The following is a 50,319-nucleotide window of genomic DNA, read 5'->3' as shown; positions in this document are numbered from 1 at the left end:
AACGTGCCAAGGTATTAGCTCCTTTTCTACCTTGCATAAGAACTATTCGTTTCCATAAAACCAGACCGGCGCCTAGACTGCAAGCGATCCTTGGCCCTTGTCCGGAGCAGCCCGATGTCCCTGAACGACGACGCAACCTTCTGGCACAACGCCAGGCAGCACCTGATCCGCTACGGCGGCACGTTCGAGCCGATGATCATCGAGCGCGCGCAAGGCAGCTTCGTCTACGACGCGGACGGCCGCGCGATCCTCGATTTCACGTCGGGCCAGATGAGCGCGGTGCTCGGGCACAGCCATCCGGAGATCGTCTCCGTCATCAACGAATACGCGGGCAAGCTCGATCACCTGTTCAGCGGGATGCTGTCGCGCCCCGTCGTCGACCTCGCGACACGCCTCGCCGACCTCACGCCGCCTGGGCTCGATCGCGCGCTGCTGCTGAGCACCGGCGCGGAATCGAACGAAGCGGCGATCCGGATGGCGAAGCTCGTCACCGGCAAGTACGAGATCGTCGGCTTCGCGCAGTCGTGGCACGGGATGACGGGCGCGGCGGCATCCGCCACGTACAGCGCCGGCCGCAAGGGCGTCGGCCCGGCCGCCGTCGGTTCGTTCGCGATTCCGGCGCCGTTCACGTACCGGCCGCGCTTCGAGCGCAACGGCACCTACGACTATCTCGCCGAACTCGACTACGCATTCGACCTGATCGATCGCCAGTCGAGCGGCAACCTCGCCGCGTTCATCGCGGAGCCGATCCTCAGCTCGGGCGGCATCATCGAACTGCCGGAAGGCTACATGGCGGCGCTCAAGCGCAAATGCGAGGAGCGCGGGATGCTGCTGATCCTCGACGAAGCGCAAACCGGCGTCGGGCGCACCGGCACGATGTTCGCGTGCCAGCGCGACGGCGTGACGCCCGACCTCCTCACGCTGTCGAAGACGCTCGGCGCGGGGCTGCCGCTCGCGGCGGTCGTCACGTCCGCGCGGATCGAGGAACGCGCGCACGAACTCGGCTACCTGTTCTACACGACGCACGTGTCGGACCCGCTGCCGGCCGCGGTCGGCCTGCGCGTGCTCGACGTGGTGCAGCGCGACGGCCTCGTTCAGCGGGCGAACGTGATGGGCGACCGGCTGCGGCGCGGGCTGCTCGACCTGATGGAGCGCTTCGACTGCATCGGCGACGTGCGCGGACGCGGCCTGCTGCTCGGCGTCGAGATCGTCAAGGACCGGCAGACGAAGGAACCGGCGGACGGGCTCGGCGCGAAGATCACGCGCGAGTGCATGAACCTCGGGCTCAGCATGAACATCGTGCAGTTGCCGGGCATGGGCGGCGTGTTCCGGATCGCGCCGCCGCTGACGGTGAGCGAAGCGGAAATCGATCTCGGGCTGTCGCTGCTGGAACAGGCGATCGCACGCGCGCTGTAACCCCGCCGCCCGTCGCTGCCGCACGAAGCGCGTACGATCTGCGTACACTATCCGGCAGGCAACGACGACGGGCAGCGAGGCGAGCGATGGCGAGCGCGGCAAACGACAACGGCACGAACGAACACTGGCTCGTCGCGCGCCGCGATCCGGAAACGGGGATCGAAAGCCTGCGCGCGCATTTCAGCGGGCATGCGTACGATCCGCACGATCACGACGACATGCTGATCGGCTTTACGGAACAAGGCGTGCAGCGTTTCCAGTGTCATCGGTCGCTGCATACGAGCGTGCCGGGCCGCGCGATCCTGATCGAGCCGGGCGCGCTGCACGACGGCCATGCGCCGGAAGCCGGCGGCTTCACCTACTCGATGCTGTACCTGCCGCAGGCGTGGGTCGAACGTGCGGCACGCCGAATCGATCTTCCCGGCCTGAGCGGCGTCGAAGCCGCGTTCGGCCATACGCTCGTCGACGATCGCAGCCTCGTCGACGCGATCCGCCACGCGTTTCTCGCGATCCACGGCAACGAAGGCAAGCTCGCGCGCGACCAGACGCTCGACCGTCTGCTCACGCGCCTCGGCAGCCAATTGCGCGATTCGGTCGCGGCAAGCGCCGACACGAGCACGGGCACCGTGCCGCCGGCGATCGTGCGCGTGCGCGACCTGCTGCACGCGCATCTGGACGGCAACCTCGGCCTCGACGAACTCGCCGACCTGGCCGGCACCGACCGCTTCCGGCTCACGCGGCAGTTCCAGCGCGCATACGGCACGTCGCCGCACGCGTACCTGGTTCGCCTGCGCCTGCGCGCGGCGCGCCGACTGCTCGCGGCAGGCCGCACGCCGGCGCAGGCCGCCGCGGACGTCGGCTTCGCAGACCAGAGTCACCTCGGCCGCTGGTTCCGCCGCGCATACCGGATGACGCCGGCCGCCTATCGGCGGATGTGCACAAACGTTCCAGACTGATCTCGCCGGCTATCCGATCATGAGCGCTTCAACGAGGAGCACTCATGTTCGATACGAAAGTGGCATTGATCGTGCGCGACGATCTCGCGGCGTGGCAGAAACTCAACGTGGTCGCATTTCTCGCGACGGGCGTCGCGGCCGGCGCGCCCGAAGCGCTCGGCGAGCCTTACGAGGATGCGGCCGGGAATCGCTACGGCCGCATGTTCGGCCAGCCGATGCTGGTGTTCGCGGCCGACCTCGACGGCCTGCAGGCCGCGCATCGGCACGCGCTGTCGCGCGAAGTCAGGATCGTGCCGTACGTGCGCGCGATGTTCTCGACCGGGCACGACGCGGCCAATCGCGAAGTGTTTCGCGCCGGGGACGCGACGAATCTCGATCTGGTCGGCCTTGCATTGCACGGGCCGAAGAAGGCCGTGGATAAAGCCGTGAAGGGTCTGGCGTTGCACGCGTGAACCCGGCGTCCGGCTCGCTGCCGCGGGCCGCTTCCATGCCTGCCCGCCGCGCCCGGCCGAACCGTTCGCCGTGCTTGCTGGCGAGCCACACGCCGAGCGCGACGACGACGATGCCGAGATAGGTCGTCACCGGAATCCGGTCGCCGAACATCCACGCGGCCCAGGTCAGCGTCACGGGCGGTTCGAGATAGACGAGCGTCGCCACGCGCGTCGCGGGCATGCGCTTGAGCAGCGCCCATAACGTCAGGTAAGCCATGAACGTCGAGAACAGCGTCAGCCACACGACGGACAACCAGACGTTCGGCTGCGTCGGCACATGCAGATCGCCGGTGACGAGCCCGCATGCCGCGAACAGCACGAGGCTCACGCACCCCTGCACGAACAGCGGCAGAAACAACCCGTCCTCGTTGCTGCGCGCCGTCGTGAGCGCGCGCCGCCGCTGATAGATCGTCGCGATCGACAGCCCCAGCGCGGACACCAGCGGCAGCATGTACATCACGATGCCGACCGATTCGGTCGGCAGCGCGTATTGCCCGCCGATCACGATGCCGACGCCGATGAAGCCGAGCACGAGCCCGGCCCACTGGCGCGCGCCGCTGCGCTCGCTGCCTTCGAACGTCGTCATCGCCGCCGTGATGAGCGGCTGCAACGCCGCGACGATCGCCGCGATGCCCGGCGGCAGCCCATGCTGGATCGCGACGTAGACGCAGGCCAGGTAGAGAAACTGCGACAGAAAGCCGATCACCGCGTGATAGCGGATCTTCTCCAGCGTCAGGCGCCCGAGCCGCCTGTTGAGGACGATCGCCAGACAGAGCGTGACAAGCAGAAAACGCCAGAACAGCAGGTTGAACGCACCGGCCGTCTCCGCGCCGAGCTTGGCGCCGATGAAGCCGGAACTCCACGACAACACGAACACGAGCTGGATCAGGAAAAGCTGCATCGGAACGGCGCCCCTCAGAACGAGACCGTGGATGTGCGCGCGTCGCCCAGGTCTTCGAACCGGATCGGTTCGAGACCGAGGCGAAGGTACTGCATCGCGGCTTCGTCGCGGAGGCTGCGTTGCAGTGCCAGCCAGTTGACGACCGTGCGCGGGATCCCGTCGTCCGACGCGAGATGCCAGAAGCCGTTGTCGTCCTCGCGCGTGTACGGGCAATGAAACGACAGCACCAGCGACATGCGCCGCCCTGCCTCGACCGGTTCGACGCCATGGAACAGCTTGCTGCCATAGATCAGCAGCGCGTCGCCCGCCTGGCTCAAATCCGCCGTCTTCACATGCGCGCGTTCGCGATCGTGCCGATCGAACGTCTCGGCAGTCGATTCGTAGAACAGAAAGTTTCCGCCCTCGTATTCGGATCGATCCGACAGCACGATGTTCAGCACGAAACTGGTGCCGTCGGTGTGCCACATGCCGACCTGTTCCTTGTCGTCGCGCTCGCGCGTCGGGTAGTAATAGTTGAACTGCGAGCGCGCATTGATCATCGGATACGGGATCAACGGCGCGCCGGCCAGACGCGACAGCCGCAGCAGGAACGCGCGGTCGTGCATCATGGCGTCGATGAAGCGCGAGCGGTTCGTCACCGCACGCACCCGCTTCGAGATGATCCAGTTGCTGTGCGACGCGCTGCGTTCCAGCGTGCGGCCGATCTCGCGCAACGCGTGAACCGCTTCGTCGGTGAACAACCCGCGCAGGCTGCACACCGCGTTGAGCGCGTTCGACTGCGTGCCGCGCATCGGCACGTCGCGATAGCCGAGATCGTCGAGGTTGCGGCGATACCGCACCTGATAGCCGTCGCGCAGGAAGCCGCTCGTCCAGCGCATCCGTTCCGCAACGGTAACCGTGTCGTCCGCGACATTCGCGTCGCCGGCCAGCGAGGTCTGCAGCGCAAGCCTCACCCGATCGAACCCGCGCGCAAACACCGGCAGTGCATTTCCCTTGTTCATCGCGTGCCTCGCTCTCGTCGTTGCGGCCCCGGGGCGCTAGCCCTTGAACTGCGCAATCTGGTACACGACGCTGCCGTCCCCGCTGCGCAGCTCGTCGATCACCCGGCAGTTGCCGTGACTGCTGCGCACGTGGCGGAATTGCTCGGGCGTGTATTTCAGGCAGACGTTGGTGATCAGATGCCCGTGGACGCCCGCCTTCGACACAGGCTGCAGCGTAACCGCGACGTGGAACTGATCGCCCAGCAGGTTCAGCCGGACGATCGACACGTCATGCTCGCCGTGCGGCTCGAAGCCCTGCTGCCGGCTGACGACTTCGGAGAACCGCACCATGTTCTCGTTGCGGTAGAAATCGTAGATGTGCGCTTCGCGGCCTTCGACGAACAGTTGCATCTCCGACACCACGTAGGTCGACTTGCCGCCGAGATTGCGGATCAGCCGGCCGATCGTCACCGGCAATTCGTTGCCTTCCTGGAACCCGAGCATCGTGATGAAGGTCATGTCCTGGCCCAGATCGATGTGGTTCCACTGCACGTTCCGGTAATCGTCGGCGATGTAGTTGAAACAGCCGGGCGTCTTCAGGAACGGCATGATCGCGTCGCGCATCGCGTGTTCCGACGACTGGTTGATGTCGACCGCCGTGTAGCGCAGATGGTCCGGCCCGCCGCCGCTGACGCCCTTCATCAGTTCGGTCGTCTTGACCGGCTCGGGCCCGAGTTCGATGTAGTGAACATGGCGGCCGCGCGACAACGTGGCGAGACGCTCGCTCAACGCACCGATCGCTTCGCGCAACGATCCTTTTCCGTTGCGATCCGCACATAATGCAGGACTCCGAACCCCCAATTCGTTCAGGTTCCGCATCAAGGAGAAGACTTCACGCCCCGCCTCGCGCTGCCGCGCGGCATCGTCCGTGCGCTGCAACGTCGAATACTTCTCGTGATTCTCGACCGTCCATACCGACTCCGCCTTCAGCTTCCTGTCCCGCACCAATGCATCCACTACAAAATCATTGATAGACATGAATCGTTCCCCGGGATACGTGTCACGCTCGATCGAATGCCTGCCGTCGTCCGCCTGTTGACCCGAGGATAGGGAGGCGCAATAATTCCGTCAATCGACATTACCTGAATCACTGATTCGGAAAATCAAAATCATGCCGCGCACCCTGGACGTCGACCTGCTGCGTACCTTCCACGCCGTCGCGAAGCTCGGCCGCTTCAAGGATGCGGCCGCGTATGTGAATCGCAGCCCGTCGTCGGTCACCGCACAGATCCAGAAGCTCGAGGAGATGGTCGCGCAGCGGCTGTTTACGCGAAACAACCAGGCCGTCGAGCTCACGCAGTTCGGCCACAAGCTGCTCGGCGACACCACCGAGTTCCTGTCGAGCCACGACCGCCTGGTCGAATCGCTGTCGCCGCAGATCCTGACCGGCAAGTTGCGGCTCGGCATCCCCGATTCGTATGCCGCGCATTTCATGGCGGAATTCCTGCCGCGCTTCGCCGCCGACCGGCCGTTGCTCGAACTGACCGTCGAAGCGCGCTCCAGCGAGGAACTGCAGCAGCTGTTTTCCCGCGGCCAGCTCGACATCACGATTGCCGTCGTGCCGAAAGCGCTGCCGCACGCGGAACTGCTCAGCAAGACCCATCCGGTGTGGGTCGCCGCGCGCACCTTCAAGTTCAATCCCGACGCGCCGCTGCCGATCGCCGTGCAGCTGCAGGGATGTCCGTACCGCGACACCGCGCTGAACGCGCTGAAGAAGGCGAAGATCACGCACCGGATGCTGCTCGAGAGCGCGAGCTCGCCGGCGGTCGAAGCGTGCATCGCGAATGGCCTCGCGGTCGGCATCATCGAGCACGACCGCGTGTCCGGCAACCTGACGAGCAACGTCGCGGGGATCGCGCTGCCGGATCTGCCACCGCACCTGATCACGATCCTCACGGACGACAGCAATCGCGCCGCGCTGCATTTGCGCGACGTGCTGAAAAGCACGTTCAGGATCAGCTAGGGTAGAAGAGTCATCAGCAGGTCGAGGCCGAACCGCTGCTGATAGAGGTGTTTCGCGTCGCCGTAGTGAATTCGCGTCGATCCGAGTGCTTCGCCAGGTGTAGTCGAAATTGCTACGATCGAAGCCGAATCGGCTACACCATTCCCGTAGACCGCCGGCCCATTGCAGGCCGGCGGCCTTCTCTCGTCAACCGCCGAGATACGCCTGCTTGATGCGGTCGTTCGCGAGCAGGTTCGCGCCCGTGTCGGCGAGCACCACGCGCCCCGTTTCGAGCACGTAGCCGCGATCGGCCACACCCAGCGCCTTGTTCGCGTTCTGCTCGACCAGGAACACCGTGACACCCTCGTCGCGAATCGTCCGGATGATGTCGAAGATCTGCGCGATCACGAGCGGTGCGAGGCCGAGCGTAGGCTCGTCGAGCAGCAGCAGGCGCGGCTTGCTCATCAGCGCCCGGCCGATCGCCAGCATCTGCTGCTCGCCGCCCGACATCGTGCCGGCCCGCTGCGCCGCGCGTTCCTTCAGGCGCGGAAACAGCTTGAACACGTGCTCGATGCCGTCGTCGATTTCATGACGGCTCGCGAAGAACCCGCCCATCTTCAGGTTCTCGAGCACCGTCAGGCTCGGGAACACGCGCCGTCCTTCCGGCGAGATTGCCATCCCCTGCCGCATGATCTGGTGCGTCGACATCGCGGTGATGTCGTTGCCCTCGAACAGCACGCGGCCCGACGACGCGCGCGGCGTGCCGCATACGGTCATCATCAGCGTCGTCTTGCCGGCGCCGTTGCTGCCGATCAGCGTGACGATCTCGCCCTTCTTCACCTCGATCGACACGCCCGCGAGCGCCTCGACCGCGCCATAGTGCGTATGGACCTGTTCCAGCTTCAGCATCACTCTTCCCCCAGATACGCCTTGATCACGCGCGGGTCGTTGCGGACCGCTTCCGGCGTGCCGATCACGATCGGCCGGCCGTGCTCCATCACGAGGATGCGGTCCGACACGCCCATCACGAGGCTCATGTCGTGTTCGATCAGCAGCACCGACACGCCGAACTCGTGGCGCAGCTTGTCGATCAGGTGCTGCAGCTCGATCTTTTCCTGCGGGTTGAGACCGGCCGCCGGTTCGTCCAGCATCAACAGGCGCGGCTCGGTGATCATGCAGCGCGCGATCTCCAGACGCCGCTGGTGCCCGTACGACAGCGTGCCCGCCTGCCGGTTGGCGACCGACTTCAGCCCCATCCGGTCGAGCCACACGGCCGCGCGTTCGAGCGCTTCCTTCTCGGCGCGACGATACGCGGGCGTCGAGAACAGGCCCGGCAACAGCCCGGACTTCACCTTGCGGTGCTGCGCGACGAGCAGGTTCTCGACGACCGTCAGCGACTTGAACAGGCGGATGTTCTGGAACGTGCGCACGAGGCCCTTCAACGCGATCTGGTGGCTCGGCAGCCCGGCGATCGCGTGGCCGTCGAGCACGACGTCGCCGCCGGTCGGCTTGTAGAAGCCGCCGACGCAGTTGAACACCGTGGTCTTGCCCGCGCCGTTCGGCCCGATGATCGCGAACACCTCGTTGCGGCGCACGTCGAAATCGATGCCGTCCACCGCGAGCAACCCGCCGAAGCGCATCTGCAGCCCGGCGACCTTCAACAGTTCCGTATTCGCGCTCATTGCGGCAGCTCCACGTGGGGACGGCTCGCGGGCAGCAGGCCCTGCGGACGCCACATCATCATCAACACCATCACGAGACCGAAGATCAGCATCCGGTACTCGGCGAAGCCGCGCGCGACTTCCGGCAGCACGGTCAGCAGGATCGCCGCGAGAATCACGCCGAGCTGCGAGCCCATCCCGCCGAGCACGACGATCGCGAGGATCAGCGCCGATTCGATGAAGGTGAACGATTCAGGATTCACGAGGCCCTGGCGCGCCGCGAAGAACGCGCCGCCGATACCGGCGAACGCCGCGCCGAGCGTGAACGCCGACAGCTTGATGCGCGTCGGGTTGAGACCCAGCGAACGGCAGGCGATCTCGTCGTCGCGCAGCGCTTCCCACGCGCGGCCCATCGGCATGCGGATCAGGCGGCTCGTCACGAACAGCGTGAAGCCGACCAGCACCAGCGCGATCAGGTACAGGAAGATCACCATGTGCTCGCCGCTGTATTCCAGCCCGATCAGTTCATGGAACGTCTTCGCGCCTTCGACGCTCGCCGAGCGTGCCATCTCGAAACCGAACACCGTTGGCTTCGGAATGCTCGAGATGCCGTCCGGGCCGCCCGTGAGGCTCGTCAGGTTGTTCGCGAGCAGGCGGATGATTTCGCCGAAGCCGAGCGTGACGATCGCGAGATAGTCGCCGCGCAGGCGCAGCACCGGGAAGCCGAGCAGGAAGCCGAACGTCGCTGCGGCGATCGCCGCGATCGGCAGGCACTCCCAGAACGACAGCCCGAAATACTGGTTCAGCATCGCGTACGTATAGCCGCCGACCGCGTAGAACCCGACATAGCCGAGATCCAGCAGCCCCGCGAAACCGACCACGATGTTCAGCCCGAGGCCGAGGATCACGTAGATCAGCGCGAGCGTCGCGACGTCCACCGCGCCGCGCGAACCGAAGAACGGCCATACGAGCCCGACCGCGAGCAGCACCCAGATGATCGCGCGCTGCTGCTGCGCGCCCATCGCGGGCATCGCCGGCAGCTTCACCGCCGATTTCGCGCGCACGAGCCACGGCTTGAACAGCTGGAACAGGAACACGGCCGCGACCGCGATCCACACCGGACGCCAGTGCGGCGTGAGCACCACCTGATAGCCGTCGAGCTTCAGCTGCAGGCCGAGCACCGGGATCGTGAGGATCGCCGTCAGGAGCGCGGCGGCCGCGGCATTCTTCAGCGCCTGGCCGACCGACGCGTCGGCGGCCGGGCGGCGAACGGAAATGACTTGACTCATCTGCGTCTCCCTCAGACCTTTTCGATGTCCGACTTGCCGAGCAGGCCGGTCGGGCGGAAGAGCAGGATCAGCACGAGCAGGCCGAACGCGACCACGTCCTTGTACTCGGCCGGCATGTAGCCTGCGGCGAAGGTTTCGGCGAGGCCCAGCAGCACGCCGCCGAGCATCGCGCCCGGGATGCTGCCGATCCCGCCCAGCACCGCGGCGGTGAACGCCTTGATGCCCGCGACGAAGCCGATGTACGGATTCAGCTTGCCGATCGTCAGCCCGATCAGCACGCCGCCGACGGCCGCGAGCATCGCGCCGAGCACGAACGTGAACGAGATCACGCGGTTCGTGTCGATGCCGAGCAGGTTCGCCATCTTCATGTCTTCGGCGCACGCGCGGCACGCGCGGCCCATCCGCGAATGCGAGATGAATAGCGTGAGCGCGATCATCAGCACGACCGTCACGCAGACGATCAGCAGACGCGCATACGGAATCGTCACGTCGTAATCGCCGCCGAGATGGATGTCGAATGCGCCGGAGATCAGCACCGGCACGGACACGTCGCGCGCGCCCTGGCCGATCTGCACGTAGTTCTGCAGGAAGATCGACATGCCGATCGCGGAGATCAGCGGCACGAGGCGCGGGCCGCCGCGCAGCGGGCGATATGCGACACGTTCGACCGCGAAGCCGTACAGGCCGGTGACGAGCACCGATACGATCAGCGCGGCGCCGAGCACGAGCGGCAGCGGATAGCCGGCGGAGATGCCGATGGCGGTGAGGGTCACGAGGCCCACGTAGGCGCCGATCATGTAGATCTCGCCGTGGGCGAAGTTGATCATGCCGATGATGCCGTAGACCATCGAGTAGCCGATGGCGATCAACGCATAGATCGCACCCAGCGTCAGGCCGTTGACCAGCTGCTGGGCGAATTGAGGAAAGAAGTCAGTCATGTGCGGGAAGCTCCCGTTGGCGCTGGGTCGCGTGCCGTCGCCGGATCACGGCGGTCGGCCGCGCGCAACGCACGGTGTCGTCTCGGGCCGCCCGTCGGCCGCGCAATGCGGTCATGCGCGGCGCGAATGCACGCCCGCCCCGTCCGGGTCTCGGACAGGGCGGGCGCGCGGGCGGGTACGCCGGATTACTTGGCGGCGGTCTTCGTCGCGTCCTTGTGCCATGTGTAGACGACGAACTTGAACGCCTTCAGGTCGCCCTGGGCGTCATACGCGACCTTGCCGATCGGCGTGTCGAACGTCGTCTTGTGCATGTACGCGGCGACCTTCGTCGGGTCGGTCGTCTTCGCGCCGGCGATCGCGTCGGCGATGATCTTCACCGCTGCGTACGACGGCATCTGGAACGGGCCGTTCGGGTCGCGCTTCTTGTCCGCGAACGCCTTCACGAGCGCCGCGTTGGCCGGGTCGGCCGAGAAGTCGGCCGGCAGCGTGACGAGCATGCCTTCCGAAGCCGGGCCGGCGATCGCCGTCACGTCCTTGTTGCCCACGCCTTCGGGGCCCATGAACGTCGCCTTCACGCCCTGCTCGCGCGCCTGGCGCATCAGCAGGCCCATTTCCGGGTGATAGCCGCCGAAGTAGACGAAGTCGACGCCTTGCGACTTCAGCTTCGTGATGATCGCCGAGTAGTCCGAATCGCCGGCGTTGATGCCTTCGAACAGCACGACCGGGATCTTCGCGCCTTCGAGGTCCTTCTTCACCGACGACGCGATGCCCTGGCCGTACGACTGCTTGTCGTGCAGAATCGCGACCTTCTTCGGCTTCACGTTGTTGATGATGTAGTGCGCGGCGGCCGGGCCTTGCTGGTCGTCACGGCCGATCGTGCGGAAGATGAAGTGGCGCTTCTTGCCTTCCGTCAGCTGCGGCGCGGTGGCCGACGGCGTGACCATCACGATGCCTTCGTTCTCGTAGATGTCGGAGGCGGGGATCGTCGAACCCGAGCACACGTGGCCGATCACGTACTTGATCTTCTGGCTGACGATCTTGTTGGCGACGGCGACGGCCTGCTTCGGTTCGCATGCGTCGTCCATCTGCACGACTTCGAACTTGTTGCCGCCCGCGCCGCCTGCCGCGTTGATCTGTTCGATCGCGGTCAGCGCGCCGGCCTTCACCATGTCGCCGTATTGGGCGACCGAGCCGCTCATCGGACCAGCGATGGCGATCTTCACGGTTTCCGCTTGCGCGGCGGCGGCGCCGGCGGCGAACAGCACGGCGGCGACGGAAATGGACGTAAGACGGGACAGCGTCATCTGGGAGCTCCTCGATGTTGTTTAGTCATACGGGCAAAGGCGGCATGACTTGCGCAATCGAACAGCACCCGGGGCGAGGACATGGGACACGCCCGAGACACATGAAGACGGACCTGCGGATGGATGTTGCGTAGCGGGGCCCGGCTCTTGCAGTCCCCCAAGGGGGACGTCTGGTTCGGAAAGACATCGTGATGCGTCTTGCATTGCGCAAGCGTTTCGCCTGCCCCGCTTGCCAACTGCTTGTTCGGAGGGATGGTCCGACAGCCGTTGGCAAGGCAGTCGAAATTATATGGGGGTTTTTAAATCGTCTGTCAAAAATGCCGCTTCTATGAGGGAAAACACGGAGAAACTTGGCTGGGGAGAGGTGGCGATTTGGGAGCAACTCGGGTGGGGGGAGAACGTTTGCGGTGGGTGCAATTGGGTTGCGATTTTGGGTGGGGTTGTGGGGTGGTGGCTTGATGGGTGGGGCTTTGCGGCGATTGGTGGTTGTGGATCGTGCGATTTTTTGTTTTTGGGGGTCGGTGTGTTTTAAATCAATCGACTGAGGATTGCGTGGTCGCGCACCAACGCGGGGCGGCGGGTTGGATCGGTTAATCCTTCCATATGCTAACGTTTACGGCACTTACGAAAGCTCGTTGTTATTTTTATGAAATAATGCGAACTCGCCTCTGCAATCCAGCCAGCCTCCCTGCGAACCGCGCCCGCCGCGCTTCGCCGTCGCTTCAGGGCCGCTTCAACGCCCGTCCGTCGTTCAGTCTCGCCAGCCAGTGATCTGCCGTTTTTTCAATGCACATCACCTGCTTCGGATCGCATATGAATCATCCCTTCCGTCTTTCTTCCGCCGCCGCGCTTGCTTGTGCGCTTTCTGTTTCTACCGTCGACGCCTCGGGCCGCGATTCGCTGGTCGATCGCTCCGGCGGTGCCAACGTGTTTCGTTCGGAACGTCAGGCCGTGGCTCGCGATGATGTGCGCTCCGCACGCGTAAACCGACGCGTAAAGTACGCTGCGCCGACTGAACGCAGCCCGTTCGATACGCCTGATACGCGGCCGGTGCGTGTGTCAGGCGATACGCTCGAATCGCACACTCCGGCCGTATCCGAATCCGATTTCGTATTGCCCGCGAATCGCGTTGCGCTCGGCGCGGGTGGGAGCGACAGCCTCGGGCGCGCTTTGCCCGGATATGAACAGCGTGCGCAGAACTGGGACGAATACCTGCGGGCGAATGGTTCGCGACCTGTCGGCAGCGGCGGCTCGTATGCGCCAACGCGGACTTACGATGCCGCGCGCGGGCCGCACGGTACGCCGAATCCGTTTGATCCGTCAGTGCCGCAACCGGAGACCCGGACGTTCTACGACAACGGCGCCGGTACGCATTGCACGGCTACAGGTGGAGCTGGAACGTCGCGGTCGTCGTGCAATATTGCCTGGTGATGTGCTGGGGACGGCCGATGGCAACTAGCCTGCCCGGCGCGCTGCGCGACGTCGCGCAGCGCGGCCGCACCTCGCGGCGTTGCCTTTTACAGTTTCGTGATGATCAGCCTGCCAGGCTCAATATCGATCCGCGCCTTCTGGCCGGGTACAAAACACGCATCTTCGATCAGCCACATTCCACCAATCTTCATGTACGGGTAGAACTTCTCCGGCTTGATGTCGGTTTTCGGGGTACCCCACATTTCCTGGATCGTGACGAAACGTTCCGTCTTCGGTGGTCGTGCTTTATGATTCGGCTTAGCCATGGGCAACTCCTGCTTAGTTGGCTGTGGTTAGCGGGTCGTGAGTGTTCCTAGCACTTGCGGCCCGCGCTCGTTTACTACAGCGTTTTTTGTGGTCTGGACTCCTCCTTTGTTTTTTGCCCCGATGAAAGCAATGTTTCGATAGGGACCGGTTACGTTGCGTCCATTCGCGCGCGCGATGCACGCGCGATCATCACTGGACATTGCCTATTAGACCATCGCGGACGCCCAATATTTGCGGCTTGCGCGAACGTTAGCCATTAGGCATAGGCACGCAATTTCGCCCGTGTGCGCCGCGTCATTGCATGCACAGATGCGGAAGGAAAAGTAATCGACGCGGCCGTCGATCGGCCTCGGGACGCGATCATTCGAAACAGTTCGAATGAATTGGCTTCACGCGCGGCACGAGCACGGTTCGATACAGAAGCGACTGCTGCTCCGTCTCTTCCGATTTCCCGACATAAAGAAGTTGCTCGCTGGAAACGTTCGTTTTCTATAGCCTTGACAGGCTGCAATCAACGGCGGATTCAACCGGTCGATGCAACATTGATGGAATCGTTCAGCCGGTGTCTCGTCGATATGACTTATCCGCACGCAGGGCTGCAGTCGCCAGCATCAGAACGGGCAGTACAACTGGATTACGCGATCCGGTAGATCGGCGAACTCATAACCCGAAGGTTACAAGTTCAAATCCTAATCCCACAACCAAAACCCAGTAAGGCTTTGCGCGATTTCCACAGTCTTTTGGTAGTCCATTCTTTTGCGATTTTGGGCAATAGGTGGGAAAACACAGCGAAATTCCGGCGAGAATCCGTCGCACCATCAAATCCGCTTTCGAGCAGTTTTTTTCGAGGCCTGCAACAACGTTGGCCCCGCCATCCTTCCCACGTTCAAGTCCCAAATGACGAATGCGGACAATGGGCGACGAAGGGCCGCCCTGTGCCCCCGCTCAGACCGCGAGCGCGAGCGTCCAGCTACACACCGGGAACACGACAAGACTTCAAAGCCATTACCAGCATTGGCAAAGGGCTTGGTCGTTTACGGGCCGTCCATGTGCGATTTGAATACCAGACACTCGAAAGTGCCACCGCATTATCAAAATGGTGGCATCTAGAGCGAAAGTTCATTAAGAATTTTCGATAATTTCGGCAAAGCTTCGCGGACAAATTTATTGTCAACTTCAATAGACCGCCAATATGCCAGTTTACCCAGGATTTGCCTAAGATGAAGCGGAGATTTTCTATTTTTTCTTAGATAGGTCGCAGGACCATGCTTAAGAATAAAATAAACTGCCTGCCTTATCTCGCGCTTATACCCTCTCTTGAGTGAAATGCTATTTTCACCGACCACAAGACCAGTCACCACTCTTCGGCCGTGGCCGTTCATCAGCCGGGTCTTTTCTGAATTTATCACCAACCCTTCTGAAAGACATATTTTCTCTACACTAGAAATGAACCCGAGGCCTATCGACTCGCCAGAGAAGGTTAAATCGTCAGCATATCGCGTATAAATCAAGCGACAACGAGTCGCCAATCCCGCGAGGCGAAGGTCTAATTTTTTGAATAAAATATTACTCAAAGCTGGACTCGTTGCCCCGCCTTGCGGCAAGGCACCTCTAACGGTGCATAAGCGCGCCAAAAAGAATGCTACCTCCGTGGCATACCCTAACTCGGAAAAATATCGCCACACAAGCTCAAAGGAAATCGATGGAAAGAAATCCTTGACATCCATCTTTAATATTGGCCTGCCTGACGAATGCGCTACAGCATTGGTGCGAATATTTCGCTTTGTTCGATAAGAGTGAACGCAGTCGGATGGCAGGCTTTGAGCGAGGATATGGCGAGCAATCCAGCGTTGGCACTCCAATAGAGAACGATATGGTGCTTCAATGGGGCGAGTGCCACCGCGCCGTTTCTTGATTTCAAATTGGCGATAGTGGCTTTCCGTCCCAAAAATCAGCGACCCCAGATGCTCATTGGTTCGACCAAGAAGCTTGGCTAAATGCTCAAAACTGAAAATTACTGGAACGTTATTTTCGACGAGCTTGGCAGCATAATCGCCCAGAACAGCCAGGCGGTCTTCCTGAAGGCCAATATCTCTGTAATATTTTTTCCAATCTTTGGACCGAGAAAGAAGGGTCATGGATTCTCTCGTGAGTGCCTCCACTGGCTACCAATACATCATTTATTGCACCTAATCTCGAACGAGCATTATGCGCGAGAGCGCATAAGCGCAGGTCGAGTTAGGTACGACGGAGCCGATGCGAAAGCATCGGGTTCGTCGTAGGCTCACGCGCCACAACGTGGCGTGTGAGCCTTGCAGCGAGATGGGCCGTTACCCAACCGGAGCAATTCAAACTCCAACGTCTAGCCTGTGGAGGCGATAGCATCTTACCCCATTCGCGTTTGCCGGAGAAGGACTTTTTTTCGAAGCGATGGGGGAAGCTCTGTCCATTTTGGAACATATGCCGAATTTATCGGTAGCGGTGCTTGCATAAAATTTGCTGGAATACTGGGGTGTTGACGCTCGGCATCGGTTGGCCCCGCTTTTCCAGGAGTTGCCGCAGAAAGTTGTATCAGTATCTTAAATCCTTCCGGAGTCAAAGATATTACATCTTCAGAAATACTAACAAGCCCCAAATTTTGCAATTTCCTTATTGTCTTCGCGAGTTCCGCCGGCGAAAGCAACGTCCGCTGAAAAGCGGTGTAGAGGTGAAGCGAACCCGTTGAGCTCGAAACGAACCCCTTAATAACGGATAATTCGCTTCTGGACAAATTGGGGAAGTTATGAAAATTATTCATAGCGCCTAAACAATGTCTCTCTTAACGCTCCGGAGCGCAATTCCGGCCACCAAAAAACCGGGAAAACGGAGTTTGGAATATTGGTTTCAGAACCAAACAACGCTTCCGCCGCTCCATACCCACAAAATGGAAGATTTTTACCGTTGATCTTCTCTGCGAGACGTCCCTCAAGTCGACTCATCTCATATCGCGCATTGTCAAGCTCGTCTCCGGCGTAGTGGCCAGTTATTCCCTTCTCAAGTTCGTTGCATACGTAGACATCTCGCACCAAATGCGAGAATTTAAATTTTGCCGCTCGCATGCCAGCCATCATGGCTACGTATATCTCGGGCTTAGTTAGATGTTTTGGCCAATTCTTTCTTATGTAGTCGGCGCGGATCTTTATCGTTTGCCCGGTTCCAAAAAACTCATCAACCAGAACTATGTTGGGGCATCTATTTGCAAGGGAATTGACTTTGTTGGCCTTACTTACAAGCGGATAAGCACCGCCTCCCAATCTGGATAGCGATGGCTTCAGAGCGTGCAACACGAACTGACCGCTGTCAGATAAATCATCCCAACTGATTGCGGCGATTTGCGTTGACACCGGATCGAGCCCCCATACATTTACCACTTGATTTGCAATTGACTCGAATGATTTCTTATACTCGTCAGCACCAAGATACGTAAATCGCCCCAGCAGATCCAAGAGAAGATCAATTTCAGAATTTGACTCGCACTCGCCGAGTAATTTGTAAACTTGACTTTCTCGATCACAAAGCCATGGATTATTCATAAATAATTTTACGGCCTTGCTAATAAAGTATTTTGTGGTTTCGCTTATCTCTTTCACCTTAGTCTTCCCTGCGGAGACATCAATCTGGCGTGGCTTTAATCGCCGAATGTAGCAAATATCGGCATTTCGGGAAATTAACTTAACCCGGCAGTTTCCGCAACCACGAAACTGTGCAGCCGAGCGCGCTGGGTTCGCCGCTCACAGTTCCAGAACTTTACGACGTACATCGGCGCGGCCACAGCGCGCGAACGGAGCTCGCGCTCTTCGATAAGCCGTTCAGCCCCGCCTTCGGCTCACATCAACGCGGTGCTCGCATGGTCGGTCGGCGATCAGGTTCAGTCTTGCAAATTCCAGTCTTTTAGCGGCTGTCGAGTCGCGACCGTGCCAAGACTACTCGCTTAGGCGACACCGCATGGTGTCGAATGACTGGAACGCGTCGAAGTTCAGCCATATGACACCGTTGAGCGAGCGTCGCTTCGTGGCCGGAAGTCGCCAGTCGCCGCCCTGCGCGGCTCCACCGGCGACTTCCGCCCCGGAACCGACTTTCACCGATCCCCGCAACGGTCACTTGATGAGGGCCGCCACGTCAGATCGTATCGGATTTTGCCCCCCGGATTGCTATCCCGTCCAGTCGGTTAATCTTCGTTCTTGCCTGCGCGAGGGTGGTATACCCACGCTCGGACAGCGATACGACAGTAAGTAACATCCAGGCCACCAGTTGGCAAGACCTTGCTATTGTGCCGTCGCAAATGTGATCGTGTGACGCGCCGTGTACGGCTCGCGAGCGTAGTCCGTATAAGCGCTTGATCTCCGCTCGCAATTCACAATACTGAGAAACGCTTTGAAACTGAAATCCTCCAAAGACCGGCAAGCTCGCTAAACGACGCGGAACGCGTACGGATAGTTGACGATCACCAAAACCTTCCCGACAGGCGTTTTCGGGACAATATCTTGAAATTGAAAGGTTCAATATTGAAATCGTCTGGCGATATCGCAACCCTTGTCCTGTATGCAGAAAAACAGCGCAATAATATTGAAGACCGCCATTACGTCTGACGAGAAACGCCCCAAAAGCAACATGTTTCCGACCGAAAACGCCTACTCATATTGAACCCCGCACAAGAATGAGTAATATGCCTGAAAGGCTGTCAAAAAGAACGCATCGCGCGGGGTAGCCAAATGCAACGGAACGAGTTGATTCCATCAGCATTGCTCGACGACATCTACGCTGCAGCACTGGGCGATCAGAGATGGGAAGTCGTGCTCGACGGCTTGCGATCGTCGGTCGGCGTGCGCATGGCCACGCTGCTGTCGTTCGACGATGCGGCGGGAGTGCCGGTCATCGACCGGGCTGCGGGCGACGACGAGCCGTGGGTTGCCGATTGCCGCCGCGCATACAACACCGAGTTCTATCTGTATGACCCGGTCGTACCGATCGCCGGCAACTGGCCGACTGGTCGCTGGTTCGAGGACGTCAAGCAACTGTCCCGCCCGCAGCGCGAACACTGCGTGTTCTACCAGGAATTCCTGAGGCCATACGGAATCGGCAGCATCGCCGGCCTGTATATCCATCGCGGCGAGCACACCGGCGCATTCCTCAGCGTACAGAGCGGCCCCGAATCGCAGGGCCTGTCGGACGCACAGCGCGTCGCGATCGAAAGCATGGGCGCACACATCAGCCGCGCGTTGCGGATCGAGGCACGCATCGGCGAACTCGAAGCACGCGTGGCCGCCGCGGAATCGGCGCTCGATGCGCTTCCGGTGCCGGTGTTCTTACTCGGCGCGCAACGCGAACTCCGCTATACGAATCGCGCAGCCGATCAACTGATCGCGGCGGAACCTGCGCTGCGAATCGTAAACGGGCGCTTCGCGCCGGAAGGCTGCGTCGACGATGCGCAATGGCGGCACGCGTTCGCGCGCGGTGGGCTGTTGCTGCGCCGTGCGACGGGCGAACCGCTGCCGCTTGCGCTGATACCGGTGCCCGGACAGTCACGCCTCGTGCGCGAACGGCCCGGCGTCGCGGCATTGATGACGGCGGCCGACCTGCGTTCGCCGGCGGCACGCGCGCAGCGGCTGCGCGTGTTCTACGGACTGTCGTCGGCCGAAGCCGATCTCGCGGTGCTGCTGTGCTGCGACGGACGCTCGCCGCAGGAATGCGCCGAGCTGCGCGGCGTGTCGATCGGCACGATCCGCTCGCAGATCAAGTCGATCTATGCGAAGACGGAAGTGACGCGGGCGGCGCAATTGACGTCGCTGGTCATGCAGACGTGACGCCCCCTCACCTCGGCGACACCACAATCGCCGCCCTCCGGTTCTGCGCCCGCCCGGCGGGTGTCCGGTTATCCCCCACCGGATCGCTCTTCCCCTTCCCGACCACCACGATCTGCTTGCCGTCCAGCCCCACATCCACAAGCTCGATCGCCACCACCTCCGCCCGCCGCCGGGACAACTCGAGATCGTAAGCCGTCTCCCCTTCCTCGTCCGAGTACCCATAAACCCGCACGCCATTGATCCCGGCCGACCTCAACGTCCTCCCGATCCGCTCGACGATCCGCCTGACGACCGGCTTGAGGTTATACCGATCAAAGTCAAACAAAATCGGCCCCGTCGACCCGAACTCGAACCCCTGCTCGGTCTCCTGAAACCCGGCCGACTTCAGCGCCGTGACCTGCGTCTGCGTGAGCCCACGATGAAGCGGCGGCGTCTTGCACCCGCCGAGCAGCAGGCACAGCAGCACCGCGCTCGCGACGCACATCCTCCCCATGCTCACAGATAACGCGTTTTTCATCACAGTCCCCTTCCTTCGCATGCGCGCGCATCGCGTGCGCTTCTTATCCCGCCGCCGCGGCCTCGCCCGCAGCGCGAAACGATCGACGTCAAACCGGCCCGGCTACGCCTTCCGACAACTGCCACGACCCCGGCCGCGCACGCTTGGCGCGGTACATCGCGGCATCCGCCGCGCGCAGCAAGCCGCTCGCGTCGGACGCGTGGTCGGGATACAGCGCAACGCCGGCACTCATCATGGTGGCCACCATGCGTCCGTCGGGCAACTCGATCGACGACACCATGCCGGACAAAATCTGGTCGGCGATCAGGCACACGCTGTCCGTGTCGCGCACACCCGTCAGCATCACCGCGAATTCATCGCCGCCCAGGCGAGCGACGAGATCGGTTTCGCGCACCTGCGCGCGCAACCGTGCCGCGACGCCGACCAGCACCGCATCGCCGGCATCGTGGCCAAGGCAGTCGTTGATTTCCTTGAAGCGGTCGCAGTCGAGATACAGGATGGCGACCCGCTGCCCCGTCAACACGGCGTCGCAGAGTGCCAGCGACAGACGCGACTCGAACTGCACGCGGTTGGGCAAACCCGTGAGCGCATCGTGCGTCGCCTTGTATTCGAGCGACGCGTTCTCGTCACGCAGCGTGTTCTGCCACTCCTCGAGTTCATCGAGCAGCGCATTGAAGTCGTCGCCGAGCTGGTTCAGTTCGGCGATCGCCACGGGCTCGACGCGCCGCGCGAACGCACGCTCGCGCCGCACGGCGTGCGCGACGGCGGCAAGCGCGCGCAGCGGCGCGACGATGTTGCGCAGCAGACGCTTCGAGCTGATGTAAGCGCCGAACACGCTGACGACGAGACAGCCGAGAATGCCGCCGATGCCACCAAGCAGGAATCCGAAGAACTGATGCCCGCGGCCACGCACGATCACCTGACCGACGACGATGCCGTCGTGCATCACCGGAACGGTCACGGCCCCCGGCAACGCGAGATCGGCGACGACGCGCTCGAGCCCGGCGATCCGGCCGCCGGCAGGCAGCTTCCAGGTCGCGAACAACTGCCCCTTGTTGTCCGTGACGACCACCTGCGCGACGTCCTCGTCGCTGGCGATCGTCGCGATCGCTTCGCTCGCCGCGGCACGGTCGCCGAACACGAGCGCCGCCTCGACCGTGTAACCGAGCGAGCGGGCCAGCAGGTTCAGGTTGTTGCCGGCGTACGCACGCAACGCGATCACGGCGACGACGATCAGCGACACGGCGGCCATCGTCACCGCGACGAACGCCAGGCGCAGGTGCGCGCGGCGCAACACGCTTTGCAGCGTCGGGCGGGGCACGCGTGAGGATGCGATGGGGGGCGCGGAACGTGTCATGGCGTCAGCGTCCGCCGCGCGAGGTTGAGCACGTTCGGATGCACGCGCACGCCACTGCGCGCGACGGCGTCGAGATTGATGTCGAACGTCACGTGCTCGCCTTCGACCGTCAGACAGAACATGCTGCCCGCGGTGCACGACGGATCGTGTTCGGCGATGGTCAGCACCGGATGGCCGGCGAGCGCGGTTCTCACCCGCATTCGCTCGTCGTTGCCGAGCGCGCCGAGATACACGACGTCGCAGGCGATGCCGAGCGAGGGATCATCGAAGCGGACGCGCTGCACGTCGAGCACGGTCGAGCCGGCCTGCATCGTGTCGGTGAGGTCGCCCGCGTAGTCGGGCCTGCCCGTCACGCACAGATGCAGGCGCACGGGCGTCGTCGGCCAGCGCGTGAAACTGACGATGCCGAGCACGACCTGGCGTACGTTGGAGTCGTGTGACGAAAAGGCGGGACCCGTCGGGCCGGCGGGCGTCGCGGTGGCTGCGACGTGCATCGTGTCGACCAGCTCATCCCTGTCGGCAAGCGATCCGGCAAGGACGGAAGGGACAACGCTCAGAACGCAAACGATTGCGATGAATGCGTGACGCAACGACGCGACTCGGCCCGACCGGCCGGACGCCGTCCGCGCGGCGATTGCCGCCGCGCCCGCTGGCGTCGATGCGGCCGCATGCTTCGCGGCCGTCGCGCACACACTCGCATCCATGATGGAAACATCGGTTGCAGTCGTTCCCGGCCCTGCCTCCTGCCTGTCGTGTGCGCGCGCAGGTACCGTGTCACGCACATGATTGCTTCCATCTTAGGTAAAAATTCGCAACCCGAACCAGTGGGATACTCCCGCCAAATCGCAATCGGAAAATAGGGCGAATCGGTGCGATGCGCGACGATGCGAGTGAACGTGTTTGCCGACGACGCTCGAGCCTCGCCTTCGAAAATTGATCAGTGGATTGAGCGTGCGGGCGCGTCAACCTTCATACATTCGTCCCGGCTTCGACGGATCTTCATCCACCGCCCGACGCGCATCTTCTGCCAGAAGCGGTCACGTCATTTCTCCCGTCGCGATCGCCCCGCGAGCGGCACCGCCGGCCACGAATCGATATCGACGAAAATACCGGTGCGAGAATCCTGCCGCCACACGCCGGCATGCGGGAGCCGGCCTGCACATTGGAGCGCCATGAAAGTCGAAAACTCGGAACTCGAAGCCTTCGTCGCCGTTGCGGAACTCGGCACGTTCCATCGCGCGGCGGAAAAGCTGCACCTGACACAGCCGGGGCTGTCGCGCCGCATCCAGAAGCTCGAACAGACGCTCGGCGTCGAGTTGTTCCAGCGCACCACGCGCAGCGTGACGCTCACGGGCGTCGGCCGCCAGTTCCTGCCGATGGCGCGCGAGCAGATCGCGCAGCTCGGGATGATGCTGTCGTCGATCCAGGAGATCGCGCAAAAGCGCTACGGCAAGGTGCGGCTCGCGTCGATCCCGACGGTCGTCGCGCAGGCGCTGCCCGACGTGCTGCGCCACTATGCGGCCAGGTATCCGCAGGTCGCCGTGCAGATCCTCGACGGCAATCACGACTTCGTGCTGTCGCAGGTGCGCGCGGGCATCGCCGAGTTCGGCGTGAGCCTGCACCCCGGCGACGACGACGATCTGGTGTTCGAACCGCTCTTCACCGACCGCTACGTGCTCGCGACCCACGAGGACGATCCGCTGGCGCGCGCGGACGCCGTCACGCTCGGCGAACTGCGGCACGCGAAGCTGATCATCGGCGGCCGCGACAGCGGCAATCGTCTGCTGCTCGAAATGCTGATGGGCCAGGAGGCGGTGCGAACCCGCTGGTTCTACGAGGTCGAGCACATCTCGTGCGTCGCCGCGCTGGTGGCGGCCGGCGTCGGCAGCGCGATCCTGCCCGAAAGCGCGCTGCGTGCGTACGGCTCGCCGGCGGTGCGCGCGGTGCCGATCGCGAGCCCGACGATCGACCGCACGGTCGGCATCGTGCGGCATCGCACCATCTCGATGTCGAGCTTCGCGAGCGATCTCCTTGCGCTGGTGAAGGCAGCGTTCGCGTAACGCGGCGGGCGCGGCGCTCGCATTGATGCCGGTTTCGCATGAATCGCGAGCCGAACGGCATTGGACGCCTGAAAAATGGCTGGCGACGATGGTGGCGAACATGAACGACGGACACGGGCAGCCCGCCGGTCCGGGCAGATTCCGGAGGAGCCACCATGCATTTCGACTTGATCCTGCGCCGCGGCGAGCTGATCGACGGTACGGGAGCCGCGCGCTTCGAGGCCGATCTCGGCGTGACGGGCGAGCGCATCGCCGCGATCGGCGACCTGGGCGGCGCGACGGCGGCACACACGCTCGACGCGAGCGGCCTGGTCGTCGCGCCGGGCTTCATCGACAGCCACACGCACGACGACGCGTTCGTGCTGACCGATCCCGACGTCGAGCCGAAGGTCGCGCAAGGCGTCACGACGGTGATCGCCGGCAACTGCGGGATCAGTCTCGCCCCGCTGCTCGCCGAACGCGACGTGCCGCAGCCGCTCGACCTGCTGGGCGCGTGGCAGTCGTTTCGCTTTCCGTCGTTTCGCGCGTATCTCGACGCGCTCGACGCAACGCCCGCCGCCGTGAACACGGCGGCCCTGCTCGGCCATTCGACGCTGCGCGTGCGGCACATGGCCGATCTCGATCGCGCGGCCAGCGCGGCGGAGATCGCGGCGATGGCGGCCGACGTGCGCGAAGCGATGACGGCCGGCGCGTTCGGCGTCTCGTCGGGCACCTTCTACCCGCCCGCGGCGGCCGCGACGACCGACGAGCTGATCGACGTGTGCGCGCCGCTGCGCGAGACGGGCGGCGTGTTCGCAACGCACCTGCGCGACGAAACCGACGCGATCATCGCGTCGCTCGACGAAGCGTTCTCGATCGGACGCGCGCTCGACGTGCGCGTCGTGCTGTCGCATCACAAGGTGGCCGGCAAGGCCAACCACGGCCGCTCGGTCGAAACGCTCGCGCATATCGACGCGCAGCGCACACGGCAACCGCTGTGCATCGACTGCCATCCGTATCCCGCCACGTCGACGATGCTGCGCGCGGATCGCATCCGCCAGTCGTCACGCGTGATCCTGGCCTGGTCGAAGCCGCATCCCGAGCTCGCGGGCCGCGACTTCCACGAACTGCTGCCGCTGTTCGGCGATTCCGTCGACGCCGCGATCGACGCGCTGCGCCCCGCCGGCGCGATCTACTTCGTGATGGACGAGGCGGACGTGGAACGCATCATGCGCCACGAACTGACGATGATCGGCTCCGACGGCCTGCCCAACGACACGCGCCCGCACCCGCGGCTGTGGGGCACGTTCCCGCGCGTGCTCGGCGAATTCTCGCGCGAGCGCGGCCTGTTCCCGCTCGAAACCGCCGTGCGCAAGATGACGGGCCTCACGGCCGAGCAATTCGGCATCGCGGCGCGCGGGCAGCTCGCGGTCGGTCATTACGCGGATCTCGTCGTGTTCGATCCCGCCCGCGTGATCGACCGTGCGACGTTCGCGAGTCCGACGCTTCGCCCTGAAGGCATCGAGCACGTGTTCGTCAACGGGCGTGCCGTGCTCGAACACGGCCGGCACACCGGCGCGCGCCCCGGCCGGGCGCTGCGCCGTGGACACTGACGTCGGCCGATCGATGGCACGCCTGTCCGTCGTCGCGAAGGTCGCCGCCCGCGCGGCCGTCGCCCCGGAATCAACCTGCACGGAGTCACCATGACGAATTCCAACGGCATCCCCACGCCGCGCGGCATGCAAACCGGCGCGGCCCCGCACGCGGACACCGCCGCGCCCGGCCTCGACGCGCTGTACGCGCGCCTGAGCCGGCGCATCATTCCGCTGATCCTGGTCTGCTATTTCTTCGGCTATCTCGACCGCGTCAACGTCGGCTTCGCGAAGCTGCAGATGGTGACGGACCTGCACCTCACGGACGCCGCCTACGGCGTCGGCGCCGGGTTGTTCTTCGTCGGCTACCTGCTGCTGCAGGTGCCGGCCGGCTGGCTCGTGCGGCGGATCGGCGTGAAGCGCTGTCTCGCCGGCTCGATGCTGACGTGGGGCGTCGTGTCGGTCGCCACGCTGGCGACCCGCGACACCGCGAGCTTCTATGCGCTGCGCTTCCTGCTCGGCGTGACCGAGGCCAGCTTCTTTCCGGCCGTGATCGCGTACTTCAGCGTGTGGTTTCCGTCGCACCGGCTCGCGAAGGTCATGGCCTTCCTGTTTCTCGCGATGCCGCTGGGCGTGATCGTCGGCGGCCCGCTGTCGGGCTGGATCATGGACGCGACGCATGGCGGCCTCGGGCTGCGCGGCTGGCAGTGGATGTTCCTGATCGAAGGGCTGCCGGCGATCGTGCTCGGGCTGTACCTGCTCGCGCGCGTGACGGAGCGGATCGACGATGCGACCTGGCTGACCGACGCGGAGAAACGGATGATTCGCGCGGAGATGGCGCAGGAAGCGGCCGGCAAGCGCACGCAGCTCGGCGCCGCGCTGCGCGAACCGACGCTGTGGCTGCTGTTCGCGACGTCGTTCCTCTACAACGTCGGCAACTACGGGCTGGTGTTCTGGATGCCGACGATGATCAAGGCGCTCGGTTCGCTGAGCAATCTCGGGGTCGGCCTCGTCAGCGCGATCCCTTATCTCGTCGCATCGGTCGCGATGGTCGCGAACGCGCAGCATTCGGTGCGAACCGGCGAGCGCCGCTGGCATACGGCGCTGCCCGTCGCGATCGGCGGCGTCGCGCTGCTCGCGAGCCTCGGCATGCGCGCACATCCGGTGCTCGCCGTCATGTGCCTGACCATCGGCGTGGCCGGCATCATGAGCACGCTCGCGATGTTCTGGAGCCTGCCGTCGCGGATTCTCGCCGGCGAGGCGGCCGCGGGCGGCGCGGGGCTCGTCAACATCGGCGCGGCCGTCGCCGGGTTCGTCGGCCCGACGCTGATGGGCTACGCAACCGGATTGACGGGCAGCACCGAACTCGGCGTCGCGCTGCTCGCCTTCACGCTGTTCGCCGCCGCCGCGCTGATCCTGTCGATTCCGCGCCGGCTGATGGTGCGCACGTGAACCCGGTGCCTTCGATGCGCAGCGCGCTCGCGCTGGCGGCCGGAATTCGTGCGGGACGCGTGAGTGCTGTGTCGCTCGTGCAAACCGTGCTCGCCGATATCGCCGCGCGCGACGGCGTGATCCATGCCTGCGCCCGCACCTTCGACGAGCGGGCGCTGCGCGAAGCGCTGCGGATCGATCGCCTCGTGCGTGACGGGCGCGATCCCGGGCCGCTGGCAGGTGTGCCGTTTCTCGTGAAGTGGAATATCGACGTGTCGGGCTACACGACGGTCGCCGGCTCGCCGGCGCGCGCCGCGTTGCCGCCCGCCGTCGCCGATGCCGAGATGGTCGCGCGGCTCTGCGCGGCCGGCGCGGTGCCGATCGGCGCGACGCACATGGACGAACTCGCATGCGGTGCCACCGGCATGAATCCGCACTATGGCGCCGTGCGCCTGCCAGCGGATCCGGCGCGCATGACGGGCGGTTCGTCGAGCGGCTCGGCCGCTGCCGTCGCGGCCGGCTACGTGCCGCTCGCGCTCGGCAGCGACACCAACGGCTCGATCCGCGCGCCGGCGGCGCTATGCGGCGTATGGGGGTTTCGCCCGAGCGACGGGCGGTTGTCGGCGGTCGGTTGCCTCCCCTATGCCGAATCGCTCGACACCGTCGGCGGCTTCGCGAACGATATCGACGACCTGGCCGCGCTGTATGACACGCTGCGCGATGCGCATGCAGCGCCCTCGCAACCGGCTCGCGATCCGGCCGTGCCGCTTCGCGTCGCCGTGCTGACGGGTGATTTCGAACGACATGCCGATGCGGATGCGCAACGCGCGGTGCGGCGTGCGGCGGCGTGTCTGGATGCGGGGGAAGCGGTGCCGGTCGACAGCGGCGAAGTCGCACGCGTGCGGGAAGCCGCGGTCACGATCTCGAACGTGGAGCTGGCCCGCAACCATCGCGGGTTGCTCGACGCGCCGGCGGCGCACGTCTCCGAACGCCTGCGGTCGCGCATCGCAACCGGCCTCGCCACCTCCGGCGCCGCCCATCGGGAAGCGCTTGCCTGCCGGGCCGCGTGGCGCGCGCGCGTCGAAGCGCTGTTCGCGCGCTACGACGTGCTGCTCGCGGCCGCGACGCCCTATGCCGCGCCGCGCTTCAGCGACGCGACCGTCGATGTCAACGGCGTCGCGCTCGAACCTGCGAAGACGCTCGGCCTGCTCACGCAGCCGATTTCGTTCGCGGGGCTGCCGGTCGTCAGCGCACCGTGCTTCGTGCGGGGTGAATTCCCAGTGGGCGTGCAGTTGATCGGCGCGCCGCAACGCGACGCGGTTTGCTTCGACGCCGCGCGGAAATTCGCGGCTGAGTGGCGCGGGCTGCACGATTAGCGCCCCCTCTTGGTGACCCGCGCCGCCGCGAGTATGCTTGTCGTTCGAGCCTCTCCAATCCGGGCGCGCGCACCGCACTGCGAGCAGGCGCCCCACTAACCGCCAATCACCACCGATGGACTTCGACGTAATCGTTCTGGGCGCGGGCATCGTCGGCGTCTCCGCCGCGCTGCACCTGCAGGATCGCGGCCGCAAGGTCGCCCTCGTCGACCGCGGCGCGCCCGGCGAAGGCACGAGCTTCGGCAACGCGGGGCTGATCGAGCGCTCGTCGGTCGAGCCGTATCCGTTCCCGCGCAGCCCGTTCACGCTGATGCGCTACGCGCTGAACCGCTCCACCGATCTCTACTGGCACAGCACGTCGCTGCCCGCGTTCGCGCCGTGGCTCGCGCGGTTCTGGTGGGAATCGGCGCCGCTGCGTCACGCGGCGGCCTCGCGCGACATGCTGCCGCTGATCGAGCGCTGCATCGTCGAGCACGACGCGCTGATCGCACGCGCCGGCGCCACCGAGCTGATCCGCGCGAGCGGCTGGATGGAAGCGTTCCGCACGCCGGCCGCGTTCGAACGCGCCGTCACCGATGCGGGACTCACCGCGCGCCGCCACGGGCTCGGCATCACGCCGCTCGATGCCGCGACACTGCGCGCGCAGGAACCGAGCCTCGCGCCCGGCTTCTGCGGCGCGCTGCACTGGCTCGATCCGAAAAGCGTCGTCGATCCGTCCGCGCTCGTCAAAACCTACGCGCAACTCTTCGTGCAAGGCGGCGGCACGCTGCTCACCGGCGATGCGGCGAGCCTCGACGCGCTGTCGCCCGGGTGGCAGGTCACGACGGACGACGGCAAGATCGCCGCGCCGGCCGTGGTCGTCGCGCTCGGCCCGTGGTCCGACACGGTGTTCGGCAAGTTCGGCTACAAGATTCCGCTGCGCGAGAAACGCGGCTATCACATGCACTACGCGCCGTCCGAACGCGGCGCGCCGTCGGCGCCGATCGTCGATCGCGAATACGGCTACGTGATCGCACCGATGCGGCGCGGCTTGCGGCTGACCACCGGTGTCGAGATCGCCCGGCGCGGCCTGCCGCCGACGGGCGTGCAACTCGAGCGCGCGGAACGCGTCGCGCGCCCGGTGTTCGGCTTCGGCGAACGGCTCGACCCGCAGCCGTGGCTCGGCTTCCGGCCGTGCACGCCCGACATGCGGCCGGTGATCGGCCCCGCGCCCGCGCATCGCGGGCTGTGGTTCTCGTTCGGGCACAACCATCACGGGCTCACGCTCGGCCCCGTCTCCGGCCGCCTGCTGGCCGAGATGATGACGGGCGAAGCGCCGTTCACCGACCCGACGCCCTACCGCGCCGACCGCTTCTGATTCCGCTCGCCCGCGCTCAGTCGAGCGCGCGGCCGAAGATCCGGATCACCTCGTCGAGATGCTCGGCCATCGCACGGCGCGCGGCCTCCGGGTCGCGCGCGCGGATCGCGTCGAGGATCGCGCGGTGTTCGAGCTCCGAGCGGTGCGGCATGTCGTTGGGCATGTACAGCGACTGCAGCCGCTGGAACATCAGGTCGTACTTGTGCGCGAGCAGCTGCTTGATCATCAGCGCATACGCGGGGTTGTCGCTCGCTTCCGCGATACGGATATGGAACAGCCGGTCGCCCGGATGCGTGAGCGAGCCGCTGCGGTTGTCTTCCTGGTTGCGCAGGAACGCCGCGTGAATCCCTTCGATCTGCGCGTCCGAGCCGTGCTTCGCGGCGAGCGACGCGGCTTCCGGCTCGATCAGCCGGCGCGCCTGCAGCAGCGCGAACGGCGGGATCTCGGTATCGAGGTCGAGCGCGATGCCGAGCTCGGGATCGATCTCGACGACCGGGAACGGCGCAACCTTCGTATCGGGCCGCGGCTCCGGCGCGGCGGCCGCCTCGGGTTGGCGCACCTTCACGCCGTCGCCGACACGCACGCTGACGAGTCCGCTGACTTCGAGCGCGATCAGCGCCTCGCGCACCGACGTGCGCGACACGCCGAACTGCTCGGCCAGTTCGCGCTCGGGCGGCAGGTAGCTGCCCGGCGGGAAGTCGCCGGACTCGATCATCGCGCTGAGCTTGTCGGCGATCTGCTGGTAGAGGCGGCGGTTCTGAATCGGCTGGATGGACATACGTTGATACAGGTAAGCGATTGCATTGCGGACGGTCTGACGAATGGCGCACGCGCGTCGGGCCGTTCGCGCCTATTTTATATGCCGGGCTTCGAATCGCCCGGCAGCGCATAGCAACGCGCGGCCGTGCCGCCCCACAGCGCGTTGCGCTCGGCCGCCGACAACCGCGCTTCGGCCCAGCGCTCGACCAGCGACGCCACTTCGTCATACGACGCCGCAAGCAGGCACACGGGCCAGTCCGACCCGAACATCAGCCGCTGCGGGCCGAACGCGTCAAGCGCCGCGTCGAGGCATTGCTCGATGTGCCGGATGTCCTGCCCGCGCAGGCCGCGCCGCCAGTCCGTCTCGGTCACGAGCCCCGACAGCTTGCACACGACGTGCGGCAGCGCGCCCAGCTCGCGCAACCCGGCACGCCAGCGGGCGAGCGCAGCGCCATCGCGGTGGAATTCGGCGAGCGGCGGCTTGCCGGCATGATCGAGCACGAGCCAGTGCGCATCGTGCCGCGCGCAGAACGCGCGCACGTCGGGCAACTGGCGCTCGAACACGAGCACGTCGTACACATAGCCGTTCGCCTGCAGCCACGCGACACCGCGATTGAACGCGGGATCCGCGACGAACGCGCCGACGTCGGCTTCGTCCTGCACCTGGTGACGAAAGCCGCGCAGCTTAGGGCTGCGCCATGCGGCGATGCGCTCGGCGAGTTCCGGCGCACCGAGATCCTCCCAGCCGACCACCGCCGCGATGTGCGCGTCGTCGCGGGCGAGATCGAGCAGGAATGCCGTCTCGTCGCGCCCGGCGCGCGCCTGCACCGCGATCGACGCGCCGAGCGCCTGCGCGTGCATCTGCGGCCAAAGCGCGTCGGGCAGGTAATCGCGGGCGAGCACGCCCATGCCGGGGCCGATCCACGGATAGTCGGCCGCGCGGTAACGCCAGAAGTGCTGGTGGGAATCGATACGCACTGCGCCCATGGTGTCCTCGTGATTCACCGTTGCCCGCCGCGTCACGTCGCGCTCAGTCGTACAGCACCGCCGTGATTTTCGGGTCGTCGATATTGGTCTTGTCGTACCAGTAGAAACCGGTATCGATGACCTTCGGCAGCTTCTCGCCCTTGGTCGCCTTCACGGCCGCCTCGACCGTCTTGTAGCCGATCCCGACCGGGTTCTGCGTGATCGCGCCGGCCATCAGCCCGCTGCGGATCGCGTCCTTCTGCTGCTTGCCCGAATCGTAGCCGATGATCACGACCTTGCGCTTCATCTCGCGCACGCCGTTCACCACGCCGATCGCCGAGCCTTCGTTGGTGCCGAACAGGCCCTTGAGCTTCGGATACGCCTGCAGGATCGACTTCGTCACTTCGGTCGACTTCAGCTGATCGCCCTCGCCATACTGCACGGTCACGACCTGCACCTTCGGGTGCGCGGACTTCATCCGTTCGAGAAAGCCGTCGCGGCGGTCGATGCCGGTGCGGCTCGTCTGGTCGTGCGCGACCACGGCCACCTCGCCTTCGTCGCCGATCAGCGCGGCGAGCTTGTCGGCGGCGAGCGCGGCGGCGGCCTTGTTGTTGGTCGCGGCGGTCGTCACCGGGATGTCGCTGTCGACGCCCGAGTCGAACGCGATCACCGGAATCTTCTCGGCCTGCGCCTTCTTCAGGAGCGGCAGCGCGGCCTTGCTGTCGAGCGCCGCGAAGCCGAGCGCGGCCGGCTTCTTCGCGATCGCGGCGGACAGCATGTCGATCTGCTTGTCGACCATCGCCTCGGTTTCGGGGCCTTCGAACGTCACCTTCACCTTGTAGTCCTTCGCGGCCTGCATCGCGCCCGCCTTCACGGCCTGCCAGAACTGATGCTGGAAGCCCTTCGAGATCAGCGGGATGTAGGATTCCTGCGCCTGCGCACCGGCCGTCACGCCGACGGCGAACGTCAGCCCGACGATCGCGTTCAACACCTTGCTCCTGATCACTTCGCGTCTCCTTGGTTGGTATCGACTGAAATGCCGGCCCGGCCGGCGGTGAAGCGCATGTGAGTTCGTGTTCGGGTTCGGGTTCGTGCGTGCATGCGTCAGCGGCGGCGCCGGCGCAGGATGTCCACGTAGACGGCGAGGATGATGATCACGCCCGTCACGACCGTCTGCCATTCCTGCGCGACCGACATGATGCGCAGGCCGTTGGTCAGCACGCTCATGATGAACGCGCCGATGATGGTGCCGACGATGCTGCCCGCGCCGCCCGACAGCGACGTGCCGCCGATCACGACGGCCGCGATCGCGTCGAGCTCGTAGCCCTGCCCGAGCGCGGGCTGCGCGGAATTCAGCCGCGACGCGATCAGGAGTCCTGCGATCCCGCACACCGCGCCGCTGAACGTGTAGACGGCGATCTTCCACGCATCGACATTCACGCCGGACAGCCTAAGCGCTTCCTCGTTGCTGCCGAGCGCGAACGTGTAGCGGCCGAAGATCGTCCGGTTCAGCACGATCGACGCGCCGATCGCGACGAGGAACAGGATCAGCACCGCGTTCGGAATCGGCAGCGCGGGAATCAGGTTGCCGATCAGCGAATCCTGCGCGATCGACGTGAAGCCCGGCGTGTCGTTGAAGTAGATCGGCCGCGTGCCGGAGATCACGAGCGACAGCCCCTTGAGCAGCATCATCATGCCGAGCGTCGCGATGAACGGCGGCACCTTCATCTTCGCGATCACGAAGCCCGACACGCTGCCCGACAGCGCGCCGAACGATAGCGCGGCCAGGATCCCGAGCGGCAGCGGCATGCCCCACTTCGTCAGCACGACGCCGGCCATCACCGCGCAGAAGGTCATCAGCGTGCCGACCGACAGGTCGATGCCCGACGTGATGATCACGTAGGTGCACGCGACGGCCAGCACACCGTTCACGGCGGTGGCCTGCAGGATCGTCACGAGGTTGTCGACTTCGAGGAAGTTCGGCGACGCGAAGCTGAAGAACACGATCAGCAGCACGAGGCTCGCGAACGCGAGCAGCTTCTGCCGCGCGGCCGGGTTGAAGAAGCGGGCACGGAGGCCCGCTGCGCCGGCCGGCGTGTCGCCGGTGGCAAGAGGCGGAACGGGATGCGTATCGTTGGACATGATCGGGTAAGCGTCGGAATCAGGACAATACGGTCGACTCGCGCTGCGTCGCGAGCTGCATGATCTTTTCCTGCGTGGCGTCGGCCGCGCGCAATTCGCCGGTCACGCGCCCTTCGCACATCACGAGGATCCGGTGGCTCATGCGCAGCACCTCGGGCAACTCCGACGAGATCATCACGATCGCCTTGCCGTCGGCGGCGAGCGCGTCGAGCAGCTTGTAGATCTCGCTTTTCGCGCCGACGTCGATGCCGCGGGTCGGCTCGTCGAAGAACAGGATGTCGCAGTCGCGCAGCAGCCACTTCGCGATCACGATCTTCTGCTGGTTGCCGCCCGACAGGAGCCGCGCCGGCTGCGCGACGGACGGCGTGCGGATCGCGAGCTGGCGCACGTACGACTGCGCGGTGTCGCGCATCCCGCGCGCATCGAGGAACAGGCCGCGGCGCACGAAGCGCCGCATGCTCGACAGCGCGATGTTGTTCTGCACGTCCATCCCGACCGCGAGCCCGAAGTGCTTGCGGTCCTCCGAGAGATAACCGATCCCGTGCCTGACCGCGTCGGCCGGCGTGCGGATCGTCACGGTCTTGCCGTGCACGCGGATCTCGCCCGCGTCGACCGGGTCCGCGCCGAACACCGCGCGCGCGACCTCGGTGCGGCCCGCGCCCATCAGCCCGGCAAAGCCGAGGATCTCGCCGCGCCGCAGCGTGAAGCCGACGTCGCGGATCGCGCGGCCGCGCGACAGCCCGCGCACCTCGAGCGCGACCGCGTTGGCCGACGTATCGGGCGGCGTGCGGAACGTCGCATCGAGCTGGCGGCCGACCATCATCGCGATGATCGCTTCCATCGACGTATCCGCCATCGGCACGGTCGCGACGTACTTGCCGTCGCGCATCACCGTCACGCGATCGGCGATCTGGCGCAGCTCGTCCATCTTGTGCGAGATGTAGACGATGCCGACGCCGCGCGCGCGCAGGTCGCCGATGATGCGAAACAGCTCGGCGATTTCCGCGTTGTTCAGCGCGGCGGTCGGTTCATCCATGATCAGCACGCGCGAGTCGAACGACAGCGCCTTCGCGATCTCGACCATCTGCTGCTTCGCGACCGTCAGCCGGCCGACCGGCGTGCGCGGATCGAGATCGAGCCGCATCCGCGCGAAGATCGCGGCCGCGTCGCGGTTGAGCTTCTCTTCGTCGACGAACACGCCGAAGCGGCCGCGCGGCTCGCGGCCGATGAAGATGTTCTGCGCGACGCTCAGGTGGTTCATCAGGTTCAGTTCCTGATGGATGATGCCGATCCCGAGCGCCTGCGCGGCGCGCGGATCGTCGATGTCCACCGCGCGGCCGTCGATCCGGATCTCGCCTTCGTCCTTCTGATAAACGCCGGCGAGAATCTTCATTAGCGTCGACTTGCCCGCGCCGTTCTCGCCCATCAGCGCATGCACTTCGCCGGCGCGCAGGTCGAAGCGGCAATCGTCGAGCGCCAGCACGCCCGGAAAGCGCTTGCTGACGCCGGTCAGCTCGATCAGCGCCGCGGGCGCGAGGGTCGTCGGGTTCGGATCGGGTTGCATGGCTCGCCGCCCTCAGCCGATCGCGCGATCGAGATGCGTATAACCGCCATCGACGAACAGCCACTGGCCCGTCGTGTGCGATGCGCGCGCCGACAGCAGGAACACGGCCGTGTCGGCAATCTCGTCGGCGGTCGTGAAGCGCTTGCCGAGCGGCACCTTGCCGGCGATTTCCGCGAGCTTCGCTTCCGGGTCGTCGAAACCGGCGATCCAGTTCTGGTAAAGCGGCGTCATCACCTCGGCCGGGATCACCGCGTTCACGCGCACGCCGTCGTCGCGCAGCGCGACCGCCCATTCGCGCGTCAGCGCGAGCTGCGCGCCCTTCGATGCGCAATAGCCGCTCGTGTTGCCCTGGCCGGTGACCGCCGTCTTCGACGAGATGTTGACGATCGCGCCGCGCGTCGCCTTCAGGTGCGGCACGCAGTAATGCGCCATCACGTAGTAGTGGATCAGGTTGCGATCGAGCGATGCGACGAATGCGTCGCGCCCGGCATCGAGCCCGACGCCGTCGTTGATGCCCGCGTTGTTGACGAGGCCGTCGATGCGGCCGAAGCGCGCGAGGGTCTGCGCGACTGCGTCGCGGCACTTTGCGTCGTCCTGCAGCTCGACGGACACGCACGCGGCGCGCGGCTGCTTCTGCGCGAGCGCGCGCCAGAAACCGTCATCCGGCGCGTGGCGCGCGAACACCACCGGAATCGCGCCTTCGCCGGCAAGCCGCATCGAGATCGCGGCGCCGATGCCCGACGCGCCGCCGGTCACGATCACGACCTTGTCTTGCAGATTCAAATCCACTTCGCGTCTCCGTCGTTCATGTTGTCGCCGCGCGCAGGCCATGCGCGGGTCATCGTGCGCCGTCGTGCTGCGTGCTGCGTGCTTCAGCCGCGGAACCGGTACTGCTCGAGCGATGCCGGCTTCATCTCGATCGAGAATCCGGGTGCCGTCGGCGGCAGGTACGCCGCGCCGCGCACGACACAGGGCTCGACGAAATGCTCGTGCAGGTGATCGACGTATTCGGTCACGCGCCCTTCCTTCGTGCCGGCAATGCACACGTAGTCGATCATCGACAGATGCTGCACGTATTCGCACAGCCCGACGCCGCCCGCATGCGGACACACCGGCAACCCGTACTTCGCGGCCAGCAGCATCACCACGAGAATCTCGTTCACGCCGCCGAGCCGGCACGCGTCGATCTGCACGACGTCGATCGCGCCGCGCGCGATGAACTGCTTGAACATCACGCGGTTCTGGCACATCTCGCCGGTCGCGACCTGCACCGGAGCGATCGCCTCGCGGATCTTGCGGTGCCCTTCGACGTCGTCGGGGCTCGTCGGCTCCTCGATGAACCACGGTTTCGCGAACGCCAGCTCGCGCACCCAGTCGATCGCCTCGTCGACTTCCCACACTTGGTTCGCGTCGATCATCAGCTTGCGGTCCGGGCCGATCACCTCGCGTGCGATCGTCACGCGGCGGATGTCGTCCTCCAGGTTCGCGCCGACCTTCAGCTTCACGTAATCGAACCCGGCGTCTACCGCTTCGTGACACAACCGGCGCAGCTTGTCGTCGCTGTAGCCGAGCCAGCCGGCCGACGTCGTGTAGCACGGGTAGCCTTCGCGCTCGAGCGTCGCGATCCGTGCCGCCTTGCCCGGCGCCTGCCGTCGCAGCAGGTCGAGCGCTTCGTCCGGCGTCAGGCAGTCGGTCAGGTAGCGGAAGTCGATCGCGCGCACGATCTCCTCGGGGCTCATGTCGGCGACGAGCCGCCACAGCGGTTTGCCGACCGCCTTCGCCCACAGGTCCCACACCGCGTTCACGACGGCGCCCGTCGCCAGGTGGATCGCGCCCTTGTCGGGGCCGATCCAGCGCAACTGGCTGTCCGAGGTCACGTGCCGCCAGAAGCGGCCCATGTCCTCGCGGATCCAGTCGAGGTCGAGGCCGACGACGAGGTGACGCATCGCGTCGATCGCCGCGCAGCAGATTTCGTTGCCGCGCCCGATGGTGAACGTGAGCCCGTGGCCTTCGAGCCCGTCGCGGTCGGTTTCGAGCACGACGTACGCTGCCGAATAATCGGGGTCCGGATTCATCGCATCGGAACCGTCGAGCTGGCGCGAGGTCGGGAAGCGCACGTCGAGGACGCGCATCGATCGAATGATAGGCATGGCGAACCGTCCGGGAAAGGGTTTCAGGCCTGCACGGTGCGCTGGCGCTGCTCGCCGAGCCCGTCGATGCCGAGCGTGATCACCTGCCCGGCGCGCAGATAGACGGGCGGCTTCTGCCCGAGGCCCACGCCCGGCGGCGTGCCGGTCGAGATCACGTCGCCCGGCTGCAGGCTCATGAAGCGGCTCAGGTAGCTGATCAGGTGCGGCACACGGAACACCATCGTCGCGGTCGTGCCGTTCTGGTAGCGGTGGCCGTCCACTTCCAGCCACAGCCGCAGCGCGTGCGGATCGGGCACTTCGTCGGCCGTCACGAGCCACGGGCCGAGCGGGCCGAACGTGTCGTTGCCCTTGCCCTTGTCCCACGTGCCGCCGCGTTCGAGCTGGTACTCGCGCTCCGACACGTCGTTCACCACGCAGTAGCCGGCGACGTGCGACAGCGCGTCGGCTTCGTCGATATAGCGGCCGCCCCGGCCGATCACGACGCCCAGCTCGACTTCCCAGTCGGTCTTCTCCGAGCCGCGCGGGATCTCGACGTCGTCGTTCGGCCCCGAGATCGCACTCGTCCACTTGCCGAACACGACCGGCTCCTTCGGGACGTCCATCCCCGATTCGGCCGCGTGGTCGGAATAGTTGAGCCCGATGCAGATGAACTTGCCGACGCGGCCGACGCACGCGCCGAGCCGCGGCGCGCCTTCGACGAGCGGCAGCGACGCCGGGTCGAGCTCGCGCAGCCGCGCGAGCGACGCGGGTGCGAGCGCGTCGCCGGCGACGTCGTCGATCACGCCCGACAGGTCGCGGATCCTGCCCTGCGCATCGAGCAGGCCCGGCTTTTCATGGTGTTTGTCGCCAAATCTCAGCAGTTTCATGTGGTGTGGGCGGAAATGGAAAGTGAGTGGAAGGGCGCGGTCGGCTAGACGCGGTCAGTTCGACCAGCCGCCATCGATCAGGTGAATCGCGCCGGTCGTGAACGACGCTTCGTCGGACGCGAGATACAGCGCGAGCGCGGCCACTTCGTCCGCGGTGCCGATACGGCCCATCGGCTGACGCGCGACGAACGCCTGGCGCACGGTGTCGGTCGACACCTGGCGCGTGCGCGCCTGCTCGGCGATCCGCTGCTCCAGCGACGGCGACTCGATCGTGCCCGGGCAGATCGCGTTGCAGCGGATGCGCTGCTCGACGAAATCGGCCGCGACCGACTTGGTCAGGCCGATCACGGCCGCCTTGGTCGTGCCGTAGACGAAGCGGTTCGGCACGCCCTTCACGCTCGACGCGGCCGACGCCATGTTGACGATCGACGCGCCGCCCGCAGCCAGCATCGCCGGCAGCAGCGCGCGGATCAGCCGGTACATCGACGTGACGTTCAGGTTCAGCGAGAACGCCCACGCGGCGTCGTCGCAGTCGAGGATCGAGCCGTGGTGCACGAAGCCCGCGCAGTTGAACAGCACGTCGAACGCGCGCTCCTGCGCGGCGAGTGCGGCAATGTCGCCCGCGTCGGTCACGTCGAGCCGCCGCGTGGCCAGCCGGCCGCCCGCGCGTTCGGCGTCGGCCGCGAGTTGCGCGAGCGCGGCTTCGTTGATGTCGGTCGCCAGCACGTCGGCACCCTCGCTTGCGAACCGCAGCGCGGTCGCGCGGCCGATACCCTGCCCGGCCGCCGTTACCAGTGCGCGCTTGCCCTGCAATCTCATGAGCACCTCTCCCGAAGAAGCCGGCCGGGCCGGCTGATTGGCACAAAGGACTAAAGGTCCAACCAATCATAGGAACAGATTCCGGATTTGTCACGTTCGCGTGATTCAGTATTTTCCCGAGCGGGAGAATCGGGCGGAAGGCGCTGCGGCGGGCTTCGATTACCGTATTTTTCAGGTTCCGCCGATCGGCCGCGTATCGCGCAAGGCCAATACCGGTGGGCGTTTGGGCGACACCGGGGCACCGGAGTCGCGCCGTCGGCACGGCGAAACTGACAAAAAAGTCATGTTCCCGTCAGGGTGTCAACGGCGGGCGCGCGCGATCATGGTGTTGCCGGACCGCGCTTCCCCGGACACCGCCCCCCGCCCGTCGCCGATCCCTGACGGGCGTCTCCGTCCCCCGCGGTGTCCACGTGACTGAGCGAGCAGACACGGGGGCGCGGGCCGATTTTCCGCCCCGGGCGTGCGCGTCCGGGGCGCTTTTGTCGTTGGCTTTTTCACGAAAATGCGCGTCGATTGTTTCTGATTCGGCAAAAGGTAATTTGAGCCAGACAGGATGTTTTTTCCGGTCACAGACGCTTACATTTAGCGCACCACTCATGGAAACCGCTACGGATTCGCCCTCGGGTAGTGACATCCACTGCCACGGCCGAAACCGCACGAGCTTTAGGAAACGGCAAATGAAGGCCTCCAAATCCCTGCCTGTGCTCGATCCCGCCGACGTCCACGTCGAAATTCTGGAACGCTCCGATACGCTGCTCGTCGTCCGCTGGGTCGAACCCGGCCGCTGTCACTACGGCGAACAGCGCTGGCGCCGCCGCTTCGCGCAGCGCACCGGCACCTGCGCGCTGTCGCGCCAGGTCATCCAGCGCGGCGACGAAGTGTTCCGCCCGGCCGAGCGCCCGGCACCCGCGAACGCGGCGGCGATGATCTCCGCCGCCGAAGTGCTCGCGCTGGCCGGCAGCCGGTAACGCCCGCCGGCCAGCGCGTGCCGGGGCCCGCGGCGTGCTGCGCTTGCGCGCCCTAGAAGCGCCGGTCTAATTCCCCCGCTTGTCTGTCCCACCCGCGCGGACTATCGTTACACCACTCAATGTAACGATTGCGGGTCGTGGCGCACCGCCACGCCGATGGAGGCAGACATGCATGCATGGAGCGCGCGCCACGTCCCGGCGCAAGGCGGCAAGGTCGCGATCGTGACCGGCGCCAACAGCGGCCTCGGCTGGCACATCGCGGAAACGCTGGCCGCCAAGGGCGCGACGGTCGTGATGGGCTGCCGCGATGCCGCGCGCGCCGCGCAGGCCGCCGCTGCGATTCGCCGGCTCCATCCCGCCGCACGGGTCGAAGTCGATGCGCTCGACCTCGCCGATCTCGCGTCGATCCAGCGCTTCGCCGCCGGTGTCGCCGACCGCCACGGCCGCGTCGACATCCTCTGCAACAACGCCGGCGTGATGTTCCTGCCGCTGCGACACACGCACGACGGCTTCGAGATGCAGTTCGGCACCAACCACCTCGGCCATTTCGCGCTGACTGGCCATCTGCTGCCCGCGCTGCGCGCCGCCCGGCGCGCGCGCGTCGTGACGATGTCGAGCGGCTTCAACCGCGGCGGCCGGATCCGGGTCGACGACCTGCGCGCCGAGCACCGTTACAACCGTTATCTCGCCTACTGCGACAGCAAACTCGCGAACCTGGTGTTCGCGCTCGAGTTGCAGCGCCGCTTCCAGCGCGCGGGGTTCGCGGGAATCAGCGTCGCCGCGCATCCCGGCTACGCGGCAACCAACCTGCAGTTCGCGGGCCCCGCGATGGACAGTTCGCCCACGCGCGCCGCGCTGATGCGCGCGGCGAACCGTTATCTCGCGCAACCGGCCGAGCAGGGTGCGTTGCCCGCGATTCATGCGGCGACGTCGCCCGACCTCGCCGGCGGCTCGTACCTCGGGCCGTCCGGCTGGCTCGAGTCGCGCGGCCTGCCGGCACCGGCGAGCGTGCCGCGCGCGGCACGCGACGTGGCCCTCGCGGCACTGCTGTGGGAGGCGTCCGAAGCCGCGACGGGCGTGCGTTTCCTGAGTTCGGGCGCGCCCGCCGGCCGTCCGCCCGCCAAGCCGTTCGATGCGGCTGCCGAGGTGCGCTGAATCCCGCGCGCGTCGCCTCAACATTCTTCATACTTATTACACTTACAGAAACGAAAGCCGGATGAAAGCATGATCCGGCGTTCCACTGTTACCGCCCTGGAAACAATCTATCGTCAAAACCAGCGTTTACCCTGAACGACCCGGTGACTAAGATTTAGTCAATCGCTGCAGACATGGTGTCGCAAGCGAACCGAATAAAACACCGGAGGTCATCATGAAATCGCTCGTTTCCGCAGTTGTTGCCGCTGTCGCCCTGTCCGCTTCGTTCGGCGCTTTCGCACAAAGCACCGTGACCCGCGCGCAAGTCCGCAACGAACTGGTTCAGCTCGAACAAGCCGGCTACAAGCCGGGCGTGTCGAGCCCGTACTACCCGAACGACATCCAGTCGGCGGAAGCGCGCGTTCATGGTGCCGACGCCAGCGGCTACGGCGCGCAACCGGCTCCGGTCGTCCACTCGGGCGCCCCGGCTGCCGCAACGTCGTCGAACGCACGCGACTCGGTCTTCTTCGGCCAGTAAGCCGACGCGCCCCCGGCGGGCGCACCGCGCATCGCGCGATGAAGAAGCTGGATCCGGACGAGCCCCTCATGCGGGCTCGTCTTTTTTTGTGAAACGCATACCTCCGCCGCCCGGCAGCGGGTGGCTTCGCCCGGGCGCCTTGCGTCCGGGCGCTTTTTCCCCGGCGAGGTATGCGTAACGAAGTCGAATGCGGCAGCCGACTGCGGAAGTCGAATGCGCCGATCAGCGCCCGGCGGCAGCCGCGGGCAGCGCACGCGACAGCACACGCCAGCGCGACAGCAGTTCGTCGCGATCGACGTAGCAGCCCTGCAGATGCCGGCGGCCCGTCGACGGATCGAACTCGGTGCGCGCATGCAGCACGCGCCGGTTGTCGAACGCCCACATGTCGCCCGCCCGCAGCCGGCGCTGCACGCGGAAACGCGGCTCGCGCGCGAGCGCGAGAAACCGCCGGTACGCGCGGTAGACGGCCGCGACCGCGCCGGCCGGCGCATCGAGCGGCCCGCGCAGGAAGTTCGCGACGCGCACCTCGGTCACGTTGCCGCGCGCATCGAGCCCGATCACCGGCGCCGAACAGCGGTAGTCGCTGTTCGCACTCTTGTTCCAGAACTCGAACGGTGTCGACGCAAGTTGCGTGAAATCGTCCGGATATTCGTGCCGCAGCGCATCCGCGAGCGCGAAGCCGTCGAGAAACACGCTGTCTCCGCCCGTTGCGTCGTTCGCGAGGCAGTGCAGGAACTGCACGCCCGGCTGCAATTCACGCGTCGGCAGGTCGGTGTGCGGCGGCAGGTTCAGCGACGTATAGGCATTGCTGTCCGGCCGCGGCTTCGATTCGACATCGAACAGCACGCCGAAATTGCTTTCGCGGATCAGGCCGACGCGCCGCGCGATCTGGTCGACCCGGCCGCGTTCGGCCGGCACGCCCTCGACGAGCGTCAGCCCCGTGCGCTGCAACGCGGCGAGCCAGGCGAGCAACGCGCCGTCGTCCTCCATCACGTCACGCCACGCGAACACGCCGATCGCCGTCGCATCGTCGCCGGTCCACACGTGCCGCCCGTGCGCGGCCTGACGTTCCGCGCGGGACGCATCGTCGTAAGCATGCGCGCGCAACCATCCCGGCGACCAGGCGCTGCGATGCCCGTCGTTCCACTCGACGTGCAGCGCGCCGTCGGTTTCGACATGCACGACGAGCGCCGACAGATCCTCGCGCGCATCGGCGATCTCGAACACCTGTTCGCGCGTGAGCGCATGCACGCACGCGGAGCACGCGCAGTTGTCGCGCAACCAGTCGAAGTGAAACGGCGATCGTCGCGTGTCGCTCCACTCGACGTTCACCGCACCCTCGCCGATCGTCGCCGCCGCAATGGCCGCGTCGGCGGAAAAGGTCCGCCAGTCCTCGATACGGTGTTGCGCTGCCTGCATCGTTGCCTCCCGGAAAACGCCCGCTACGCGTGTGGTGCGAGCAGAAACCCGCCGATCATCCGGTGCATCCGCGCCGCCTGCGGGCTCGTTCCGAGCGCGCGCCAGCAGCCGTGCACCAGCCCCTCTCCCATCCAGTAACGCGCGGCGCCGCCGGCCGCAACAATGTGTTCGACATAGACGCGCGCATCGTCGCGCAGCGGATCGTGTTCCGCGCCGATCGCGAGCACGGGCGGCAGGCCGTCGAAACGCGCCGCCGCGAGCGGCACCGAGGCGCGCAGCAGCGGATCGTCATCGCCCGGCGCATCGTCGCGTTCACTGCCCCAGTACAACGCGCGATAGCGATGGACGTCGTCGAGCGTCAGCATCGGCGCGTGTGCCTCGGTTTCGCGCGCCGGCGATTGCGGTTCGAGGCCGAGCATCGGATAGACGAGCGCGATCCCGTCGATGCCGCCTTCGCCCGCATCGCGCAGCGCGGTCGCGACGGCGGCCGCGAGGTTGCCGCCGGCACTGTCGCCGGCGAGCGTCAGCGGTCGCGCGCACGCGTCGAACGGCCAGTGCGCAGCGTCGCGCGCGGCGCGCGTGACGGCCACGCAATCGTCGAGCGCGGCCGGCGCGCGATGCTCGGGCGCGAGCCGGTAGTCGACCGCGATCACGGCAAGCCCCGTGTCGGCCGCCAGTTGCGCGGTGATCAACGCATGACTGTCGAGCGAGCCGACGACGAAGCCGCCGCCATGAAAGAACAGCACGGTGCCGCGCGGCTCACCGTGCGCGGGCGCATAGCGCCGCAGCGCGATCGCGCGTCCGTCCGGCGCATGCCACACCGCATCGTGCCGGACGATGCCGGCCGGCAGTTCGGCGGGCGTCCACGCGGCCGCAAAGCGATCGTAGACGCGGCGTTGCTCGTCGGCCGAGCGCGCCGCTGCGTCGGCCGGATACCACGCGTCGACGGCCGCGACGAACGCCGCGATTTCCGGTTCGAGCATCGTGTGCGCTCCGCGGTGCAGGGTTGAACGTCGACGCTAGCGGCGCGGCGGCAGTCCGATCACGCGGCCCGCATACGCAGGGGCCGCGCAATCGCGCTGCACCGCATGCAGATCGGCCACGCGCGCGGCGACGTCGTCGTCGAACGGCGCCGATTTCGCGCCGTCGCGCGTGTCGACGTGCAGCAGCATCTGCTCGCTCGCCGACACCGCGCCGTCATGCCCGTCGGCGAACAGTTCGAGATACAGGTGCAGCCGCTTCGCGTCGTGCGCGAGCACCCGCGCATCGACGCGCACGCGCGTGCCCTCCTTGATCTCCTGCAGATAGTTCACGTGCGCTTCGAGCGTGTAGACCGAGCGGCCCCGCTCGCGACGCGCGGCGTCGTCGAGACCGATGCGGTCCAGCAGCGCATCGGTCGCGAAGCTGAAGATCAGCAGATAGAACGCGTCGCGCAGATGGCCGTTGTAGTCGACCCATTCGGGCCGCACGACGTCGCGGTAGATCGTCAGCGGGGTATCGCCTGTCATGTTCGTTCAGTCCTCGAATCGCATTCCGTGCCGCGCCTTCACCGCGGCGATCGCCTTCAGCACCTCGGTGATGCACTCGTCGCGATAGCGCTCGAGTTCCTTGATGCTGCGCGTGCCCTGCTGCTCGCTCGTGCCTTCGACGACGCTGTCGATCAGTGCATCGGTCAGCTTCGGCGCGACCAGCTTCGTCCATGGCAGTTCGAGCGCGGGGCCGAACTGCTGCATGAAGTGTCGCATGCCCGCGTCGCCGCCGGCCAGCGTGTACGTCAGGAACGTGCCCATGAACGACCAGCGAATGCCCGCGCCGAAGCGGATCGCATCGTCGATCTCGCCGGTCGTCGCGACGCCCTCGTTGACGAGATGCAGCGCCTCGCGCCACAGCGCTTCGAGCAGCCGGTCCGCGATGAAGCCCGGCACTTCCTTGCGCACGTGCAGCGGCCGCATGCCGAGCTTGCGATAGATCTCCATCGCCGCCTCGACCGCTTCCGGCGAGGTGCGCGCGCCGCCGAGCACCTCGACGAGCGGCAGCAGGTAGACCGGATTGAACGGATGACCGACCACGCAGCGCTCCGGATGCGTCGCCCGCGCATAGAAGTCGGTCGGCAGCAGCCCCGACGTCGACGATGCGATGATCGCGTCCGGCTTCGCCGCGCGGCTGATCTGTTCGTGCAGCTCGAGCTTCAGCGCCTCGCGCTCGGGCGCGCTTTCCTGGATGAAGTCCGCGTCGGCGACGCAGGCCTCGATCGTCGACTCGAAGCGCAGCCGCGCGGGATCGGCGCCCGGCGCGAGGCCGACGCGCTCGAGCGCGGGCCATGCATTCGCGACGCTCGCGCGCAAGCGCGCTTCCGCGTCCGGCGCGGGGTCCCACACGACCACGTCCAGACCGTGCGCGAGCGCACGGCAAATCCATCCGCTGCCGATCACGCCGGTGCCGATCGCGGCGAACGTCTTGATGTCGGTCTTCACTGCCATGTCAACACATCCTTCAAATCGAGGAGAATCGGACGGCGGCGCACCCGTGCGCGCCGCCGCATTGAAGCGGAATCAGCGTTGAAACTCACGCGAACTCGGCCACCGCGCGGCGTTCGAGCAGGCGCTCGCCACGCGCCGGCAGGCCGAGCTTGCGACGCCCTTCGGCCGGCGTCAGCACGCGGCCGCCGAGCCGTTCGACGATTTCCCGCGCACGCTCGACGAGCGTGCCGTTGGTCGCGTGCACGCCGCGATCGAGCCAGATGTTGTCTTCGAGGCCCACGCGCACGTGGCCGCCGAGCAGCATCGCCTGCGCGACCATCGGCATCTGCATGCGGCCGATCCCGAAGCCGGCCCAGTGCGCGCCCGGCGGCAGGTTGTCGACCATCGCCTTCATCGTGCCGGTGTCGGCCGGCGCGCCCCACGGAATGCCGAGGCACAGCTGGAACAGCGGCGGATCGTCAAGGAGTCCTTCCTTCAGCAATTGATTCGCGAACCACAGATGGCCCGTATCGAAGATTTCCAGTTCCGGCTTCACGCCGAGTTCCTGGATGCGCTTGGCGCCGGCGCGCAGTTGCGCGGGCGTCGACACGTAGATGTAGTCGCCGTCGCCGAAATTCAGCGTGCCGCAATCGAGCGTGCAGATTTCCGGCAGCAGTTCCTCGACGTGCGCGAGACGCGTGAGGCCGCCGACGAGATCGGTGCCCTTGCCGAAGCGCATCGGGTCTTCGCCCGGGCCGATCTCCAGATCGCCGCCCATGCCGGCCGTCAGGTTGATGATCACGTCGACGTCCGCCGAGCGAATCCGGTCGACCACTTCGCGGTACAGGTTCGGGTCGCGGCTGCCGCGGCCCGTCTGCGGATCGCGCACGTGGCAGTGCGCCACCGTCGCGCCGGCCTTCGCGGCCTCGATCGCGGCGGCCGCGATTTCCTTCGGCGTGACCGGAATCGCCGGATGTTTGCCGACCGTATCGCCCGCGCCGGTGACCGCGCAGGTGATGATGACTTCGTGGTTCATGCTGAGTGCCCTCGTTTGCTTCGGTTCGTGTCGCTCGATTTCCGTCGTACTGCAGATGATTTTTCGCTGCGCGCCGCAAGCTCGCGGCGCGTGCGGGCCGTTACAGGCCGAGATAGGCCTTCACGGCAGGCAGGCCGTCCTTGCCGTCGAACGTCTTGACGCCGGCGAGCCAGGCATCGAGCACCTGCGGATTCTTCTTCAGGTACGCCTTCGCGGCGTCGGCCGGCTTCGTCTTGTTCATCACCGACTGCATCAGCTGGTTCTCCAGCTGCGTCGTGAAGCGCAGGTTCTCGACGAGCTTGCCCGCGTTCGGGCAGCGCGAGATGAAATCGGGCGCCGTCAGCGTGTACACGCGCGCTTCGCCGTAGTTCGGGCCGAATGCCGCATCGCCGCCGGACAGGTAGTTCATGCTGATCTGGATGTTCATCGGATGCGGTTCCCAGCCGAGAAACACGACCCACTTCTTGTCGCGGATCGCGCGCTCGACCGTGACGAGCATCCCCGCCTCGCTCGATTCGACCAGCTTGAAGCCGCCGAGGCCGTACTGGTTCGTGTCGATCATCTTCTGGATCGTCGCGTTCGCGCTGCTGCCCGGCTCGATCCCGTAGATCTTGCCGTCGAGCTCCGCGCGGTGCTTCGCGATGTCCTCGAAGGTCTTCAGGCCGGCCTGGTATTCGTAGCTCGGCACCGCGAGCGTCGCCTTCGCGCCCGACAGGTTCGGCGGTTCGACCACGTTGATCGACTTGCTGTCGAGGAACGGCTGGAGCTGCTTCTGCTGCACCGGCCACCAGTAGCCGAGCGAGATGTCCAGCTGCTTGCTCTTCAGGCCGGCGAACGAGATCGGCACCGATGCGATCGTCGTCGTCGGCTTGTAGCCGAGCCCTTCGAACACCGTCGACGCGAGCGCCGTGGTGGACGTGATGTCGGTCCAGCCGATATCCGCGAAGCGTACGTTGCGGCAAGTCGCGGCATCCGTTTCGGCCTGCGCCGCGGTCGCGAACGCGCCGGTCGCCAGCACGGCCGCGACGAACGCGGCGATCTTTGTCGACTTCATGGTTTCTCCCCTTCGGTTGGACCGATGTCCGACGGTGCGCGGAGTGCGTCCCGGCCTGCATCGTGGGAGTAAAAGTAACGAGCCATATTCACCGCAAGACGACCGCCGGCGACCTGTTCTTGACTATTTGCGACTATGGGTGGAAACCACTATGCGCGGGCAGCGGCTTGTATGGCGGGGGTTTGGGGCGAATTTCGATGAGGAGGGGTTTGTCCGGATGCGGCGTGATGAGATGCCGTACGCGACAACCAGACAGGGTCGGTCAGGTCCGTGCGGCTGCAGGCGCGTTGCCGAAATGCTCGACGGCGCCGTCGAAGCGCGCCGCGCCGACGTCGAACACCCAGCGGCGCAGCGCGGGGGGCGCGGCAAGACCCAGCTCCGCGACCCGATACCCGGTGTCGATCGCGGCCAGCACGGCCTTCACCATCGCTTGGGGCATGCCTTCGGTGGCGGCGGTCGTCAGCCCGCCGTCGAGTATGCTCGGCGCAAAGGCCGCGCTTTCGACACCCTGCTGGATCGCCGTCCGCGCGGCCGTGGCGACGGCATCCGCGGTTCTTTCGATCGTCCAGCTGGCCGGATCGCCGAGCCCGACCAGCAACAAGGAACGCGCCGCGATGCCCGCGGGCGGATGGCTGATCCACAGCGTTTCCATCGGCGCGGCCAGAAAACGGCCCTCGCGCCGCAAGCCGGTGAGTGCCCCCGACAGTGCGAGGTCGAGATGGCGTAACCCGCCGGTCGGGCCATCGCCCGTCGCCTCGCGGGCAAACATGCAGCCACAGGAGAGGTCGACCTGCGCGCCTACGCCATCCCATGCGGCGACCTCGAAGGCCACCTCCCGCCAACGACCGATACTTTGTCGAAGAACCAAATCGTCTCTCCCGCAAGATTGGAACAGGGTCCGGAGCGCAGCGCGCGCCCCGGTGTCCGGCGTTGCGCCTCTTCATCCGCCTGCCCGGGCTTGCGCCGGCGCACGAGCAACCCGTCATCCGCGTACGCCGGTATCTGCGTTGCGCTTATTGCTTGGCGGCAAGACCGAACGCATAGAGCTTGTGACTCGTGCCGTCGTACGGCAGACCGAGCACCTTGGTGTGGTAGCCCGCCCCCCAGTACACCGACCCGTCGACGATGGCAGCGCCCGACACCACCGCGCCGTTGTTCTCGTAGCTCCACTTGATCTCGCCCGTCGCCGCATCGAGCGCATACATGCTCGCGCCCGTCCCGGCCAACGAGCCTGCATAGACGACACCGTTTGCGGCCGACATCGCCACCGTGTCCATCTTGCCCTGCGGGTCGGCCGTGCGCCACAGCACCTTGCCGGTGGCGGCATCGACCGCCGCCCAGATGCCGCCCTTGGTCGTCTTCTGGCCGTTCGGACCGTTGTCGACGTCGATCGATTTGCCGTCCAGGTTGCCGATCGAAACGTAGATGCGCTTGCCGTCGGCGGCCGTCCCCCACAGCATGCCGCCCAGCAGGCTGCCCGGGCCGACCTGCGTCTGCCAGACCACCTTGCCGGTCTTGGGATCGAGCGCCCAGTACACGCCGCTCTTCGCGCCTGCACCCACCAACGTCCTCTCCTTCCCGTTGATGGTCGCCTTGAACAGGTTGGGCCCCGAGCCGAAATCGTAGTCCGGGCCGTCGTCGTGGTCGTAGTTGGTCGACATGTCGGCCGCCAACGTACGGGTATGCCAGACGATCCTGCCGGTCTTGAGGTCGAGCGCGACAAAGCTGTCGATCATGTTGGCAGGCGTATCGGGTTTGCAGTTCTTCTGGGTCGGGTAACGGCAGTGACCCGACGGGACCGAGAAGTTGTTGCCCGTGGTCACGTAGAGCAGGCCGGTTTCATGATCGACCGCCGCCGTGTTGCCCCACACCGAGCCGCCGGTATATCCCTTCGGCACCATATAGGTCTTCCACAGCATCTTGCCGGTCCTGGCGTCGAGGGCGACCACCGCGCCGCGATAGGTCGGCTTGTCGTTGAGCGCCTCGGCACGCGACGAGAGGCCGACGTACACCACACCGCGATCGACGATCGGCGACTGGGTAATGATCGCGGTCGGATCCGAATCCACCTTGGTCCGCCACAGCGGCGCGCCATCCTCTACCTTCGCTGCCAGCACGAACGCGCCGGTCGGGTTGTTCGCAACCTGGGTGCCCTGCCCGAAGATCAGCGTGCCTTCCCAGTAGGCCGGGCTGGTTCGCGACGCATCGTTGTCGATGCCGCTGTATTCGGTGATCTTCTTCTTCCACTTCACCTTGCCGCTGGCGGCATCGACCGCCCACAGCGAGCCGCCGAAGTCCGGCACATATACGGTGCCGTTGGCGACGGTCGGCGTGGCCGACACGTTGCCGTCGGTATCCAGCGTCCAGCGCGGCGCAAGCTGCGAGACGTTGTCGACGCCGATCACGCGCTCGTCCGGCGCGGTACGCGTGTTGTCGACACCCTGCCCGGCAAAGACCCAGTCTGCCGCCGCACCCGGGCCGCTTGCGATCATGCCGAACAGGGCAAGCGTTCCGATCATGGCCGGCGTACGCCGGCGCCACGAGGCAAGTCCGGCATGCTGCTTGTTGGATGTTTTCATGACATCACCTTACCGAGAGAAGAGTGACTGATGACCGGCCGAACCGAAACGGCCGCGGTGAAAAAAACTGGCGCGCCGGGGCGACTGGAAGCGACCGGGACGCCTGGCGATACCCAACCTGCGCGTGCTTTCCAAAGCAGGGAAAAGGTCGACATGGCCGGGATGAATCATTTGACGCAGCGTGAATATCAATACCCAAAGTTCGGTTGCGAAGCGCGAAACATAGGACCACTGCATGAAACCACCACACGCGCCGATGAAACATGCGCGCCCGTGACGACAGCGCGTGACGACGCGCGAACCCTGAAGCCGATGCACCGGCGGATCCGCCGCTCAGAACGTATGCATCATCCCCACATACGCGCCCGTCTGCGACTCGCCCGTCATCGGGCTCGTGCCCGACGTCGCATCGCGCGGCGACGCGAGCAGCGAGAAGTTCGAATTCCCGCCGTTGCGCACGTACGCGACCGTCCCATACAGGAACGTGCGCTTCGACAGGTTGTACGTCGTGCCGAGCACGTACATGATCGCGTGGCCCGACGGATCGTGCGACGCGTCGCCGCCGCCATCGCCGACCTTCACGTAATACCCGCCGCCCGTCACCGCCCACTGCGGCGTGGCCGTGTAGGTCGCGCCGAGCCAGTAGTGATCGGCGCGATCGGCGACGCCCGCCGGGCTG

Annotated in this window: 45 protein-coding genes and 1 pseudogene; 14 read left to right on the top strand and 32 right to left on the bottom strand. The window is 65.7% G+C overall.

The window, feature by feature from the left end:
- The first annotated feature begins 114 nt into the window (after window positions 1-114).
- The 3 genes from U4Z31_RS31775 (at window position 115) to U4Z31_RS31765 (ending at window position 2,824) form a co-directional block, all read left to right on the top strand.
- Window positions 115-1,416 carry an aspartate aminotransferase family protein gene (locus U4Z31_RS31775; protein ID WP_321812415.1) on the top strand — a complete coding sequence of 434 codons (1,302 nt, stop codon included), beginning with the start codon at window positions 115-117 and terminating at the stop codon, window positions 1,414-1,416.
- Window positions 1,417-1,502: 86 nt separating this feature from the next.
- The gene (locus tag U4Z31_RS31770; protein ID WP_321812414.1) at window positions 1,503-2,372 is read left to right on the top strand and encodes an AraC family transcriptional regulator; all 870 of its coding nucleotides are present in this window, start codon (window positions 1,503-1,505) and stop codon (window positions 2,370-2,372) included.
- A 44-nt stretch (window positions 2,373-2,416) separates the two neighbouring features.
- Complete coding sequence (locus U4Z31_RS31765; protein WP_124485251.1) at window positions 2,417-2,824, top strand: DUF2000 family protein; 408 nt, start codon at window positions 2,417-2,419, stop codon at window positions 2,822-2,824.
- Window positions 2,825-2,960: 136 nt separating this feature from the next.
- Here U4Z31_RS31765 and U4Z31_RS31760 read toward each other — a convergent pair.
- The 3 genes and pseudogenes from U4Z31_RS31760 to U4Z31_RS31750 all read right to left on the bottom strand — a co-directional run.
- Window positions 2,961-3,764: pseudogene (locus U4Z31_RS31760) on the bottom strand (DMT family transporter); the annotation flags it as partial.
- A gap of 14 nt (window positions 3,765-3,778) precedes the next feature.
- Complete coding sequence (locus U4Z31_RS31755) at window positions 3,779-4,765, bottom strand: 2OG-Fe(II) oxygenase (protein ID WP_321812413.1); 987 nt, start codon at window positions 4,763-4,765, stop codon at window positions 3,779-3,781.
- A 36-nt stretch (window positions 4,766-4,801) separates the two neighbouring features.
- Window positions 4,802-5,782: a hypothetical protein gene (locus U4Z31_RS31750; protein WP_321812412.1), complete on the bottom strand. Its 981-nt coding sequence runs from the start codon at window positions 5,780-5,782 to the stop codon at window positions 4,802-4,804.
- 133 nt (window positions 5,783-5,915) lie between these two features.
- Between U4Z31_RS31750 and U4Z31_RS31745 the strand changes: the two genes are divergently transcribed.
- Complete coding sequence (locus U4Z31_RS31745; protein WP_321812411.1) at window positions 5,916-6,767, top strand: LysR substrate-binding domain-containing protein; 852 nt, start codon at window positions 5,916-5,918, stop codon at window positions 6,765-6,767.
- 186 nt (window positions 6,768-6,953) lie between these two features.
- Here the strand turns inward: U4Z31_RS31745 and U4Z31_RS31740 are convergent, their stop codons facing one another.
- The 5 genes from U4Z31_RS31740 to U4Z31_RS31720 all read right to left on the bottom strand — a co-directional run bounded on the left by U4Z31_RS31740 (window position 6,954) and on the right by U4Z31_RS31720 (window position 11,938).
- The gene (locus U4Z31_RS31740) at window positions 6,954-7,655 is read right to left on the bottom strand and encodes an ABC transporter ATP-binding protein (RefSeq protein ID WP_044846849.1); all 702 of its coding nucleotides are present in this window, start codon (window positions 7,653-7,655) and stop codon (window positions 6,954-6,956) included.
- The gene (gene livG, locus U4Z31_RS31735) at window positions 7,655-8,428 is read right to left on the bottom strand and encodes a high-affinity branched-chain amino acid ABC transporter ATP-binding protein LivG (protein ID WP_044846848.1); all 774 of its coding nucleotides are present in this window, start codon (window positions 8,426-8,428) and stop codon (window positions 7,655-7,657) included. The genes U4Z31_RS31740 and livG overlap by 1 nt, the downstream gene beginning before the upstream one ends.
- Window positions 8,425-9,696, bottom strand: coding sequence for a high-affinity branched-chain amino acid ABC transporter permease LivM (locus tag U4Z31_RS31730; RefSeq protein ID WP_044846847.1), 1,272 nt, complete (start codon window positions 9,694-9,696; stop codon window positions 8,425-8,427). The genes livG and U4Z31_RS31730 overlap by 4 nt, the downstream gene beginning before the upstream one ends.
- Before the next feature lie 11 nt (window positions 9,697-9,707).
- Window positions 9,708-10,634 (bottom strand): high-affinity branched-chain amino acid ABC transporter permease LivH, encoded by a 927-nt coding sequence (gene livH, locus U4Z31_RS31725; RefSeq protein ID WP_044846846.1) that lies wholly within the window; start codon window positions 10,632-10,634, stop codon window positions 9,708-9,710.
- 185 nt (window positions 10,635-10,819) lie between these two features.
- Window positions 10,820-11,938, bottom strand: coding sequence for a branched-chain amino acid ABC transporter substrate-binding protein (locus tag U4Z31_RS31720; RefSeq protein ID WP_044846845.1), 1,119 nt, complete (start codon window positions 11,936-11,938; stop codon window positions 10,820-10,822).
- Window positions 11,939-12,724: 786 nt separating this feature from the next.
- On the opposite strand from U4Z31_RS31720, the gene U4Z31_RS31715 reads away from it, so the two are divergent.
- A complete protein-coding gene (locus U4Z31_RS31715) occupies window positions 12,725-13,369 on the top strand; it encodes a hypothetical protein (RefSeq protein WP_415750315.1) in 645 nt (214 codons plus the stop codon).
- A gap of 86 nt (window positions 13,370-13,455) precedes the next feature.
- Here the strand turns inward: U4Z31_RS31715 and U4Z31_RS31710 are convergent, their stop codons facing one another.
- The 3 genes from U4Z31_RS31710 to U4Z31_RS31700 all read right to left on the bottom strand — a co-directional run bounded on the left by U4Z31_RS31710 (window position 13,456) and on the right by U4Z31_RS31700 (window position 17,304).
- Complete coding sequence (locus U4Z31_RS31710; RefSeq protein WP_044846844.1) at window positions 13,456-13,674, bottom strand: hypothetical protein; 219 nt, start codon at window positions 13,672-13,674, stop codon at window positions 13,456-13,458.
- Between the two features lie 1,107 nt (window positions 13,675-14,781).
- On the bottom strand, window positions 14,782-15,813 hold the full coding sequence (locus U4Z31_RS31705) for a reverse transcriptase domain-containing protein (protein ID WP_321812409.1): 1,032 nt from the start codon (window positions 15,811-15,813) through the stop codon (window positions 14,782-14,784).
- 651 nt (window positions 15,814-16,464) lie between these two features.
- On the bottom strand, window positions 16,465-17,304 hold the full coding sequence (locus tag U4Z31_RS31700; RefSeq protein WP_321812408.1) for a hypothetical protein: 840 nt from the start codon (window positions 17,302-17,304) through the stop codon (window positions 16,465-16,467).
- Between the two features lie 1,122 nt (window positions 17,305-18,426).
- Here U4Z31_RS31700 and U4Z31_RS31695 point away from each other — a divergent pair.
- A complete protein-coding gene (locus U4Z31_RS31695; protein ID WP_321812407.1) occupies window positions 18,427-19,518 on the top strand; it encodes a helix-turn-helix transcriptional regulator in 1,092 nt (363 codons plus the stop codon).
- 7 nt (window positions 19,519-19,525) lie between these two features.
- On the opposite strand, the gene U4Z31_RS31690 is transcribed toward U4Z31_RS31695, so the two are convergent.
- From U4Z31_RS31690 to U4Z31_RS31680, 3 genes are all read right to left on the bottom strand, one after another.
- Window positions 19,526-20,035 (bottom strand): OmpA family protein, encoded by a 510-nt coding sequence (locus U4Z31_RS31690; protein WP_321812406.1) that lies wholly within the window; start codon window positions 20,033-20,035, stop codon window positions 19,526-19,528.
- Between the two features lie 88 nt (window positions 20,036-20,123).
- Complete coding sequence (locus U4Z31_RS31685) at window positions 20,124-21,392, bottom strand: diguanylate cyclase domain-containing protein (RefSeq protein WP_044847804.1); 1,269 nt, start codon at window positions 21,390-21,392, stop codon at window positions 20,124-20,126.
- Complete coding sequence (locus tag U4Z31_RS31680; RefSeq protein WP_321804315.1) at window positions 21,389-22,096, bottom strand: YfiR family protein; 708 nt, start codon at window positions 22,094-22,096, stop codon at window positions 21,389-21,391. Before U4Z31_RS31680 ends, U4Z31_RS31685 begins: the two co-directional genes overlap by 4 nt.
- Window positions 22,097-22,564: 468 nt before the next feature.
- On the opposite strand from U4Z31_RS31680, the gene U4Z31_RS31675 reads away from it, so the two are divergent.
- From U4Z31_RS31675 to U4Z31_RS31655, 5 genes are all read left to right on the top strand, one after another.
- Window positions 22,565-23,452: a LysR family transcriptional regulator gene (locus tag U4Z31_RS31675; protein WP_044847802.1), complete on the top strand. Its 888-nt coding sequence runs from the start codon at window positions 22,565-22,567 to the stop codon at window positions 23,450-23,452.
- 155 nt (window positions 23,453-23,607) lie between these two features.
- Window positions 23,608-25,044, top strand: a complete 1,437-nt coding sequence (locus tag U4Z31_RS31670; RefSeq protein ID WP_321812405.1) for a D-aminoacylase — start codon at window positions 23,608-23,610, stop codon at window positions 25,042-25,044.
- A 90-nt stretch (window positions 25,045-25,134) separates the two neighbouring features.
- Window positions 25,135-26,475 carry an MFS transporter gene (locus U4Z31_RS31665; RefSeq protein ID WP_321804321.1) on the top strand — a complete coding sequence of 447 codons (1,341 nt, stop codon included), beginning with the start codon at window positions 25,135-25,137 and terminating at the stop codon, window positions 26,473-26,475.
- 14 nt (window positions 26,476-26,489) lie between these two features.
- Complete coding sequence (locus tag U4Z31_RS31660; protein WP_321812416.1) at window positions 26,490-27,830, top strand: amidase family protein; 1,341 nt, start codon at window positions 26,490-26,492, stop codon at window positions 27,828-27,830.
- Between the two features lie 115 nt (window positions 27,831-27,945).
- Window positions 27,946-29,187 carry an NAD(P)/FAD-dependent oxidoreductase gene (locus U4Z31_RS31655; RefSeq protein ID WP_124485219.1) on the top strand — a complete coding sequence of 414 codons (1,242 nt, stop codon included), beginning with the start codon at window positions 27,946-27,948 and terminating at the stop codon, window positions 29,185-29,187.
- A gap of 16 nt (window positions 29,188-29,203) precedes the next feature.
- Here the strand turns inward: U4Z31_RS31655 and U4Z31_RS31650 are convergent, their stop codons facing one another.
- The 9 genes from U4Z31_RS31650 to U4Z31_RS31610 form a co-directional block, all read right to left on the bottom strand.
- Window positions 29,204-29,965 (bottom strand): FadR/GntR family transcriptional regulator, encoded by a 762-nt coding sequence (locus U4Z31_RS31650; RefSeq protein ID WP_044847798.1) that lies wholly within the window; start codon window positions 29,963-29,965, stop codon window positions 29,204-29,206.
- 77 nt (window positions 29,966-30,042) lie between these two features.
- Window positions 30,043-30,933 carry an amidohydrolase family protein gene (locus U4Z31_RS31645; RefSeq protein WP_321812404.1) on the bottom strand — a complete coding sequence of 297 codons (891 nt, stop codon included), beginning with the start codon at window positions 30,931-30,933 and terminating at the stop codon, window positions 30,043-30,045.
- 43 nt (window positions 30,934-30,976) lie between these two features.
- A complete protein-coding gene (locus U4Z31_RS31640; RefSeq protein ID WP_044847796.1) occupies window positions 30,977-31,918 on the bottom strand; it encodes an ABC transporter substrate-binding protein in 942 nt (313 codons plus the stop codon).
- A 98-nt stretch (window positions 31,919-32,016) separates the two neighbouring features.
- On the bottom strand, window positions 32,017-33,054 hold the full coding sequence (locus U4Z31_RS31635) for an ABC transporter permease (protein WP_321812403.1): 1,038 nt from the start codon (window positions 33,052-33,054) through the stop codon (window positions 32,017-32,019).
- Window positions 33,055-33,073: 19 nt separating this feature from the next.
- Entirely contained in the window at window positions 33,074-34,618 is a 1,545-nt protein-coding gene (locus U4Z31_RS31630) for a sugar ABC transporter ATP-binding protein (protein WP_321812402.1), read from the bottom strand.
- A 12-nt stretch (window positions 34,619-34,630) separates the two neighbouring features.
- Complete coding sequence (locus tag U4Z31_RS31625; RefSeq protein WP_321812401.1) at window positions 34,631-35,407, bottom strand: SDR family oxidoreductase; 777 nt, start codon at window positions 35,405-35,407, stop codon at window positions 34,631-34,633.
- Between the two features lie 83 nt (window positions 35,408-35,490).
- Window positions 35,491-36,768 carry an L-fuconate dehydratase gene (locus U4Z31_RS31620; RefSeq protein WP_321812400.1) on the bottom strand — a complete coding sequence of 426 codons (1,278 nt, stop codon included), beginning with the start codon at window positions 36,766-36,768 and terminating at the stop codon, window positions 35,491-35,493.
- Between the two features lie 23 nt (window positions 36,769-36,791).
- Complete coding sequence (locus U4Z31_RS31615; RefSeq protein ID WP_124523166.1) at window positions 36,792-37,634, bottom strand: ureidoglycolate lyase; 843 nt, start codon at window positions 37,632-37,634, stop codon at window positions 36,792-36,794.
- A 54-nt stretch (window positions 37,635-37,688) separates the two neighbouring features.
- Window positions 37,689-38,453, bottom strand: a complete 765-nt coding sequence (locus U4Z31_RS31610; RefSeq protein ID WP_124668041.1) for an SDR family oxidoreductase — start codon at window positions 38,451-38,453, stop codon at window positions 37,689-37,691.
- Window positions 38,454-39,130: 677 nt separating this feature from the next.
- On the opposite strand from U4Z31_RS31610, the gene U4Z31_RS31605 reads away from it, so the two are divergent.
- The 3 genes from U4Z31_RS31605 (at window position 39,131) to U4Z31_RS31595 (ending at window position 41,093) form a co-directional block, all read left to right on the top strand.
- Window positions 39,131-39,421: a DUF3331 domain-containing protein gene (locus U4Z31_RS31605; RefSeq protein ID WP_044847789.1), complete on the top strand. Its 291-nt coding sequence runs from the start codon at window positions 39,131-39,133 to the stop codon at window positions 39,419-39,421.
- A gap of 168 nt (window positions 39,422-39,589) precedes the next feature.
- Window positions 39,590-40,576 (top strand): oxidoreductase, encoded by a 987-nt coding sequence (locus U4Z31_RS31600; RefSeq protein WP_321812399.1) that lies wholly within the window; start codon window positions 39,590-39,592, stop codon window positions 40,574-40,576.
- A gap of 214 nt (window positions 40,577-40,790) precedes the next feature.
- Complete coding sequence (locus U4Z31_RS31595; protein WP_044847788.1) at window positions 40,791-41,093, top strand: DUF4148 domain-containing protein; 303 nt, start codon at window positions 40,791-40,793, stop codon at window positions 41,091-41,093.
- A gap of 222 nt (window positions 41,094-41,315) precedes the next feature.
- Here the strand turns inward: U4Z31_RS31595 and U4Z31_RS31590 are convergent, their stop codons facing one another.
- From U4Z31_RS31590 to U4Z31_RS31550, 9 genes are all read right to left on the bottom strand, one after another.
- On the bottom strand, window positions 41,316-42,512 hold the full coding sequence (locus U4Z31_RS31590; protein ID WP_321812398.1) for a TauD/TfdA family dioxygenase: 1,197 nt from the start codon (window positions 42,510-42,512) through the stop codon (window positions 41,316-41,318).
- Window positions 42,513-42,535: 23 nt separating this feature from the next.
- Window positions 42,536-43,495, bottom strand: a complete 960-nt coding sequence (locus tag U4Z31_RS31585; RefSeq protein WP_321812397.1) for an alpha/beta hydrolase — start codon at window positions 43,493-43,495, stop codon at window positions 42,536-42,538.
- A gap of 36 nt (window positions 43,496-43,531) precedes the next feature.
- A complete protein-coding gene (locus U4Z31_RS31580) occupies window positions 43,532-44,020 on the bottom strand; it encodes a thioesterase family protein (RefSeq protein ID WP_321812396.1) in 489 nt (162 codons plus the stop codon).
- 6 nt (window positions 44,021-44,026) lie between these two features.
- The gene (locus U4Z31_RS31575; RefSeq protein ID WP_044847784.1) at window positions 44,027-44,992 is read right to left on the bottom strand and encodes an L-carnitine dehydrogenase; all 966 of its coding nucleotides are present in this window, start codon (window positions 44,990-44,992) and stop codon (window positions 44,027-44,029) included.
- A gap of 85 nt (window positions 44,993-45,077) precedes the next feature.
- Entirely contained in the window at window positions 45,078-46,007 is a 930-nt protein-coding gene (locus U4Z31_RS31570; protein ID WP_321812395.1) for a 3-keto-5-aminohexanoate cleavage protein, read from the bottom strand.
- A 100-nt stretch (window positions 46,008-46,107) separates the two neighbouring features.
- Window positions 46,108-47,061, bottom strand: a complete 954-nt coding sequence (locus U4Z31_RS31565) for a choline ABC transporter substrate-binding protein (protein ID WP_044847783.1) — start codon at window positions 47,059-47,061, stop codon at window positions 46,108-46,110.
- A gap of 262 nt (window positions 47,062-47,323) precedes the next feature.
- A complete protein-coding gene (locus U4Z31_RS31560; protein ID WP_321812394.1) occupies window positions 47,324-47,929 on the bottom strand; it encodes a M17 family peptidase N-terminal domain-containing protein in 606 nt (201 codons plus the stop codon).
- A gap of 145 nt (window positions 47,930-48,074) precedes the next feature.
- Complete coding sequence (locus U4Z31_RS31555) at window positions 48,075-49,640, bottom strand: PQQ-binding-like beta-propeller repeat protein (protein WP_321812393.1); 1,566 nt, start codon at window positions 49,638-49,640, stop codon at window positions 48,075-48,077.
- A 333-nt stretch (window positions 49,641-49,973) separates the two neighbouring features.
- Window positions 49,974-50,319, bottom strand: a 346-nt coding sequence (locus tag U4Z31_RS31550) for a porin (RefSeq protein ID WP_321812392.1), incomplete at its 5' end; no start/stop codon positions are given.

The organism is Burkholderia sp. BCC1985, assembly GCF_905339915.1.
Lineage (GTDB): Bacteria > Pseudomonadota > Gammaproteobacteria > Burkholderiales > Burkholderiaceae > Burkholderia.
This window is presented reverse-complemented; position numbering and strand designations above follow the sequence as displayed.

Excerpts from the sequence above, each read along its gene's own strand:
- livH (WP_044846846.1), bottom strand. The coding sequence starts at position 10,634 with ATGACTGACTTCTTTCCTCAATTCGCCCAGCAGCTGGTCAACGGCCTG.
- U4Z31_RS31695 (WP_321812407.1), top strand. The coding sequence starts at position 18,427 with ATGCAACGGAACGAGTTGATTCCATCAGCATTGCTCGACGACATCTAC.
- U4Z31_RS31730 (WP_044846847.1), bottom strand. The coding sequence starts at position 9,696 with ATGAGTCAAGTCATTTCCGTTCGCCGCCCGGCCGCCGACGCGTCGGTC.
- U4Z31_RS31670 (WP_321812405.1), top strand. The coding sequence starts at position 23,608 with ATGCATTTCGACTTGATCCTGCGCCGCGGCGAGCTGATCGACGGTACG.
- U4Z31_RS31775 (WP_321812415.1), top strand. The coding sequence starts at position 115 with ATGTCCCTGAACGACGACGCAACCTTCTGGCACAACGCCAGGCAGCAC.
- U4Z31_RS31650 (WP_044847798.1), bottom strand. The coding sequence starts at position 29,965 with ATGTCCATCCAGCCGATTCAGAACCGCCGCCTCTACCAGCAGATCGCC.
- U4Z31_RS31740 (WP_044846849.1), bottom strand. The coding sequence starts at position 7,655 with ATGCTGAAGCTGGAACAGGTCCATACGCACTATGGCGCGGTCGAGGCG.
- U4Z31_RS31770 (WP_321812414.1), top strand. The coding sequence starts at position 1,503 with ATGGCGAGCGCGGCAAACGACAACGGCACGAACGAACACTGGCTCGTC.
- U4Z31_RS31615 (WP_124523166.1), bottom strand. The coding sequence starts at position 37,634 with ATGAAACTGCTGAGATTTGGCGACAAACACCATGAAAAGCCGGGCCTG.
- U4Z31_RS31605 (WP_044847789.1), top strand. The coding sequence starts at position 39,131 with ATGAAGGCCTCCAAATCCCTGCCTGTGCTCGATCCCGCCGACGTCCAC.
- U4Z31_RS31645 (WP_321812404.1), bottom strand. The coding sequence starts at position 30,933 with ATGGGCGCAGTGCGTATCGATTCCCACCAGCACTTCTGGCGTTACCGC.
- U4Z31_RS31750 (WP_321812412.1), bottom strand. The coding sequence starts at position 5,782 with ATGTCTATCAATGATTTTGTAGTGGATGCATTGGTGCGGGACAGGAAG.
- U4Z31_RS31680 (WP_321804315.1), bottom strand. The coding sequence starts at position 22,096 with ATGGATGCGAGTGTGTGCGCGACGGCCGCGAAGCATGCGGCCGCATCG.
- U4Z31_RS31580 (WP_321812396.1), bottom strand. The coding sequence starts at position 44,020 with ATGACAGGCGATACCCCGCTGACGATCTACCGCGACGTCGTGCGGCCC.
- U4Z31_RS31555 (WP_321812393.1), bottom strand. The coding sequence starts at position 49,640 with ATGAAAACATCCAACAAGCAGCATGCCGGACTTGCCTCGTGGCGCCGG.
- U4Z31_RS31600 (WP_321812399.1), top strand. The coding sequence starts at position 39,590 with ATGCATGCATGGAGCGCGCGCCACGTCCCGGCGCAAGGCGGCAAGGTC.
- U4Z31_RS31765 (WP_124485251.1), top strand. The coding sequence starts at position 2,417 with ATGTTCGATACGAAAGTGGCATTGATCGTGCGCGACGATCTCGCGGCG.
- U4Z31_RS31660 (WP_321812416.1), top strand. The coding sequence starts at position 26,490 with ATGCGCAGCGCGCTCGCGCTGGCGGCCGGAATTCGTGCGGGACGCGTG.
- U4Z31_RS31635 (WP_321812403.1), bottom strand. The coding sequence starts at position 33,054 with ATGTCCAACGATACGCATCCCGTTCCGCCTCTTGCCACCGGCGACACG.
- U4Z31_RS31565 (WP_044847783.1), bottom strand. The coding sequence starts at position 47,061 with ATGAAGTCGACAAAGATCGCCGCGTTCGTCGCGGCCGTGCTGGCGACC.
- U4Z31_RS31610 (WP_124668041.1), bottom strand. The coding sequence starts at position 38,453 with ATGAGATTGCAGGGCAAGCGCGCACTGGTAACGGCGGCCGGGCAGGGT.
- U4Z31_RS31590 (WP_321812398.1), bottom strand. The coding sequence starts at position 42,512 with ATGCAGGCAGCGCAACACCGTATCGAGGACTGGCGGACCTTTTCCGCC.
- U4Z31_RS31690 (WP_321812406.1), bottom strand. The coding sequence starts at position 20,035 with ATGAAAAACGCGTTATCTGTGAGCATGGGGAGGATGTGCGTCGCGAGC.
- U4Z31_RS31665 (WP_321804321.1), top strand. The coding sequence starts at position 25,135 with ATGACGAATTCCAACGGCATCCCCACGCCGCGCGGCATGCAAACCGGC.
- U4Z31_RS31685 (WP_044847804.1), bottom strand. The coding sequence starts at position 21,392 with ATGACACGTTCCGCGCCCCCCATCGCATCCTCACGCGTGCCCCGCCCG.
- livG (WP_044846848.1), bottom strand. The coding sequence starts at position 8,428 with ATGAGCGCGAATACGGAACTGTTGAAGGTCGCCGGGCTGCAGATGCGC.
- U4Z31_RS31655 (WP_124485219.1), top strand. The coding sequence starts at position 27,946 with ATGGACTTCGACGTAATCGTTCTGGGCGCGGGCATCGTCGGCGTCTCC.
- U4Z31_RS31705 (WP_321812409.1), bottom strand. The coding sequence starts at position 15,813 with ATGACCCTTCTTTCTCGGTCCAAAGATTGGAAAAAATATTACAGAGAT.
- U4Z31_RS31620 (WP_321812400.1), bottom strand. The coding sequence starts at position 36,768 with ATGCCTATCATTCGATCGATGCGCGTCCTCGACGTGCGCTTCCCGACC.
- U4Z31_RS31745 (WP_321812411.1), top strand. The coding sequence starts at position 5,916 with ATGCCGCGCACCCTGGACGTCGACCTGCTGCGTACCTTCCACGCCGTC.
- U4Z31_RS31715 (WP_415750315.1), top strand. The coding sequence starts at position 12,725 with ATGCACATCACCTGCTTCGGATCGCATATGAATCATCCCTTCCGTCTT.
- U4Z31_RS31675 (WP_044847802.1), top strand. The coding sequence starts at position 22,565 with ATGAAAGTCGAAAACTCGGAACTCGAAGCCTTCGTCGCCGTTGCGGAA.
- U4Z31_RS31570 (WP_321812395.1), bottom strand. The coding sequence starts at position 46,007 with ATGAACCACGAAGTCATCATCACCTGCGCGGTCACCGGCGCGGGCGAT.
- U4Z31_RS31575 (WP_044847784.1), bottom strand. The coding sequence starts at position 44,992 with ATGGCAGTGAAGACCGACATCAAGACGTTCGCCGCGATCGGCACCGGC.
- U4Z31_RS31630 (WP_321812402.1), bottom strand. The coding sequence starts at position 34,618 with ATGCAACCCGATCCGAACCCGACGACCCTCGCGCCCGCGGCGCTGATC.
- U4Z31_RS31710 (WP_044846844.1), bottom strand. The coding sequence starts at position 13,674 with ATGGCTAAGCCGAATCATAAAGCACGACCACCGAAGACGGAACGTTTC.
- U4Z31_RS31585 (WP_321812397.1), bottom strand. The coding sequence starts at position 43,495 with ATGCTCGAACCGGAAATCGCGGCGTTCGTCGCGGCCGTCGACGCGTGG.
- U4Z31_RS31720 (WP_044846845.1), bottom strand. The coding sequence starts at position 11,938 with ATGACGCTGTCCCGTCTTACGTCCATTTCCGTCGCCGCCGTGCTGTTC.
- U4Z31_RS31595 (WP_044847788.1), top strand. The coding sequence starts at position 40,791 with ATGAAATCGCTCGTTTCCGCAGTTGTTGCCGCTGTCGCCCTGTCCGCT.
- U4Z31_RS31755 (WP_321812413.1), bottom strand. The coding sequence starts at position 4,765 with ATGAACAAGGGAAATGCACTGCCGGTGTTTGCGCGCGGGTTCGATCGG.